This is a genomic window from Kineosporia babensis (genome assembly GCF_021129305.1).
In the GTDB taxonomy this organism is placed as follows: Bacteria; Actinomycetota; Actinomycetes; order Actinomycetales; family Kineosporiaceae; genus Kineosporia; species Kineosporia babensis.
In genome coordinates, this window is record NZ_JAJOMB010000006.1 from 1 (window position 1) to 57671 (window position 57671).

46 protein-coding genes and 1 pseudogene (1 of these 47 running past the window's edge) are annotated in these 57671 nt (G+C 68.5%); 26 read left to right on the top strand and 21 right to left on the bottom strand.

Annotated elements, in window-relative coordinates; all coding sequences use genetic code 11:
- Positions 1-119: 119 nt before the first annotated feature.
- Positions 120-1769, bottom strand: a complete 1650-nt coding sequence (locus tag LR394_RS12905; protein ID WP_231441378.1) for a hypothetical protein — start codon at positions 1767-1769, stop codon at positions 120-122.
- 354 nt (positions 1770-2123) lie between these two features.
- Here LR394_RS12905 and LR394_RS12910 point away from each other — a divergent pair, with 354 nt between their 5' ends.
- The 8 genes from LR394_RS12910 (at position 2124) to LR394_RS12945 (ending at position 12367) form a co-directional block, all read left to right on the top strand.
- On the top strand, positions 2124-3443 hold the full coding sequence (locus LR394_RS12910; RefSeq protein WP_231441380.1) for an AfsR/SARP family transcriptional regulator: 1320 nt from the start codon (positions 2124-2126) through the stop codon (positions 3441-3443).
- A gap of 143 nt (positions 3444-3586) precedes the next feature.
- Positions 3587-3985: an aspartate/glutamate racemase family protein gene (locus LR394_RS12915; protein WP_231441381.1), complete on the top strand. Its 399-nt coding sequence runs from the start codon at positions 3587-3589 to the stop codon at positions 3983-3985.
- Between the two features lie 322 nt (positions 3986-4307).
- Entirely contained in the window at positions 4308-4397 is a 90-nt protein-coding gene (gene kdpF / locus LR394_RS12920; protein WP_231441383.1) for a K(+)-transporting ATPase subunit F, read from the top strand.
- Positions 4397-6058, top strand: a complete 1662-nt coding sequence (gene kdpA / locus LR394_RS12925) for a potassium-transporting ATPase subunit KdpA (RefSeq protein WP_231441385.1) — start codon at positions 4397-4399, stop codon at positions 6056-6058. Before kdpF ends, kdpA begins: the two co-directional genes overlap by 1 nt.
- Positions 6059-6078: 20 nt before the next feature.
- A complete protein-coding gene (gene kdpB / locus LR394_RS12930; RefSeq protein ID WP_231441387.1) occupies positions 6079-8211 on the top strand; it encodes a potassium-transporting ATPase subunit KdpB in 2133 nt (710 codons plus the stop codon).
- A gap of 12 nt (positions 8212-8223) precedes the next feature.
- The gene (locus tag LR394_RS12935; RefSeq protein WP_231441389.1) at positions 8224-9081 is read left to right on the top strand and encodes a potassium-transporting ATPase subunit C; all 858 of its coding nucleotides are present in this window, start codon (positions 8224-8226) and stop codon (positions 9079-9081) included.
- Between the two features lie 14 nt (positions 9082-9095).
- Complete coding sequence (locus LR394_RS12940) at positions 9096-11702, top strand: sensor histidine kinase (protein WP_231441391.1); 2607 nt, start codon at positions 9096-9098, stop codon at positions 11700-11702.
- Positions 11699-12367: a response regulator gene (locus LR394_RS12945; protein ID WP_231441392.1), complete on the top strand. Its 669-nt coding sequence runs from the start codon at positions 11699-11701 to the stop codon at positions 12365-12367. Before LR394_RS12940 ends, LR394_RS12945 begins: the two co-directional genes overlap by 4 nt.
- A gap of 616 nt (positions 12368-12983) precedes the next feature.
- Here the strand turns inward: LR394_RS12945 and LR394_RS12950 are convergent.
- On the bottom strand, positions 12984-13919 hold the full coding sequence (locus LR394_RS12950; RefSeq protein ID WP_231441394.1) for an AraC family transcriptional regulator: 936 nt from the start codon (positions 13917-13919) through the stop codon (positions 12984-12986).
- A 79-nt stretch (positions 13920-13998) separates the two neighbouring features.
- Here LR394_RS12950 and LR394_RS12955 point away from each other — a divergent pair, with 79 nt between their 5' ends.
- The 3 genes from LR394_RS12955 (at position 13999) to LR394_RS12965 (ending at position 16854) form a co-directional block, all read left to right on the top strand.
- Positions 13999-14670 carry an NADPH-dependent F420 reductase gene (locus LR394_RS12955; RefSeq protein ID WP_231441396.1) on the top strand — a complete coding sequence of 224 codons (672 nt, stop codon included), beginning with the start codon at positions 13999-14001 and terminating at the stop codon, positions 14668-14670.
- A gap of 2 nt (positions 14671-14672) precedes the next feature.
- Entirely contained in the window at positions 14673-15617 is a 945-nt protein-coding gene (locus LR394_RS12960) for a quinone oxidoreductase family protein (protein ID WP_231441398.1), read from the top strand.
- Between the two features lie 235 nt (positions 15618-15852).
- The gene (locus LR394_RS12965; RefSeq protein ID WP_231441400.1) at positions 15853-16854 is read left to right on the top strand and encodes a helix-turn-helix domain-containing protein; all 1002 of its coding nucleotides are present in this window, start codon (positions 15853-15855) and stop codon (positions 16852-16854) included.
- A 53-nt stretch (positions 16855-16907) separates the two neighbouring features.
- Here LR394_RS12965 and LR394_RS12970 read toward each other — a convergent pair whose 3' ends face one another.
- Positions 16908-17285 carry a winged helix-turn-helix transcriptional regulator gene (locus LR394_RS12970; protein WP_407937049.1) on the bottom strand — a complete coding sequence of 126 codons (378 nt, stop codon included), beginning with the start codon at positions 17283-17285 and terminating at the stop codon, positions 16908-16910.
- A 118-nt stretch (positions 17286-17403) separates the two neighbouring features.
- On the opposite strand from LR394_RS12970, the gene LR394_RS12975 reads away from it, so the two are divergent.
- Positions 17404-18240 carry an enoyl-CoA hydratase/isomerase family protein gene (locus LR394_RS12975; RefSeq protein ID WP_231441404.1) on the top strand — a complete coding sequence of 279 codons (837 nt, stop codon included), beginning with the start codon at positions 17404-17406 and terminating at the stop codon, positions 18238-18240.
- A 406-nt stretch (positions 18241-18646) separates the two neighbouring features.
- Here LR394_RS12975 and LR394_RS12980 read toward each other — a convergent pair whose 3' ends face one another.
- The 3 genes from LR394_RS12980 to LR394_RS12990 form a co-directional block, all read right to left on the bottom strand.
- The gene (locus LR394_RS12980; RefSeq protein ID WP_231441406.1) at positions 18647-18982 is read right to left on the bottom strand and encodes a hypothetical protein; all 336 of its coding nucleotides are present in this window, start codon (positions 18980-18982) and stop codon (positions 18647-18649) included.
- Positions 18983-19068: 86 nt separating this feature from the next.
- The gene (locus tag LR394_RS12985) at positions 19069-19530 is read right to left on the bottom strand and encodes a DUF2231 domain-containing protein (protein ID WP_231441408.1); all 462 of its coding nucleotides are present in this window, start codon (positions 19528-19530) and stop codon (positions 19069-19071) included.
- Positions 19531-19538: 8 nt separating this feature from the next.
- Positions 19539-20135, bottom strand: coding sequence for a hypothetical protein (locus LR394_RS12990; protein ID WP_231441410.1), 597 nt, complete (start codon positions 20133-20135; stop codon positions 19539-19541).
- 282 nt (positions 20136-20417) lie between these two features.
- On the opposite strand from LR394_RS12990, the gene LR394_RS12995 reads away from it, so the two are divergent.
- On the top strand, positions 20418-20951 hold the full coding sequence (locus tag LR394_RS12995) for a TetR/AcrR family transcriptional regulator (RefSeq protein WP_231441413.1): 534 nt from the start codon (positions 20418-20420) through the stop codon (positions 20949-20951).
- Positions 20952-21120: 169 nt separating this feature from the next.
- Here the strand turns inward: LR394_RS12995 and LR394_RS13000 are convergent.
- Positions 21121-21339, bottom strand: a pseudogene (locus tag LR394_RS13000) (transposase); the annotation flags it as partial.
- Positions 21340-21627: 288 nt separating this feature from the next.
- Positions 21628-23346 (bottom strand): CocE/NonD family hydrolase, encoded by a 1719-nt coding sequence (locus tag LR394_RS13005; protein ID WP_231441415.1) that lies wholly within the window; start codon positions 23344-23346, stop codon positions 21628-21630.
- 176 nt (positions 23347-23522) lie between these two features.
- On the opposite strand from LR394_RS13005, the gene LR394_RS13010 reads away from it, so the two are divergent.
- The 10 genes from LR394_RS13010 to LR394_RS13055 all read left to right on the top strand — a co-directional run bounded on the left by LR394_RS13010 (position 23523) and on the right by LR394_RS13055 (position 39695).
- The gene (locus LR394_RS13010) at positions 23523-26132 is read left to right on the top strand and encodes an endo-beta-N-acetylglucosaminidase (protein WP_231441417.1); all 2610 of its coding nucleotides are present in this window, start codon (positions 23523-23525) and stop codon (positions 26130-26132) included.
- 48 nt (positions 26133-26180) lie between these two features.
- On the top strand, positions 26181-27206 hold the full coding sequence (locus tag LR394_RS13015) for a LacI family DNA-binding transcriptional regulator (protein ID WP_231441420.1): 1026 nt from the start codon (positions 26181-26183) through the stop codon (positions 27204-27206).
- A gap of 77 nt (positions 27207-27283) precedes the next feature.
- Positions 27284-30265 (top strand): alpha-mannosidase, encoded by a 2982-nt coding sequence (locus tag LR394_RS13020; RefSeq protein WP_231441422.1) that lies wholly within the window; start codon positions 27284-27286, stop codon positions 30263-30265.
- Positions 30265-31551 carry an extracellular solute-binding protein gene (locus LR394_RS13025; RefSeq protein WP_231441424.1) on the top strand — a complete coding sequence of 429 codons (1287 nt, stop codon included), beginning with the start codon at positions 30265-30267 and terminating at the stop codon, positions 31549-31551. The genes LR394_RS13020 and LR394_RS13025 overlap by 1 nt, the downstream gene beginning before the upstream one ends.
- Complete coding sequence (locus LR394_RS13030; protein ID WP_231441426.1) at positions 31548-32489, top strand: carbohydrate ABC transporter permease; 942 nt, start codon at positions 31548-31550, stop codon at positions 32487-32489. The genes LR394_RS13025 and LR394_RS13030 overlap by 4 nt, the downstream gene beginning before the upstream one ends.
- Positions 32489-33310 carry a carbohydrate ABC transporter permease gene (locus tag LR394_RS13035; RefSeq protein WP_231441428.1) on the top strand — a complete coding sequence of 274 codons (822 nt, stop codon included), beginning with the start codon at positions 32489-32491 and terminating at the stop codon, positions 33308-33310. The genes LR394_RS13030 and LR394_RS13035 overlap by 1 nt, the downstream gene beginning before the upstream one ends.
- Positions 33311-33315: 5 nt before the next feature.
- The gene (locus LR394_RS13040; protein WP_231441430.1) at positions 33316-34557 is read left to right on the top strand and encodes a glycoside hydrolase 5 family protein; all 1242 of its coding nucleotides are present in this window, start codon (positions 33316-33318) and stop codon (positions 34555-34557) included.
- 32 nt (positions 34558-34589) lie between these two features.
- On the top strand, positions 34590-36761 hold the full coding sequence (locus LR394_RS13045) for a glycoside hydrolase family 3 N-terminal domain-containing protein (RefSeq protein ID WP_269329114.1): 2172 nt from the start codon (positions 34590-34592) through the stop codon (positions 36759-36761).
- Between the two features lie 141 nt (positions 36762-36902).
- Complete coding sequence (locus tag LR394_RS13050) at positions 36903-37733, top strand: SDR family NAD(P)-dependent oxidoreductase (RefSeq protein ID WP_231441434.1); 831 nt, start codon at positions 36903-36905, stop codon at positions 37731-37733.
- Positions 37734-37850: 117 nt separating this feature from the next.
- The gene (locus LR394_RS13055) at positions 37851-39695 is read left to right on the top strand and encodes an FAD/NAD(P)-binding protein (RefSeq protein ID WP_231441436.1); all 1845 of its coding nucleotides are present in this window, start codon (positions 37851-37853) and stop codon (positions 39693-39695) included.
- Positions 39696-39736: 41 nt separating this feature from the next.
- On the opposite strand, the gene LR394_RS13060 is transcribed toward LR394_RS13055, so the two are convergent.
- Genes LR394_RS13060 through LR394_RS13090 form a run of 7 tightly spaced genes read right to left on the bottom strand, consistent with a single transcriptional unit; the run spans position 39737 to position 49090 of the window.
- Positions 39737-41710 carry a hydantoinase B/oxoprolinase family protein gene (locus LR394_RS13060; RefSeq protein ID WP_231441438.1) on the bottom strand — a complete coding sequence of 658 codons (1974 nt, stop codon included), beginning with the start codon at positions 41708-41710 and terminating at the stop codon, positions 39737-39739.
- Positions 41710-43800, bottom strand: a complete 2091-nt coding sequence (locus LR394_RS13065) for a hydantoinase/oxoprolinase family protein (RefSeq protein WP_231441439.1) — start codon at positions 43798-43800, stop codon at positions 41710-41712. The genes LR394_RS13060 and LR394_RS13065 overlap by 1 nt, the downstream gene beginning before the upstream one ends.
- 11 nt (positions 43801-43811) lie before the next feature.
- Positions 43812-44615, bottom strand: coding sequence for an ABC transporter permease (locus LR394_RS42910; protein WP_231441441.1), 804 nt, complete (start codon positions 44613-44615; stop codon positions 43812-43814).
- Complete coding sequence (locus tag LR394_RS42915) at positions 44608-45492, bottom strand: ABC transporter permease (protein WP_231441443.1); 885 nt, start codon at positions 45490-45492, stop codon at positions 44608-44610. Before LR394_RS42915 ends, LR394_RS42910 begins: the two co-directional genes overlap by 8 nt.
- Positions 45489-46544, bottom strand: a complete 1056-nt coding sequence (locus LR394_RS13080) for an ABC transporter ATP-binding protein (RefSeq protein ID WP_231441444.1) — start codon at positions 46542-46544, stop codon at positions 45489-45491. The genes LR394_RS42915 and LR394_RS13080 overlap by 4 nt, the downstream gene beginning before the upstream one ends.
- The gene (locus LR394_RS13085; RefSeq protein WP_231441447.1) at positions 46541-47653 is read right to left on the bottom strand and encodes an ABC transporter substrate-binding protein; all 1113 of its coding nucleotides are present in this window, start codon (positions 47651-47653) and stop codon (positions 46541-46543) included. Before LR394_RS13085 ends, LR394_RS13080 begins: the two co-directional genes overlap by 4 nt.
- Positions 47654-47686: 33 nt before the next feature.
- Positions 47687-49090, bottom strand: coding sequence for an amidase (locus LR394_RS13090; protein ID WP_231441449.1), 1404 nt, complete (start codon positions 49088-49090; stop codon positions 47687-47689).
- 146 nt (positions 49091-49236) lie between these two features.
- On the opposite strand from LR394_RS13090, the gene LR394_RS13095 reads away from it, so the two are divergent.
- The gene (locus tag LR394_RS13095; protein ID WP_231441451.1) at positions 49237-50595 is read left to right on the top strand and encodes an aminotransferase class I/II-fold pyridoxal phosphate-dependent enzyme; all 1359 of its coding nucleotides are present in this window, start codon (positions 49237-49239) and stop codon (positions 50593-50595) included.
- A 128-nt stretch (positions 50596-50723) separates the two neighbouring features.
- Positions 50724-51188: a lysozyme inhibitor LprI family protein gene (locus LR394_RS13100; protein WP_231441453.1), complete on the top strand. Its 465-nt coding sequence runs from the start codon at positions 50724-50726 to the stop codon at positions 51186-51188.
- Here LR394_RS13100 and LR394_RS13105 read toward each other — a convergent pair.
- From LR394_RS13105 to LR394_RS13130, 6 genes are all read right to left on the bottom strand, one after another.
- Complete coding sequence (locus tag LR394_RS13105; RefSeq protein ID WP_231441455.1) at positions 51151-51960, bottom strand: ABC transporter ATP-binding protein; 810 nt, start codon at positions 51958-51960, stop codon at positions 51151-51153. The two genes, LR394_RS13100 and LR394_RS13105, sit on opposite strands and share 38 nt — an antisense overlap.
- Before the next feature lies 1 nt (position 51961).
- Positions 51962-53014 (bottom strand): FecCD family ABC transporter permease, encoded by a 1053-nt coding sequence (locus LR394_RS13110; protein ID WP_231441457.1) that lies wholly within the window; start codon positions 53012-53014, stop codon positions 51962-51964.
- On the bottom strand, positions 53011-54072 hold the full coding sequence (locus tag LR394_RS13115) for a FecCD family ABC transporter permease (RefSeq protein ID WP_231441459.1): 1062 nt from the start codon (positions 54070-54072) through the stop codon (positions 53011-53013). The genes LR394_RS13110 and LR394_RS13115 overlap by 4 nt, the downstream gene beginning before the upstream one ends.
- A complete protein-coding gene (locus LR394_RS13120; protein WP_231441461.1) occupies positions 54069-54992 on the bottom strand; it encodes a siderophore-interacting protein in 924 nt (307 codons plus the stop codon). The genes LR394_RS13115 and LR394_RS13120 overlap by 4 nt, the downstream gene beginning before the upstream one ends.
- 1 nt (position 54993) lies before the next feature.
- A complete protein-coding gene (locus LR394_RS13125) occupies positions 54994-56067 on the bottom strand; it encodes an iron-siderophore ABC transporter substrate-binding protein (RefSeq protein ID WP_231441463.1) in 1074 nt (357 codons plus the stop codon).
- Between the two features lie 101 nt (positions 56068-56168).
- Positions 56169-56963, bottom strand: coding sequence for a helix-turn-helix domain-containing protein (locus tag LR394_RS13130; RefSeq protein ID WP_231441466.1), 795 nt, complete (start codon positions 56961-56963; stop codon positions 56169-56171).
- 105 nt (positions 56964-57068) lie between these two features.
- On the opposite strand from LR394_RS13130, the gene LR394_RS13135 reads away from it, so the two are divergent.
- A protein-coding gene (locus LR394_RS13135) for an ABC transporter transmembrane domain-containing protein (RefSeq protein WP_231441467.1) crosses the window boundary here: on the top strand, positions 57069-57671 show its 5' portion. 972 nt of this gene lie beyond the right edge of the window; the window shows 603 of its 1575 coding nt (coding positions 1-603); it begins with the start codon at positions 57069-57071; the stop codon falls past the right edge of the window.

The following is a 57671-nucleotide window of genomic DNA, read 5'->3' on the forward strand; positions in this document are numbered from 1 at the left end:
ATAAGGGACCGTATCAGCGCACCTCGGTCCCTGTTCTCGCTTCAAGACTTCGATCCGAAAGGGTTACGGCTGCCAGGGCGAGACTTTCACGGGTATGTGGCAACGGCGGGCCCGAATGGTCAGCAGTTCCCTTGCGTCACACAAGGATCGAGCACGACCAGCTTCGACCAGACCATGGCGTCCCAGTCGATCCCGTCGGCGTTGGCCCGCATGGAGCCCAGCCGGTGCGCGTAGGGGTAGTCAGCATTGGCGGCGACCTGGGGCCAGTTGTTGCTGGCGGCGAAGGAGAGCCAGGCGTCGGGTGCGCCCCTGCTGGTGTACTGGTTGCCGGATTCGGTCTCGACGTTGAAGTAGAACGAGGATCCGGTCTCGCCGATGTACATGCCGTACTGCGACATGGCCTTCAGGATGGTGCGTTTCCAGGTCGGCACGGCGGCCGGCAGGGCGTCGATCTGGGCGGTGGTCATGTTCAGGCGCAGCAGGCTGCCCATGGCCGGGGCGTCCGCGGTGGCGAGGGCGGGCTTGGACTTGGTGCAGGGCAGGCCACTGTGATTGGCGGGGAAGACGTACTGTCCTGAGTCGCAGCGCACCCCGATCAGCAGGGCGTGGTCGATCTTTCCGGCCTGGAGTTCCTCGGCGCGGATCCGCCCGGCCAGGCTGGAGTAGTTCGCCGCGGTGGCGCTGCCCCGGGTGCTGAGCCCCGTGCCGTCGACGGGGCTGTCACCGGCCCAGGCGACGTTGATCCGCCCGCCTCCCGCCGGCAGGGGCACGGTCTGCACCTGCCAGAAGCTGGTCAGCTTGCCGGTGCTCTGGTCGACCACGGTGATGTGGGCGTCCGCTCGCTCGTACAGGGGCTTGCTGGAGTCCGCGGCCCGACCACCCTCGGGGACGGCTTGGGCGGGTATCCGGATCTTCTCGCCTTCCATCGGGCAAGGGGACGATCCGAACCCGTTGGGGTCGTCGGTGTTGGCTGTGCAATGGATCGTGTAGAGCGGATCGCTGGACCGGGCGTAGTAGGTGGGCTCGCCGGAGCTCCCGTCGTTGTGCGCGACGAAGTTGGCCACCTGCTTGTTCTTGGGCAGGTCGGTGCGCATCCGCTGGACGATCTGGGCCGAACGCGGGTGCAGCCTGGCGTTCGCCGGGAGAGCGCGGTTGAAGGGGCTCTGCGCGGTGAAAGGGTTCCAGCAGGCGGCCGGCCAGCGCGTGCCGCCGAAGCCGCCGTACCCGCCCAGCGCGGGGTGAGTGGAGTCGCAGGGGGCGCTGGCGACGCTGGCGTAGGCGGCCCGCAGGTTGGTGTCGCCGCCGTCCAGGGATGTGAAGCGCAGGCTCAGGGCGTTGATGACCGCCTGGTCCAGACCCTGGGTGGTGGACAGCGATCGCCAGGCGAACCCGGAGCCGCCCGTCAGCGTGGTGGTGTTCAGGACCTGCTCGCCGCGCACGAGGTCGACCTTCAGCCGCGTGGTGGCGCCGGTGTTGGCGTAGAACCACGCGGTGACGCTGCCGGGGACGCGGTCGTCCAGGGCCAGGTTGGCCAGACTCACTTCGGTGATCCGGTTGGCGTTCCGGGCATAGATGAAGTCGGTTCCCGGCACAGCAGTGGGTTGCTGCACGGCGTCGTCGATCGCGGCGGCGGCTGAGCCTGCCGTGCCGCCGGGCCATTGCCTTTGGATGTCGGCTTGGGGACGGATGATGCTGGCGGTGCTGGTTGCGGCGGCTTTTTGTGGCAGCGGCCGGGCCGGCGCACTCGTCGCGGACAGTGCCAACAGCACTGGTACCGCTGCTGCGGTTGTCGCGGCTGCCAATCGTCCTCTGCTGATTCTCATTCTGGATCTCTCTCCGGCGGAGTAGGGGATGGGGGCTAAAACCTGCACGGGAGAACGTAAGGGGCGCTGGAGAGTGGCTGGAGTGCGCTGAAGCCACAGCTCATCGGGCGTTTGACGGCTCTTGCTACCTGCGAGTTGCCTTGTTTGGGTAGGTATTCCGACGACATGGCGATGGATGACGCTCTACGGTTGAGTCGCGGGGGCGGGTGTTCTGCGCATTGACATCTGGTCATGACAACAGGGGGATGCAGGGTGGGTGAGCACAACGGCGTCCAGATCGAGTCGCTGGGGCCGCTTCTGGTGCGGATCGGTGAGCGGCGGCAGGGCATCAGCGCACCGATGGAACGGGCGTTGCTGGCGTTGCTCGTGGTCAAGGCCGGTCGTCTGGCCACGAGCGAATGGCTGATCAACGGTCTGTGGCCGGACGAGAAAACCCGTCCGGAAACAAAGAACACCCTGCAGACGTACGTTTCGCACCTACGTCCAAAATTGGAACCGGAGCGTCAAGCGGGCCAGCCGTGGCGGGTGTTGCGCCGCGAGGCCAACGGCTACCTTCTTGACGTTGGTGCCCTCGACGTCCATGCGTTCGAAACCCAGGTGGACAAGGGAACGTCACTGCTGCGCGCCGGACAAGCCATGGAGGCGGACGAGGCGCTGACCGCTGCCCTGGGTCTGTGGCGTGCGGACGAAGCCTTCACCGATGTCACGCAGCCCGAGCCCGACCCGGTCCGGACAATGATCGACGAGCTGGCCCGCAAACGTCTGGGGGCCGTCAAGACTTGGGGCCAGGCTCGCATCGACATAGGCCGGGGCGAAAGCGTTCTGACGGAGCTGGGCAGCCAGCGGGCACTGCATCCGTACGACGAGGATCTCGTGCGGCTGTCGATGCTGGCCCTGCAGCAATGCGGGCACACAGCCGAGGCGCTGCGGTTGTACGACGCAACCGCACGGGCATTCGCGGAGGAGCTCGGTGTGGACCCGGGGAAAGGACTGTGGGAGGTCCATCGGAAGATCCTCCAGGCCCCGACGGTGGCGGACCCTGTGCACATTCCCGAAGGTCCACCGCGTCCACCGGTTGCCGCCATCCCGCCCCGTCGAAAAGGAGCCTTGGTCGCGGCATCCGCTGCGTTCGTCGTTGTCCTGGGGGTTCTGGGGTTCAGCACCATGCGGCCGGAACAGGCCGATGACCTGAGCGGATCAGACGAGCTCTACTCCACGCTGAATCTGGAGATGCTGCCGGGGAATGCGCACGACCTGGACGTCGTCTCGTGGGAAGAGACGCTTCTGCCTGGGGGTCAGCCGATCGGTTCTCCCGAGTCCAACCGCGGTGATCTGTACCGCCAGAAGGAAGTGAAGGACCGGTTGAGCGGGTGGCCGACGACACTCGAAGGCTCCGGCGGCTTCAACACCTTCCAGCCGCTGAGCCGGGACAAGGACGTTACCGATTGCCGCAACATCCCGGACTCGGGGCAGGGCAACGCCGATGTTGTGACGCTCCGGGAGGGGGACAAGTTCTGCGTGCACACCCACGAGGGGCGCTGGGCGCTGGTCACCATCACGGGTTTGCCAGGAGCCCCGGGGGCACCGCTGCTCGCCGAGGCCAAGGTCCTGCCCCTGTAAGGGCCCGCGGTGTAGACGTTTCGTCAGGAAGCACCCGCGTCCCGTCAGGGTCCCGTCAAGGCCGGATCCATGCTCGCCCAGAGGCTCGTTACTGGGGTGTCGGCGCCCATCGGGGCGCGCAGTTCTGGGAGAGAAGGTCGGCAGTGGGAACCATCGGATTGCTCGGCGGGACGAACTGGTCGGAGACCGCGCGCTACTACCGTCTGGCCAAGGAGATCATCCGTCAGCGGCCCGAAGGTGGCCGTCTGCTGCTGGACTGGGTGGACGACCACGAACTGGAGTATCTCCAGGTGACCGTGGAGTGGGACGCGGCCGCTGCGATGCTGGTCGAGCGGTCCCAGTCGATGCTGGAGGGCGGCGCGGGAGCGATCGTGCTGTGCGGCAGTCTGCACCCGGAAGTGAGCTGGCGGGTGATGCGGGCGCTGACCGTACCCGTCGTTGCGCTGCACGAGGCCGGCACGCAGGAGGACGTAGCGGCGGCGCTGCGGCAGGTCTCCGCTCTGCTCCCGGGTGCACCCGCAGCAGGGCAAGGAGCTCGGTAAAGATTAGTTTCTGGGGATCGCCCATTTCTGGTGTGAACCGGGCGCCCGAGGGCCGGGTCGGAGCACTGCCTCCGGCCCGGCCCTCCGTCGTTTGCAGGCCAGGTGTCAAGAAGCTGTCGGAAACGCCCCCGCACCCGTCAAGGACCCGTCAACGCATCTGTTCTCGCGCGCGGCGAGGCGGTGTGCTTCTCAGCGGGCCGGCTCCGAAGCCGGAACGCACATTCGAACTGTGAGGGATAGCAGTGCTTGATCTGGCTTATCTGGTGCTGACAGTGGCGCTGTTCGGCGCTCTGGCGCTGATCGTGCGGGGAGTGGAGCGGCTGTGACCATCGTCAACCTGGCCGGTCTCGTCATCGCTCTCGGCCTGACCCTGTTCCTGCTGGCTGCTCTGCTCTTCCCGGAGAAATTCTGATGGACTCGACCACTGCGGGCGTCATCTTCGTGGTGTCGCTCGTCGTCGTGCTCGCCGCCGTGTACCGGCCGGCCGGCGACTACATGTACCGCGTCTTCACCGGGACGAAGCACTCCCGGGCCGAGCGCGGTATCTACAAGGTGATCGGGGTCGACCCCGAGGCCGAGCAGCCCTGGGGCGTCTACGCCCGCAGCGTGCTCGCCTTCTCGGCGATCTCGATCGTGTTCCTGTACCTGTTCATGCGGCTGCAGGGCCGGCTGATGCTGTCGCTCGGTTTCGACAGCCTCACCCCGGAACTGTCCTGGAACACCGCGGTCAGCTTCGTCGCCAACACCAACTGGCAGGCCTACTCGGGTGAGTCGACCATGGGCCACCTGGTGCAGATGGCCGGCCTGGCGGCGCAGAACTTCGTCTCGGCCGCGGTCGGTATCGCCGTGTGCGTAGCCCTGGTCAGGGGTTTCGCCCGCAACCGCACCGAGCACCTGGGCAACTTCTGGGTCGACCTGACCCGGATCTGCCTGCGCATCCTGTTGCCGGTCGCGACCGTGGCCGCCATCGTCTTCATCGCCGCCGGTGCGGTGCAGAACTTCTCCAGCAGTGACGAGATCAGCACGCTGGCCGGTGGAACACAGACCATCCCGGGCGGCCCCGCGGCCAGCCAGGAAGCGATCAAGCTGCTGGGCACCAACGGTGGTGGCTTCTGGAACGTCAACAGCGCCCACCCGCTGTCCAACCCGACGGCGTGGACCAACTGGATTCAGATCTTCCTGATCCTGCTGATCCCGGTGGCCATGCCCCGGGCCTTCGGCCGGATGGTCGGCAGCAACAAGCAGGGCTACGCGATCATCGCCGCGATGAGCGTCATCGCCCTGGCCAGCATCTTCCTGCTTAACCTGAGCAACGGCCTGGGCGCCAACACGGTCCCGGCCGCGGCGGGAGCGGGTACCGAGGGCACTGAGACCCGTTTCGGGGTACTGAACTCGGCGACGTTCGGGGCGGCGACCACGCTGACCTCGACCGGTGCGGTGGACTCGTTCCACTCCTCGTACTCGTCCTTCGGTGGCGGTCTGACGATGCTGAACATGATGCTCGGCGAGATTGCGCCCGGTGGAACGGGTTCCGGCCTGTACGGGATGCTGATGCTCGCGGTCATCACGGTGTTCGTGGCCGGCCTGATGGTCGGGCGCACACCGGAGTACCTGGGCAAGAAGATCAGCTCGCGGGAGATCAAGTTCGCCTCCCTGTACCTGCTGGCCACCCCCGCCCTCGTCCTGGTCGGCACCGCGATCGCGATGGCCAACCCCACCGCCCGCGAGTCCATGCTCAGCAGCGGCGCTCACGGGTTCTCCGAAGTGCTGTACGCCTTCACCTCCGCGAGCAACAACAACGGCTCGGCGTTCGCCGGTCTGAGCGCGAACACCGGCTTCTACAACACCGCGCTGGGGATCTGCATGCTGCTCGGACGGTTCCTGCCGATCATCTTCGTGCTCGGCCTGGCCGGTTCGCTGGCCGCACAGAAGCCCACGCCGGAGTCCGCGGGCACGCTGAAGACTTACCAGCCGCTGTTCGTCGGGATGCTGGTCGGCGTGGTCGTGATCGTCGTCGCCCTGACCTTCCTGCCGGCGCTGGCCCTGGGGCCGATCGCCGAAGGCCTGAGCTGAAAGCCCATTGAGGATCTGAGATGAGTACTGCGACAACCGAACGCCCCCAGGCGCAACCCAATCCGCCAGAAGGGGTCAAGAAGAAGGTCGGCGGAGGCCTGCTGGACCCCAAGCAGTTGTGGATCTCACTGCCGGACGCCCTGAAGAAGCTCGACCCGCGCACCCTGTGGCATAACCCGGTGATGCTGATCGTCGAGATCGGCTCGGTCTTCACCACCGTCCTGGCGATCACCGACCCGTCGGTGTTCGCCTGGGTGATCACCGTGTGGCTCTGGCTGACCGTGGTCTTCGCCAACCTGGCCGAAGCCGTGGCCGAGGGCCGGGGCAAGGCGCAGGCCGACACCCTGCGTAAGGCCAAGCAGGACACCGTTGCCCGCAAGCTCGCCCACTGGAAGCCCGGAGCCAACGTCCTCGACGAGACGACCGTCGGGGCAACGGAACTCAAGCTCGGCGACTTCGTGGTGGTGGACGCCGGCGAGGTGATCCCCGGGGACGGCGAGGTCGTGCAGGGCATCGCCAGTGTCGACGAGTCGGCCATCACCGGTGAGTCGGCCCCGGTGATCCGCGAGTCGGGCGGTGATCGCTCGGCGGTGACCGGTGGCACCCGGGTGCTTTCGGACCGGATCGTCGTGCGGATCACCCAGAAGCCGGGTGAGAGCTTCGTGGACCGGATGATCGCCCTGGTCGAGGGCGCGAACCGGCAGAAGACGCCGAACGAGATCGCGCTGAACATCCTGCTGGCCTCGCTGACCATCATCTTCCTGATGGCGGTGGCCACCCTGCAGCCGATGGCGATCTTCGCCGTCGGAGAGCAGGGTTTCGGTACCGACGACGCGGTGCTGAACGCCAACGGCGTCACCGGGATCGTCCTGGTGAGCCTGCTGGTCTGCCTGATCCCGACCACGATCGGCGCGCTGCTGTCGGCGATCGGGATCGCCGGCATGGACCGGCTGGTGCAGCGCAACGTGCTGGCCATGTCCGGCCGCGCGGTCGAGGCCGCGGGCGATGTGAACGTCCTGCTGCTGGACAAGACCGGAACCATCACCCTGGGCAACCGCCAGGCCAGCGAATTCGTCCCCGTACATGGCGTTTCGGTAGCCGAGCTGGCCGATGCGGCGCAGCTGTCCAGTCTGGCCGACGAAACGCCCGAGGGCCGCTCGATCGTGGTGCACGCCAAGTCCGCGCACGGCCTGCGCGAGCGGGAGATCCACGACGCGACCTGGATCGAGTTCACCGCCCAGACCCGGATGTCGGGAGTGGACGTGGACGGCCGGGTCCTGCGCAAGGGCGCCACTTCGTCGGTCACCGAGTGGGTGCGCTCGAACGGTGGACGCATCCCGGACGATCTGAAGGGGATCGTCGACGAAGTTTCCTCCGCGGGTGGAACCCCGCTGGTGGTTGCCGAGGAGAGCCGGATCCTGGGGGTGATCCACCTCAAGGACGTGGTCAAGAACGGGATGCGCGAGCGGTTCGACGAGATGCGCCGGATGGGCATCCGCACGGTGATGATCACCGGCGACAACCCGCGCACCGCCGAGGCGATCGCCAAGGAGGCCGGGGTCGACGACTTCCTGGCCGAGGCCACCCCGGAGGACAAGCTCGCCCTGATCCGGCGCGAGCAGGAGGGCGGCAAGCTGGTCGCGATGACCGGTGACGGCACCAACGACGCGCCGGCTCTGGCCCAGGCCGACGTGGGCGTGGCGATGAACACCGGCACCGCGGCCGCGAAAGAGGCCGGGAACATGGTGGATCTGGACTCCGACCCGACCAAGCTCATCGAGATCGTCGAGATCGGCAAGCAACTCCTGATCACCCGCGGCGCGCTGACCACGTTCTCGATCGCCAACGACATCGCCAAGTACTTCGCGATCATCCCGGCCATCTTCGCCGCGGTCTACCCGGGCCTGGACACCCTGAACATCATGCGGCTGGACAGCCCCACCTCGGCGATCCTGTCCGCGGTCGTCTTCAACGCGATCGTGATCGTCGCGCTGATCCCGCTGGCCCTGCGCGGGGTGCAGTACCGGCCGTCCGACGCCGCCACCCTGCTGCGCCGCAACCTGCTGGTCTACGGACTCGGCGGCATCATCACCCCCTTCGTCGGCATCAAGCTCATCGACCTGCTGATCTCGGCCATCCCCGGAATCTCCTGAGGAAGAACGAAAATGCGTATTCCATCGTGGATCGGCCAGCACCTCGCCGCCCTGCGGCTGCTGCTGGTGATGACCGTGATCCTGGGGGTGGCCTACCCGCTCGTCGTGACGCTGGTGGCCCAGATCCCGGGACTGAAGAGCAAGGCCGACGGCTCGCTGCTGGAGGAAGGGGGCACGGTCGTGGGCTCGTCCCTGATCGGCCAGTCCTTCACCGACGCGGACGGCAACGCCCTGCCGCAGTACTTCCAGTCCCGTCCCTCCGCCGCCGGCGACGGCTACGACCCGCTGTCCACCAGTGCGTCCAACCTCGGTCCGGAAGACGTCGTGGACACCCTGAGCACCGACGAGGAGAACGCCTCGCAGAGCCTGCTCACTCAGATCTGCTCGCGCAGCCTGGCCGTGGGTGAGCTGGAAGGTGTGGACGGCTCCCGGCCCTACTGCACGGCCGGAGGCGTGGGCGCGGTTCTGGGCGTCTGGTACTCGGACGGCGCGACCGGCACGGTCACCCGGGTGGTCAGCCTGAACGAGACCGGAACGCCGTTCCTGAGCACCTACGAGGGGATTCAGGTCGAGGCCGCCGAGCCTGACACCGAGTACACCGGCTACGTCGCCGAGCCGATCAGGGGCGCGGCCCCGGACCGCCCGCAGGTGCCGGCCGACGCGGTCACGGCCAGCGCCTCCGGCCTGGACCCGCAGATCAGCCCGGACTACGCCGAGCTGCAGGCGCAGCGGGTGGCCCAGGAACGCGGGCTGGACGTGGCCGAGGTGGAGAGCCTGATCCAGGAGTACACGACCGGCCGGTCGCTGGGCTTCATCGGTGAGTCGGGCGTGAACGTGCTGGAACTGAACCTGGCTCTGGACCAGGCGTAAGGAGCGGGAGACAAGTGGCCGGCCAGCTGCGGGTGCACCTAGGGGCTGCCCCCGGTGTGGGTAAGACGTACAAGATGCTCGAAGAAGGGCACCGGCGCCGGGAACGGGGCACGGATGTCGTGGTCGGGTACGTCGAGACCCACGGCCGGGAGCAGACCGAGGCGATGATCAAGGACCTCGAGGTGCTCCCGCGGCGGACCGTCCACTACCGGGGGACCACCTTCACGGAGATGGACGTGGACGCGGTGATCGCCCGGGGGGCCGAGGTGGTGCTGGTGGACGAGCTGGCCCACACCAACGTGCCGGGCTCGCGCAACGCCAAGCGCTGGCAGGACATCGAGGAACTGCTGGACGCCGGGATGACGGTGATGACCACGGTCAACGTGCAGCACCTGGAGTCCATCAACGACATCGTCCGGCAGATCACCGGAGTCCCACAACGCGAGACGGTGCCGGACGAGGTCGTGCGCCGGGCCGACGCCATCGAACTGGTCGACATGGCGCCGGAGGCGATCCGGCGGCGGATGGCCCACGGCAACATCTACAAACCCGAGAAGATCGACGCGGCCCTGGGCAACTACTTCCGGGTCGGCAACCTGACCGCCCTGCGCGAGCTGGCCCTGCTGTGGCTGGCCGACAAGGTCGACGACGAACTGGAGAACTACCGGGCGGCCCAAGGGATCTCCGACACCTGGGAAGCCCGGGAACGGGTGCTGGTGGCGCTGACCGGAGGCCCGGAGGGCGAGACGCTGATCCGCCGGGCCGCCCGGCTGGCCAGCCGATCCCGGGGCCCACAGCCCACGGACCTTCTGGCCGTGCACGTGGCCCGTAACGACGGCCTCAGCAGCGGCGGCAGCCACGCCAACCTGGTGGCGCAGCGCACCCTGGTCGAGGACCTCGGCGGCACGTACCACCAGGTGGTCGGCAACGACATCCCCAAGGCGCTGCTCGCTTTCGCGAAGGGGGTCAACGCCACCGAGCTGGTGCTCGGGGTCTCCCGTCGGGGTCGGCTGCAGTCGCTGTTCTCTCCCGGCGTCGGGGTCACCACCACCAACGGCGCCGGCAGCATGGACGTCCACCTGGTCACTCATGCCCAGGCCCGCAAGGGCCGCGCCCTGCCCAAGGTACGCAACGCCCTCAGCGCCAATCGCCGGGTGGCCGGGTTCCTCCTGGCGACCATCGGCATCGCCGTGCTCACGGTCCTGCTGGCCCAGCTGCGCGAGCAGATCTCCCTGGACAGCGACGTCCTGCTGTACCTGGCCGCGGTGGTGATCGTGGCCTTGGTCGGCGGGCTCTGGCCGGCCCTGGTGGCGGCCCTGCTGGGTACGGTCGCGCTGAACTACTACTTCGCCCCACCGATCCACCGGATCACGATCGCCGCCTGGGAGAACATCCTGGCTCTGGCCGTGTTCCTGATCGTGGCGGTCGCGGTGAGCGCGACCGTCGACCGTGCCGCCCGGCGCACCCGGGAAGCAGCGAGCGCCCAAGCGGAGGCCGAAACCTTGTCCACGCTCGCCGGGAACGTGCTGCGCGGCGCCCAGCCGTTGCCCGCCCTCCTGAACCAGCTCCGCGAGACCTTCAACTTCAACGGCGCCACGCTGCTGCAGCGCAGACCCGATGCCGGCCCCAGCCCGGACCTGCAGCACGACCGGGATGCCTGGCACGTGGTCGAGTCAGTCGGCCGGACCCTGTTCGCCCCGGGGGAGGGCGATGCCGAGGTACAAGTGGACGAGACGGTGTCGCTCGCGTTGTGCGGTCATCCTTTGGCGGCCGAGGACCGGCGGGTGGTGCAGGCTTTCGCCAATCAGGCCGTGGTCGCGTTGCGGCAGCAGGAGCTGAGCGAGCAGGCCGCCGCGGCCGGACCGCTGGCCGAGGTGGACCGGATGCGCACGGCCCTGCTCTCAGCGGTCAGCCACGATCTGCGCACCCCGCTGGCCTCGGCCAAGGCCGCGGTCGGTGGCCTGCGGGCGCCGGGGATCGAGTTCAGCCCTGAGGATCAGGCCGAACTGCTGGCCAGTGTGGAGGAGTCGTTGGACCGGCTGACCCGGCTGGTGGACAACCTGCTGGACATGAGCCGGCTGCAGGCCGGCGCGCTGGCCATGCACCCGCAGCCGACCAGCATTGCCGAGACGGTGGCGATCGCCCTGGACGAGATCGGGTCGCCGGCCAAGGACATCGAGGTGCATCTTCCGGAGGAGTTCCTGGAGGTGCACGGCGATCCGGTGCTGATCGAGCGGGTGCTGGTGAACCTGCTGCGCAACGCCCTGCGGTACTCACCGGACGACTCGCCACCGATGATCATGGTGAGTGCTCACGCCGGGGAGGTGGAGACCAAGGTCATCGACCGCGGGCCGGGTATTCCCATCGAGAAGTGGGAGGACGTCTTCCTGCCGTTCCAGCGTCTGGGCGATCGGGACAACGGCACCGGGGTCGGTCTCGGCCTGGCTCTGTCCCGAGGGCTGGCCGAGGCCATGGGTGGCAGCCTGACTCCGGATGTGACGCCCGGTGGGGGACTGACCATGGTCATGACCCTGCTGCAGTCGGGCCCTCTACCGGAGACCGAACTCGAGACCCAGAGTAAGCAGGCCTTCGTGGGCGACCCGCAGGCCGGGGCATCGTGACCAAGATCCTTCTGGTGGACGACGAGCCTCAGATGATCCGGGTCCTGCGGATCAACCTGCTGGCTCGCCAGTACGAGGTGGTCAGCGCCGCCACCGGCCTCAGCGCCCTGGAGTCGGCCCGGGAGGATCACCCGGACATCGTCGTTCTCGATCTGGGGTTACCGGATCTGGACGGTGTCGAGGTGATCCGTCGGTTGCGCCGGTGGACCTCGGTACCGGTGATCGTGCTGTCCGGCCGTTCCGACAGCCGGGACAAGGTGAACGCTCTGGACGCCGGCGCCGACGACTACGTGACCAAGCCGTTCAGTGTGGACGAGCTGCTGGCCCGGATCCGGGTGGTGGCCCGTCGCCAGGGGCCTCCGCAGGCCGAGAACACCGTGAAGATCGGGCAGTACGAGATCGACCTGGTCAGCCACACGGTCACCCCTGGCGACGTGCACCTGACCCGGACCGAGTGGCAGCTGCTGGCTGTCGTGGTGGCCGAGCCGGGCATCCTGCTGAGCCAGCGCTACCTGCTGGAGAAGGTCTGGGGACCGACCTACCGGGAAGAGACCCAGAACGTGCGCCAGTACATGGCCCAGCTGCGCCGCAAGTTGGAGAGGGATCCGACCCGGCCGGTGCATCTGATCACCGAGCCAGGTATGGGTTATCGCTTCCAGCCCTGACTTCCCGGTCCGGTGGTCGGCCGGCGCCCGGTGCGCTCAGGACGGGCGCGTGGCGGTCGGCATCGGGTGGCTGCGCGGCGGCACCGTCCGGGCACCGTCCGGATGTGGTCGTGCTCACCTGTCCAGCGGTGCGGCCGCCAGCCACTCGAACGTGACATGGGTGTGGAACTGGTCGCACGAGGTCCGGCTCACCCCCGCCGGCCACGCCTTCCGCGAAGAGGTCCGGCCCGCAGCAAGATCGTCCGCTCGTACGGCTGGCAGGAAGGCACTGCGATCGAAGGAGGCACCGAAGCGCGGGGCACGCCGAGAACGGCACGTTCTCCGGAACCTGACGCCTCCCGTCTACTACGAGCCGCAAGGTGGGTTTGCGACCCGGAGACCTGCACGCCCGGCATCGTCCCCCCGCGGTGAGCCTGGGTTTTGGCGTGCCTTTGGCGATCATCAGGTGCTGAGGCCGCGCCCGACCTGCCGCCGTTGACGCTGTGACCCTCCGGATGCCCGGGGACGATACAGCTGCCCTGGGTCGACAGGGCAGTCGCCTGTCGGTGGCTGCTTCCCGCAGCATCAAGGTGTTGAAGAGCCACGAGCCCTCGGTGTGTCCCGTCGCCGTGCCAGCTCACGCTTCGGCTGCGCCGGAGTCGTTCGACCTTGCGAAGCGGGCGTAGCGGCGCGGTGGCGTGCCCATGATCCGTTTGAAGGCGGTGTTGAACGCGTGCTCGGACTCGTAGCCCAGGGAACTGGCAATCCGTGCGATGGTGTCGTCGCCGTGCCGGAGTCGCTCTGCGGCGAGCATCATCCGCCAGCGGGCCAGGTAGGCGATCGGGGTCTCACCGGCCCGGGCCCGGAAACGTTCGGCGAACGTGGACCGGGACATGCCGGCGGTCGTGGCGAGATCCCGCACGGTCCAGGAGCGGCCCGGGTCGGCGTGCATCGCGGTGAGCGCCGCGTTCATGCGAGGGTCCGCGAGCGTGGCGAACCATCCGACGTCCTGGCGGGTGGGCTCGGCCAGATATAGGCGCAGGGCCTGAACCAGCATCATGTGCGCGAGTTGCTGAGCGATGAGGGCCGAGCCGGGACGCGGCTCGCGGAACTCTTCCATCATCATCTCGATCGACCAGCGCAGCCGGGCTCGGTCGCCGGAGGTCTCGACCAGCATCAGCGGCGGCAGGTCCCGCAGCAGCATTTCGACGTGCGGGCTGCCGGCCTCGAAGCGGCTGCCGACCAGGTAGACGTCACCGCCTCCCTGATAGGTGACGACCTCGCCGCTGCGGTTCGGGTCAAGCACCACCGAGGCGCGCACCGGCTCGACGTCCGGCGCGCTGCCGATCACGGTGGTCCGGCCGGTGGGCAGCACGAAACAGGAGTTCTCCGGCACGAGCACCGGTGCATCGCCGGCCACGCTCAGCCAGCAGGAACCTTTGACGACCGCGTAGCACTTGATCCGGCCGGCCAGATCGTCCAGCTCCAGCGCCCAGTCGCCCGCGGCGTCGAACCCGGCCGTGATGTAGCTGCGCGGCTTCAGCAGCGCCAACACGTCGCTGAGCGGGTCCACCCCACCTCCCGGACGATCGCGAACAAAACATCGACTCCTGAGCATAGAAGGTACGGAGAGGGCGGCCTAGATTCGGATCATGACAACGATTGGCTTCATCGGCAGCGGACGGATCGGCGGTGCCCTCGCGCAGTTGGCCGTCGCCGCCGGGCACGACGTCGTACTGAGTAACAGCCGCGGTCCGCAGAGCTTGCAGGAGATCGTGGCCCAGCTGGGATCCCGGGCGCAGGCGGCGAGCACCACCGAGGCCGCAGCCGCCGGCGACATGGTCGTCGTGACCATCCCGGTCCGCGCATATCGGCAGATACCGGTCGCACCGCTGCGCGGCCGGGTCGTGATCGACACGCTGAACTACGACCCGGCACGTCAGGGCGCAGTCCCTGAGATCGAGGCCAGCGGTATCCCGCCGCACCTGCTGCTGCAGGCGCACCTGCCGGACACATACGTGGTCAAGGCATTCAGCACCGTGTTCTTCCAGCACCTACCGCAACTCGCCCGGCCGGCCGGGGCGCCCGATCGCAGTGCCGTACCTATCGCGGGCGAGCACGTACCGGCCAAGGCGGCGGTCGCCGCGCTGATCGACTCGCTCGGTTTCGACGCGTACGACGTGGGAACGATGGCTGAGAGCCGCCGGTTCGCGCCCGGCACCCCCGCGCAACTGGCCTATCTCCATCCCGACGGCATGTTCGCCGCGCCTGCCCGCCCCGCTTCCGCCGCCGATCTGGCCGCGCTTCTCGAGAAGGCGAACTGACCATGAAGGCAGCTGTCGTCACCGCGTACGGACTCGTCCCTCGCTACCTGGACTTCCCCGATCCGCAGCCGTCGAATGAGCACGAGATCGTCGTCGAGGTCTTGGCCGCCGGCCTGCACCCCCGGGTTCGCATGCAGGCCGGCGGCTCTCACTACACCAGCGTCGGAGCCGGCCTGCCGCTGGTTCCCGGCATCGACGGCGTGGGACGCGCCGCCGATGGCCAGCTCTGGTACTTCATGTCACTGAACAGCAGGTACGGCTCGATGGCCGAACGCGCGGTCATCGACACCCGGCACAGCGTTGTCCTGCCCGTCCACACCGACCCGCTGACCATGGCAGCAACGCTGAACTGCGTGATCGCCTCCTGGCTGGCGCTGACCCAGCGGGTCACGATGCGCCCCGGGCAGAACGTGCTGGTTCTCGGTGCAACCGGCGGCACGGGCAGCATGGCTGTGCAAGTGGCCCGCCAACTCGGCGCTGGCCAAGTGGTCGCCGTGGGACGCGACATCAGCCGCCTGGCAGCACTTTCCGGCGCCACTGCCATCGCCCGGATCAGCGACTCGGAGACGATCGCCCGGATCGGTTCCGAAACTGACATCGTGCTCGACTTCCTCTGGGGAGATCCGGCCACTGAAGTCATGGCCGCACTGGTCGCCGGGCGTGCTGACCCGACACGCCCCATGGCCTGGATGAATCTTGGCGAAATGGCCGGCGCACGAGCGACCCTGCCGGCCAGCGCGCTGCGCTCGAGAAGGCTACGGATCGTCGGCAGCGGCCAAGGATCGCTGACCGGTGCCACCATGACAGCCGAAATCCCCGCCGTCGCTGCCTTGATCAGCAACGGCACATACAACGTGGAGCCGTGCCCCGTCCCGCTTCACGACATCGAACGCGCATGGTCGCTCCCGGCCGACAGCAGCAGGCGCATCGTCATCAGTCAGCTCTGACCGACACCAGCCGACGAGGGAGCAGTACGCAGCGGGGACTGGCTGCGCTGCGCCTGCACGCGGTGTGGCCATGGGAGACGGCGGCAAGAGGGTAGCGTCACTGTCGAGGGTCAGGAGCTGTCAGGTGCGATCCGCGCCTGCACCAGTGAATCTCGGCCTCGTCCCGAAGAACGATCAGCGCAAGTCGACCGACGGGGTTGCGCCTCAAGCGACTTGAGCCAGCAGGATCACAGGCATGGAAACCGCAGCAGAGAACCTCTACCCCATCGGCGACGTGGCCCGCCGCACCGGACTGGCGGTCAGCGCCATCCGCTTCTACTCCGACGAAGGCATCGTGACCCCGGCCGGGCAGAACACCGCCGGGCACCGACTGTACGACCTGCACACCGTTGCCCAGCTCGAGTTCATCCGGACCCTGAGGGACCTGGATACCGGGCTGGACGAGATCCGCCAGGTGCTCACCGGTGAAAAGACTCTGCGTTACGTCCTGGCCGAGCACCTAGAACTCGTCGAACAGCAAGGAAGTGCTCTGCTGGCCCGACGAGCAGTGCTGCGGGCCCTGGTCAAACACCAGGCTCCAGCCGAACGGGCGACCCTGATGCACCGGCTCGTCGCCATGCCTGACGTCGAGCGAGAGCGACTGGTTGACGACTTCTGGAACGAAGTCGGCGCCGACTTGCCTACCGACTTCGTCCACCGCCTGGGCCGCATGCGCCCGGCTCTGCCGGAGGACCCCTCGGCAACACAACTGCAAGCCTGGGTCGAGCTCGCCGAACTGCTCCAGGACAGGAGCTTCCGCTCCGAGGTCCGCCAGTACCTGCGCGAGGTACATGGGCAAGGCCCCGGCATCCAGATGAGTTCAGGGCCGGTGCAGGACATGACGCACCAACTCGGATCTGGGGTCGTGGAACACATGATTGCAGCCCGGCGCAGCGGCCTGGCGCCCGAAACACCGCACGCGCAGGAGCTTGTCAGGCGCTTGGTGTGCGAGAGCGGCCAGCCCTTCGGCGTCGAGGACAGCCCGGAACGCCGCGAACGGATGGCCCAGGCTTACGAAATCTTTCAGAAGATGCAGCCCCAACTGAACAATGACGAGGAGTACGACGCCACACACGGTCGGTACCTGGCGCTGGTGGCCACGATCAACGGCCAGCCCTCGGACGCGCCCCTCACCATCGCAGCAGACCTCAACGACATGATCGACTGGATCGTGTCCGCCCTGCGCGCCAAGGAGTGATGCTGGCCGTGTTCCTCGGACCGCCCCGATCCTCCACCCTTTGCCTTCTTTGGTTAGCGCGCGTTGCGTTGATCGTAGGCGCGTTGCATCTCCTCGATGGCGTCGCTGTTGGCAAGGGTCCACTCGTAGAGGCGCGTGAAGGGCTCACGGAAGGATTGGCCGAGTGGGGTCAGTGAGTACTCCACCCCGACGGGGGAGGTCTCGAGGACTGTCCGGGCGATCATGCCGTTGCGCTCGAGCCTTCGAAGTGTCTGGGTGAGGACGCGCTGTGTCACACCTTCCAGCTGGCGGCGGATCTCATTGAATCGCGTGGGCTCCTCCAGGACGGTGAGCACCATCATCGACCACTTGTCGGCGATCTGATCGAGGATCGGCCGCGTCGGGCAGTCCACAACGAAGCGTGGTGCGTCCCGTGGTGTCGGTGTCCCCATGGTGTCCTCCGGGATACGTGGTGCCTGAAAAGTGCGTCCTTGACGACGTTCGCCGCCCAGCTGACGATTGGTATTCAAGAGGAACTTACACCTCTGAAAGCAACTACCAGAGAGAACCATGAGCCTTCCCACGTACACCACCCTCCGCGTGACCGTCACCGAGGGTGTCGCTGACATCGTCCTGGACAACCCGCCCGTTAACACGCTGAACGCGACGATGATGGTCGAACTGCACGACCTCCTCGAGCGGTTCCGCGACGACCCCTCCGTCGTGGTCCTGGTGTTCTCCAGCGCTCACGAGGAGTTCTTCCTCGCTCACGTCGACATGGGCATCTTCGACAGCATGGGTGAGCTTCAGGACGTGGCAACGAAGTACCCGAACGTCAACGTGCACCAGGGCATCGGTGAACTGCTGCGCAAGCAGCCGCAGGTCAGCATCGTCAAGCTCGCCGGCATCGCGCGCGCCGGCGGCGCAGAGTTCGTCGTTGCCGCCGATATCACCTACGCAGCTGAGGAGACGGCGCGGATCGCGCAGAGCGAGGTGCTGCTCGGCATCATTCCCGGTGGCGGAGCGACTCAGTACGGACTGGAGCGGATGGGTCGCAACCGCACCCTGGAGACGGTCCTGTCCGCCGAGCTCCTCACCGCCCGCACCGCCGCGGACTACGGCTGGATCAATCGCGCCGTGCCCGCAGCCGAACTGGACGAGTTCGTGGCGACCACCGCCCGCAACATCGCAGCCCTCGGCATGCCAGTCATCGCCGGAGCGAAGAAAGCCATTCCGGCCGCCGACCTCACCGCGGGCCTCAACGCAGAGAACGACGCGTGGTGGGAGCTCGTGCAGAACGAGCGGGCCCAGAAGATCATGACCGCTGCCGGAGCCGCCAACATGCAGGCCCCCGAGAACGAACGTCACGTCGAGGAATTCCTCCGCGACATCGCCTCGACGATCTGAAGCCAGACGGGCGGGCGGCGGCCTCGGCATGCTCCGCCGCCCGCCCCCGCAGCGCACACACCTCAGCAGCACGCGAGAACAAGACCACCTGTGGACTTCACCACCGTCACTGCCCTCGTCGCCGGAAGCAATCAAGACCTCGGCTGCGACCCGGCGTCCGTGTGGTGCCGCAGCCCGGCCAGGTCGTCCGCACCCTGGCGGCCACGGCCCACATGGCCATCTCCAGAGCGTCCAGGACAAGCTCAACGCGCTTGTTCGTGGAAGCCCGCCAGCCCAGGATCCGGCGCGAGAAGGCGTCGATCACGAAGGCCACGTGGACGGTCCCGGCCTACGTCGCCACATGCCCTACCGGCTGGGCCGGCCTCGATCTGGGTGACCCGGCCGGCGTGCTCGGCGATGAAACGGACTAGTACCTGCGTGGCCGGCTCAACTCGGCCGCGAAGAAACCCGCTGCAGCCTTGCGAATTTCGCTGGCCCGCTTCGGTTCCGCCTTCTCCCGGCGCAGGCGCTTGACCTCAGGCGAGTCCTCCACCGGGGCTTGCTTCCGGCCCGACTTCGTGGCGGCTGCCTCAGCCTCACGCACCCACTTACGCAGCGTCTCGCCGGAACTGATCCGGAGCTTCTGCGCGATTGACGTGATCGCGCCCCACTGGGACGAATGCTCTCCAGATAAATCCTGAACCATGCGCACCGCACGTTCGCGAAGCTCGTCGGGACAATGCCCCTTGCGACGTTCCCCCATGACTCCATCTTCTCAAGAGAAGGAGCCTCCCGACAGGCCGGGGCGGTTCATCATCAGGCACAGAGGCTTTGCAGACATGCCTCAACTCAGTGTTCGGCTGGCTCTTCCCAAGCGGCCTGTGCGCCGCTGTGACCTACCCGGACGACTTGTTGCAATGTGCCGACCGATGCGACCACGGCCAGGAGGGCGACACATGCTGTGAGGGCTCGTGGTACGGCCCGGCTTCGCTGGCGCCGCCAGAGCCAGGTCGCCACCGCCGACGCAAGGAACAGGAAGAACAGCCAATTGCCCAGTTGGTGGGCCAGTTCGGCATGTCGCTCAATCGCCGGGTCTGTTCCCAGTGCGTCTTGTAGGGACCTGCCCGATTCATCGGTGAGGACCTGCAGGAGAATCGCGACCGTGGTGGCACCGAGGGGCCACCGCCCCGCCCGGCGCTGGAACTCGGGCCAGACCGTGGCGAGGAGGACCGAAATGGCTGCGACCGGTATGAGGATCACAGATGCGTGGACGATCAGGGGATGAGCCGGCAGGCTGGCGATGCTGTCCATGACGGCTCCTAGAGTCCCGTCCTGCTGGTGGCCCAGAAGGCCTTGGTCGTGATGCCTTGCCTGGGCACCGACTGATGCGCCATCACCGTGCGGCGCAACCCCTGAAGGGCCTCGGCCTGACCGAGCAGAACCGCCCCATCCAGCGGGACCTCTTCCTCAAAAGTGTTCTCGAGCCAGTGTTGAAGTCCTCCGGTCGGGAAGAAGTGGTATGCGGGCCAGCGTGACGTGAGCTGCTCGACCATGTAGGGGAGAACCTCGAAACCCACTACGTGGAGGGGGGCTTCCCGGACGTACGCGTCGACGGTGGCGATCGTCGACGCGTCTCCCAGGTAGAGGCGGCGGATCCCCTTCTGTTTCAGGGGGAGGTGTGGGCCTGCGACCACTGTCACCTCGCCCGTGGGGTTCTTCAGCCATCGGCTGCCGGGTCCGGTGCCGAGTGTCGTTGCGATCAGGACAATCTCGTCCTGGCTCGTACGCCAAACGGTGTAGTGGCGTTTCTCGGACGGGCTGACCCGCAACTGGATGTTGTGTCCGGTGCGCCAGCCCCGGAGAGGGGGCGGCGCCGCAAGGTGAATCTCGAGCAGGCCGGGGACGATCTGCTGCACGTCGACAACCCGGGCGGGCCGGCCGACCAGTGCCTGAGTGACGGTGCCTCTTGCCTGAGACATGGCTGTCCTTCCGTGGACGGTGGAACGTGGTCTCAGAACTAAACTAGACCGTCTAGTATGGTTGGATGACGGTTTGTCCCTGAAATCAGGGATGTCCCTGACCCCGGGAGGATGCATATGAGGGAACGACCCCGAACCGAGAGGGGAGTCCGAAAGCGAAGAGCGGTCCTCACCGCCGCCCGTGACCTGTTCGTGCGCAGGGGCGTTGACCGCGTCAGCATGGACGCCATAGCGGCCGAGGCCGAAGTCTCCAAGGCGACGGTCTACGACTACTTCGGTGACAAGCAGAGCCTGGTCCAGGCCATCATCGACGACGCTTCAGACATGCTAACCGTTACAGCGAGCGCATCCATCGAGGAACACCTGAATGCCCGGGCGATCACGAGCAACGATGAACTTGCGATCGCTCTGACCGCTCTGGCTATCGATGTGAGCGAGACCGTGATGGGGGTGTCGGACTATTCTGCCGTCGCCGCGCTCGTGAGTCAGCAACGCTGGCAGTCGGATTCCAGTGAGGACGTCTCGATCGACGTTCTCGTGCAGATGCTGGCCGAGGCGCTCGAAGGTTTCGGCGATGCGGGGTTGTTGGACGTGCCTGACAGCCAGTTGGCGGCCTCCCAGTTCACTGCCCTCACGGTTCTTCTGGCGGTTCATGAGCAACCCGACGTCATGGAAATGGATATGAACCGGGTGCGTCAGACCATGATTGACGGGACCGCCACGTTCATGAGGGCTTTCGCGGTCAGGGGGTAAGTCGCTACCGGGTGACGGTGAGGGGAGTCGGCGCGCCGTCGGGGAGATGACCTCGAAGGAAGGTGTCGAGCCGGATCAGTGAGTGCAGGCCGGCACTTATGAGGACAGCGACCGTGGCGCGGATGCCGTCGTCGGTCCAGAGCGGATCCCAAGAGACCTACGTCAGCGACTCCAGCAGCCGGTTGCGCTTACGAAGTTCCTTGAGTTCCGCGGAGTCGCCCAGGGCGCTACCTGGGGTGCTGTCTTGGTCGTCGGCGATCTTCAGCCAGCGGTGCAGGGCCGAGGCGGAGATGTCGAAGTCCTTCGCGACCTGTTCGATCGTGGCATCGCCCTTACGGGCGACCGTGATCACGTCGCGGCGGAACTCCTCGGGGAACGGTTTGGGCACGTTGACATCCTCTCGGCAAGGACCGTGGTCCTTGCGAGTCAGGAGTCAACCAAACCGGGGGCAGTCCCTTCCGGGGTGCGAAGCCTGCACGGGCGGCTGGCTGCCTGACGATGCCGTGACGGGCGCGCCCAGGCCCTGCCCCACCTGCAAGCCACACCGGTACGACGACGCAGGCAACGTTCAATGACCGCGCCATTCGGCTTCGCATCGGTGGGGCCAGCATCGCCTTGGCCGCGCCAGCCAGGCCGCAAGCAGCGGCGGGTTCACCCGAGCACTCGAGGCGCGGATTCAGTCGAGGGCGATCTCGAAAGTGGCCTCGGCTTCGTCCAGGTCAAGGGTGGCCGTGTGATTCTCTCGGTAGAGGCTCAGTTCCGGCGCTTTCTTGCCTTTGGCGACCACGTCGTCAGCTGGGTCGTCGAGGTCCAGGGCGAGCACAGCGTCCTCAATCGTGATCTTCTGGTTCGACGGCTTGCCGTACCACTCGATGCGGTCGTCGATCGATCCGATGGTGACCGCGAGCACGTGACCCGGGTTGAGCGTCCAGTCGTTGGACTTGAACTCCAGCATGGTCTCGCCCGAGGAGATCTGGGAGACCTGCAGGTTGAACATGACCGCCTCGCCGTTCGGGGCCACGTCGTAGAGCTTGGTCATGACGTTGCCCTTCCCGGCTGCGGTCAGGGTGATCCTGGGAGTGCCGGTGATCCGGACAGCCTTGGCCTGGGGCTGCGCATGGCGGGTGAAAACCGTTCCGGAGGTGATGGCCTCGCCCTTGTCGGTGTAGGTGCCGCCGCCGATCGGGAGATGCACGGTCTGGTCGGCCACCGGCCAGTTGTCCTGGGAGCGCCATGTGCCGTTGCTGTCCTGGATCTGGAAGGCCGGGCTGGTGGTGGTCGGGTCGGTGCCCTTGAGGTACTGGTCGAAGAAGGGCATCACCTCCTCCTGGACCCAGCCGGTGCGGCCGGTCGCCCGCTTGCCGTCCTCGGTGACCCGGGCCCCGCCGCCGTGGTCCCACGGGCCGAACCAGGCGCGTTCAGAGCCCTCGTGGTTGGCCAGGAACTGCTGCACTGCGCGTGGCTCGGCGTTCAGGTCGAGGAAGCCCATGGCGATGAGCATCGGGGTCTGGGTGCCGGTGGCCTGGGCGGTGAGGTCGCGGGCCTGCCAGAAGCCGGAGTCCAGGTCGGGGGTGCGGTAGGTCTGCTGGATCTGCTCCAGGCAGTCCGGGTTGCTCTTCTCCCAGGTGGCGTTGGCCTTGTACTTCTTCGTGTCGTCCTTCATCGGCTTGATCGTGGCGATGTCGGTGAACACGTCAGCGAGGCTCTTGATTGCCAGGCGCGGTACCTCGCCGGAACGGAAGTACTGGTAGGGCTGCCAGATCGGAGCCTGAGCGACGACCGCCTTCAGCGCCGGGTGGTTGAGGTTGTTGCCGATCAGCGGGGTGGTGCCGTCGTACGAGGAGCCGAACATGCCGACCGAGCCGCTGGACCAGGACTGCGTGGCGGCCCAGTCCACGGCGGCGCGCACATCGGCCTGCTCGCCTGGGCCGAACAGGTCGTGGCAGCCGGTGGAGCCGCCGAAGCCGCGCAGGTCGACCATCACCATGGCGTAGCCGCGCTCGAAGATCCGGCCCTCGTCGATCAGCCCGACGAATCGTCCGGACGGCCCCGCGCTCTTGTGACCCTCGGGCTGGGCCATGCCGGCGTGGGCGAAGTAGGGGCCGACCATCAGGATCACCGGCACCTTGTCGCCGGCCTTCAGCCCGGCAGGCAGCAGGACATCGGCGTGCAGTTCCACGCCGTCGGTGGAGGGGAAATAGTGCTCCGACCACATCGCGCCCGCGGGCACGCGCTCGTTCTGCTTCTGCGTGACGGATGCGGGCAACGCGACGGGGGGCGCGGGGGCAACGCTCGTTTCCGGGGCGGCGGGTGAAGTCGGTGTGGACGAGCCGGTGCAGGCGGCGAGGGCGATCAGGGGGAGCAGGGCAACGGCCGCTCGGGTGGTGCGCTTCACGGGTTGCTCCGGGTGCTCACAAGATCAGGGGGAGGGACAAGGTAGCCCAGATTTACTGTCGTCCGACAACTCCGGGTCGTGCAGCCCTTGCTGTCGGCGAGAACCCGTTCCTAAACTAAAGCGCATTAGTTCACCTCGCGGAAGAGGTACGTGTGTCTCGCAGAAGAACTCTGACCATGGTCGCGACCGTCGCTCTGGTAGTCGGCGCCACCGTTCCCGCCACCGCCAGCGACACCCTGCCCTGGACCGGTGCGGCCGCCAAGGGTGCGAACCAGCCGTTCCAGCACGGTTACACCGCCGCCGATCTGCTGCGCTGGACCCCGAAGTCCGACCTGTTCGGCGATCTGACCCGCTCGAGAGTTCCGCTGCAGCAGCGCATCGCAGCCGACCAGAACACCCAGGCCGATCCGGATCTCGACCCCGGGGTGGAACACCTGACCCTGGCCGGGGACTACGGCAACGCCTTCTTCGAAAGCTACCCGTACAACAACGAGTTCAGCGCCTACGCGTTCAACTTCTGGCAGTACACCGACTATTACGCCGCCTGGCACGGGATGGCCAGCGAGGGCGTCCCGGAGGAGTTCTACGACCCCACCCTGGACTGGAAGGAGAAGTGGTTCGAGTTCGGCATGCTCAATCTGCCGAACTCCGCCTACACCAACGCGGCCCACAAGAACGGCGTGAAATCGCTCGGCGGGATCTTCTTCTCCGAGAACGACCGCGGCACCCAGACGTACACCGAGCTGCTGCAGCAGGACGCCGACGGCGGCTATCCGGTGGCCGAGAAGCTGGTGGAGCTGGCCCAGTGGTACGGCTTCGACGGCTACTTCATCAACCAGGAAGAGCCCAAGGTCGCCCCGGCCGACATCCCGCGCTACAAGCAGTTCCTGAAGGTGATCAAGGATGCCGGGCTCTACATCCAGTTCTACGACTCGGTGCACAACACCACCGGCGACCGGGTCTACCAGAACGCCTTCAACAGCCTGAACAGCCCGTTCGTGCGCGATCCGGAGCTCGGCGACGTCAGCGACTCGATGTTCCTGAACTACTGGTGGAACAAGAACCGGCTGAGCAGTTCGGCCGAGCACGCCAAGTCGCTGGGCCTGGATCCGCGCAAGAGCGTGTTCGCCGGGCTGGAGGCCGGCATGTACCAGTTCAGCCAGCCGTACAACCTGGACGACAACCTGGACGCCAAGGGCGTGCCGATGAACGCGATCGCCACCCTGGGCAGCGATTTCGTCCACGCCGACATGGCCGACAAGGAGGACGACGCCAACCAGTGGAAGGCCTACGACCGGGAACGCCGCTGGTGGACGGGAAGCTCGACCGGCGGCGAGCAGGACGCCGGTACCTGGAAGGGCATCTCGTCCTACATCACCGAGCGCTCCACGATCGGCGGCAGCGTCTTCGACACCACCTTCAACACCGGCCGCGGTCTGCAATACGTCTCGCAGGGCAAGGTTTCCGGTTCCGGAGAGTGGTCGAACATCAACATCCAGGACGAGCCGGTGACCTGGCAGTGGGACATCACCACGGCCGAGGGCAAGCAGGCGCTGGGCGTGGACTACGACTACGGCCCGAAGGCGACCCAGGCCGAGCGCTTCGACTATCAGCCGGTGGGTGCCTACGAGGGCGGCAACTCGCTGGTGCTGAGCGGTGATCTGCAGGCCACCAACCAGCTGAAGCTGTACCGCACCGATCTGTCGGTGGCCAAGAAGTCCGAGGTGGAACTGACCTATCGCAAGGTCTCGGCCTCGGACGATTCACAGCTGAGCGTTGCGGTCACGTTCAAGGACTCCCCCGAGAAGGTGGTGCACCTGCCGGTCAAGGGTTCCGGCAAACAGAGCAAGCAATGGACGACGGCGACGCTCGACCTGGGTGCGCACGCCGGTCAGCAGATCGCCACGCTGGGCCTGGCGGTCGAGGCCAAGTCCGCGGTCAGCGGCTACCAGCTCAACGTCGGCCAGATCAGCATCACCGACGGCCGCAACCACACCCCGTCCACACCCCAGAACTTCCACATCGCCTCGGCGCTCACCGGCACCGACGAGCTGGAACTGGGCTGGAAATTGGGCGATTACGACAAGGTGGCGGAGTACGCGGTCTACGACAACGGCAGCTACGTCGGCGGCATCTATGACGACGTGCTCTACCTCAAGCACTTCACCTCGGACAAGGGCACGCTCGAGCTGAAGGCGGTCGGGCACGACGGCAGCTTCAGCAAGCCGGCCCAGCTGAAGTACGACTTCACCAAGGGCACCGGCGACGTGAAGGCGGTGGCCGAGAAGGACGGCACGGTGAAGGTCAGCTGGCCGACGCCGACCAACAACACCCGCGTGCTGCTGGAGTCGACCTACGACGACAAGCCGGTGACGAAGACGGTCCGGGTGACGAAGAAGGCCACGTCGGCCACTCTCACCGGGCTGCCGACCAAGGGCGGGCACTACAAGGTGACGGTCGACGCGGGTAAGGGGAGCGAGGTCGCCTTCCGCGGGGAGTTCGCCGACACCGAGGTCGAGCCGTACTCCCAGGATCTGGTCACCGTCTCCGGCACGAGCGCGCATTTCGCCACCCCGGCGACGGACGACTGGTACAAGATCTACGTGGAGGAGGACGGGGTGGCCCTGCAGTTCGCCACGACGTACTCCTCCGGGGCCAAGCCGTACATCATCCGGGGCCGCACCACCTCGGCCGCGCTGAACGTCGGGCTGAAGAGCGCCACCTCCAAGGTGACGGCCACCATCGAGGACTACTCCGGCAACCGGGCCACGACCGTGATCCGGTAGAGGTACCGTGCTGGGATTCTGCCCGAACCGCCCCTGACGAGGTCCTTCATGCCGCCGCGACAGCACCGCCCGACGTTGAAGGACCTCGCCACCCGGCTGGGCATCTCCGAGACCGCGGCCTCGTTCGCGCTCAACGGCCGGCCCGGGGTGTCCGAGCAGACCCGTGAGCGGGTCCTGGCCTTGGCCGAGGAGCTGAACTGGGCCCCCAACCACGCGGCGCGCACGTTGTCCGGCATCACCTCGATGACGGTCGGCTTCGTGCTCACCCGTGACGTGCAGGAGTTCGGGATGGAGAGCTTTTACCTGCGGCTGCTGACCGGGGCCCAGTTCGTGCTCAGCAGCCGTGGGTACGCCCTGCTGTTCCAGATGACGCACTCGGTGGACGAGGAACTGGCCGTGCTGCGCCGCTGGAGCAAGGAGCGCCGGGTCGAGGGTGTGATCATCAGCGACCTGCGCCGGGCCGACCCTCGTCCGGCGTTCCTGAAGGAGTTGGGTCTGCCGGCCGTGCTGGCCGGTGGCCCTGACCCCAAACGGCTGCTCCCGGCCGTGACGGTGGACGACGGGGTGGCGATGCGGCTGCTGGTGGAGCACCTGCAGCAGACCGGCTGCCGCCGCCTGGCCTACGTCAGTGGCCCGGCCGAACTGTTGCACGTCCATCGGCGCATCGGTGCGTTCCGGAAGGCCGCGTCGGGGGTGCTGGCCGATCCCGGCGTGGTGCACACCGACTACAGCGAGGAACAAGGTCTGGCCGCGACCCGTCGGCTGATCGAGGCGGACGACCGGCCCGATGCTCTGGTGTTCGACAACGAGGTGCTGGCGGTGGCCGGGGTGCGGGCCTTGCGGGCGGCCGGGCTCCTCGCCGAGATCTCGGTGGCGAGCTGCGAGGACTCGGCGATCTGCGTGGCTCTGCAGCCCTCGCTCACCGCCGTGCGGCGCGACCCGACGGTGTTCGGCGAGGCGGTGGCCCGCAAGCTGCTGCGCCTCGTCGACTCCCCGGACGGCCCGGCGGCCCGGCCGGACATCGAGGCACAGCAGCCGACCATCGTGGTGCGCGAGAGCACCCCGCAGCGCTGAAGGTCCCGTTTTGGGCGGATCCATTGACGCGGCCTACTAAAGCGCTTTAGCGTTCGCTGCAGATCGGAGGTGGCCCAGTGCACCTGAATCCGTCCCACGTGGTCGACCGGCTGCAGCGGGTGGTGCGTGATCGCATCACTCCCCAGCTTCACCAACCTCTTTCCGACGTCACCGTGTCCGCCTGGCGGGTCGACGGCGACGGTGAGCCCGTGCCGGCCGCGCACGCGATCGGGCTCGACCCGGCCCGCTACGAACCGCTGACCCCGGGCGAGACCTGGGGCCCGGCCTGGGGCACCACCTGGCTGCGGGTCGAAGGCCGGGTCCCGGCCACCGACCGTCCGGTGGAACTCGTGCTCGACCTGGGCTGGTTCGACCACTCGGTGGGCGGGCACTGCGAAGGCTTGGTGTTCCGGCCCGACGGTGTGCCGGTGAAAGCCCTGCACCCGCGCAACGGCTGGGTGCGACTGACCGGCCCGGGGGCCGCGCCGGACGTGCTGGCCGACGACGGATCGTTCACTCTCTTCGTGGAGGCCGCGGCGAACCCGCTGCTGCTCGGCCTGCCGCCGTTCGTCGAGACCTCCCTGGGCGAGAAGCCCGGCCCCGGCGAACCCGAACCGTACTGTCTGGTCTCGGCCCAGCTGTGCGCCTTCGACGACGAGATCTTCGGCCTGATCAGCGATCTCGAGGCCACCGGCGACCTGCTGCCGCACCTGGACCAGGCCGAACCGCGCTACTGGCAGGTGCTGCGGGCGGTCGAGAAGGCCCTGGACGCGGTTGACGTGGCCCAGGCCCGGGCCGCGCTCGTCGAGGTCCTGGCCAAGCCCGCGCACGCCAGCGCGCACCGGATGACGGCGGTGGGCCATGCGCACATCGACTCGGCCTGGCTCTGGCCGCTGCGCGAGACCCGGCGCAAGGTGGCTCGCACGCTGAGCAACGTGCTCACGCTGATGGAGACCGACCACGACCTGGTCTACGCCATGTCCTCGGCCCAGCAGTACGCCTGGGTGCAGGAAGACCACCCGGAACTGTTCGAGCGGGTGCGGGCCCGGATCGCCGAGGGCCGGATCGTGCCGGTCGGCGGCATGTGGGTCGAGTCGGACGCGGTGATGCCCTCCGGGGAGTCGCTGGTGCGCCAGATCAGCCTCGGCAAGCGTTATTTCGAGGAGGCGTTCGGGCACGAGTCCCAGCTGGTCTGGCTGCCCGACAGCTTCGGCTACTCCGGCGCCTGGCCGCAGATCGCCCGCCGGGCCGGCTACCGCTGGTTCCTCACCCAGAAGATCTCCTGGAACGACACCACGACCTTCCCGCACCACACCTTCAGCTGGGAAGGCCTGGACGGCACCCGGATCCTGACCCACTTCCCGCCCGCCGACACGTACGCGGCCGAGGTCACGGCAGCCGAACTGAAGCACGCGGTCAGCAACTTCCGCGACAAGGCCATCTCGTCGCAGTCGCTGCTGCTGTTCGGCTACGGCGACGGCGGTGGCGGCCCCAACCGTCAGATGCTTGCCCGGGCCCATCGTTTCGCCGACCTTGAGGGCGCGGCGAGCGTGCAGCTGGGGACCCCGGAGACGTTCTTCAGCGAGGTCGAGGCCGAGCTCGGTGACGAGGCCCCGGTATGGTCGGGCGAGCTGTACCTGGAGCTGCACCGCGGCACGCTGACTTCGCAGATCGCGATGAAGCAGGGCAACCGCCGGGCCGAGGCACTGCTGCGCACGGTCGAGTACCTGGCGGCCGAACGGGCTGTGCGGCAGGGCGTTGCCTACCCTTACGAAGATCTGGAGCAGCTGTGGAAAACCGTTCTGCTGCATCAGTTCCATGACATTCTTCCGGGATCTTCGATCTCCTGGGTGCATCGCGAAGCTCGGGAAACGTACGCCGGGCTCGATGATTCGCTGAGGTCGCTGGTGGCGGGGGAGGGGCCCGCCGGGGAGGAAGCTGCCGGCCGGATCGTGAACTTCGCCGTGGTGCGCGACCAGCCCACGGTTGTGCCGGTGGGCAGTGAGCCAGGCCGTGGGGTCGTCCTGGACAATGGCTTGCTGCGGGTCTGTATCGCCCCCGACGGAACGGTTGCGGAGCTGACCGAGCTCACGACCGGCCGGAGCCTGCTCATTCCGGGGCAGAGTTTCGGCGCGCTGCAACTGTTCCGCGACCAGCCCGCCCGCTGGGATGCCTGGGATCTCGATCGCCACGTGATTCGCAATGCCGGTAACCGCACACCGATGGACGGGGCGGTCACCGTCGCGGTCGGCGAGCGTGATGTCGTGGTCACCCGGGTGCACGGGTCGTCCCGTTTCACCACCACGTACGCCATGCCCACCGGCGAGGCCCGCCTGGACATCACGGTGGACGTGGACTGGCAGGAGGACGAGCATCTGCTCAAGCTCTCACTGCCGGTGGCGGTGCGTTCCCTGAAGGCCCGGTTCGAGGCGCAGTACGGCGCCATCGAGCGGCCGACCCACGAGAACACCGCCGCCGACGAGGCGCAGTTCGAGGTCTGCTCGCATCGCTGGGTCCACGTCTCTGAGCCCGGTTTCGGCGTGGGCGTGGCCAACGATTCCACCTACGGCTGCGACGTGCGGCGGATCCAGGGTGGCACCGACATCCGTCCCACGCTGCTGCGAGCGCCGCGGTTCCCCGACCCGGACACCGATCATGGCCGTCACACCTTCCGTTTCGCCGTGGTGGCCGGTGACGAGACCCAGACCCGTTGCACTGCGGACGACCTCAACGCGCCCACCTTGGCGGCCGTGCCCGACGTCGAACCCCTGGTCTCGCTCGAGCTGAAGCACGGGGCCGCGGTGATCGACTGGATCAAGCTGGCCGACGATCGCAGCGGTGACGTCGTGGTTCGCCTTCACGAAACGCTCGGTGGCCGCGCGGGCGCGCACATCGTCCCCCATTTCGAGACCGACGCAACCGTCGAGACCGACCTGCTCGAACGTCCTTTTGTTGCTGAGAAAGATCTTCCGGCGGCTCTGCACGAGGGCCGGATCACGCTCGGCCCGTACCAGATCGCCACCCTCCGCCTCGTCCGACCATCTGCAAGGGAGCAATGATGTCCGGTAAACGTGTTCTTCTGGCTCTGCCCGCGGTTCTCGCCCTTTCGCTCAGCGCCTGCGGTGTCGCCGGCGGCTCGTCCGACGACTCCGACGCTCAGTCCACCGTGAGCGGTGAGGTGAAGGGCGAGATCAGTTTTCAGACCTGGAATCTCAAGGGCGGGTACGAGGAGTACTTCAACGGCCTGGTCAAGGACTTCGAGGAGGCCAACCCGGGCACCACGGTCAAGTGGATCGACCAGCCGGCGGAGGGTTACCAGGACAAGCTCTCGGCCGACGCGGCCGCCGGGGCCCTGCCCGACGTGGTGGATGTCGGCCCGGAAGCAGCGTTCACCCTGGCCAGTGCGGGCATGCTGCTCGACCTGTCCAAGACCGACGCCGAGGCCGAGGCCAACTACCTGCCGAAGGCCTGGGAAGCCAACCACTTCCCGTCCTTGGGCGGAACCTACGCCTACCCCTGGTATCTCAACACCGGCCCTTCGTTCTTCAACACAGCCGTGCTGGAGAAGTGCGGCGTGACAGGCGAATTGCCCACCAGCTACGACGCGCTCTTCACCGCCGGAATGACGATGGCCGAGAAGTGCAAGTCCGACGCCTCGATGGTCGGCCGGCTGCCCGCGATCGAGAACTTCGGCTCGTACGGCGTCCCGCTGATGGACGAGGCGGGCACCACCTTCACCTTCAACGACGCCAAGGGCGTGGAGCTGGTGAACCACTACAAGGAGCTGTTCGCGGCCGGTGGCCTGACCGAGGCCACGCTGAACGAGCTGCAGACCGGTGAGGTGGACGCGTTCAAGGCCGGGCAGGTGGGCTGGCTGCCGGGCAGCTCCTACACCCTGAAGGACCTGAAGGAGACCGCGCCGAAGATCGCCGAGACCACGGAGATCTCGCCGCAGATCACCAACGACCAGCCGAACATGTACATCGAGTCGCTGGCGGTCAGCGCGAAGTCCGAGAACACGGCCACCGCGGTCGCGTTCGCCAAGTTCGCCACCGACCGGGAGAACCAGCTGGCGTTCAGCCAGCAGGCGGCCATCTTCCCCTCGGCCGCGGGCGCTCTGGAGGACGAGTACTTCACCAAGGACGACGGCACCGACGAGACCGCGCTGCGGTTGGAGTCGGCCAAGGCCGTCTCGGAGGCGATCGTCTACTGGCCGGCCGCTTTCAGCTCCAAGAGCGTGGACTACCTGCGTGAGCAGATCGCGCTGGCGGTGCTCGGCAAGAAGGACGTGCAGGAGGCGCTGGACGAGTCGGTGGAGTACGCGAACGGGAACCTGCCCCAGTGAGCACCCCGACCCTGGTGAAGCCCGTGCCGCCCCCGACCCGTCAGGGCCGGGGCGGCGTGGGCCGCACCCACGACCGCTGGTGGGCGCCCTGGCTGTTCCTGGCCCCGGCGCTGGGGATCGTGGTCACGTTCATCCTGTTCCCGTTCGTGAACACGCTGGCCCTCTCGGTCACCGACGCCACCCTGCTCAAGCCCGGCCACTTCATCGGCGTGGACAACTTCGTGCGGCTGTGGGACGACGAGCGGTTCCGGACCGCGATGACCAACTCGCTGCTGTACGTGGTCTGCGTGGTGCCGGTGATGGTGGCCGCCCCGCTGGTGCTGGCCGCGCTGGTGAACGGCGGCGGCCGGCTGCTCGGTTTCTTCCGGACCGCGTACTACCTGCCGGTGATCATGTCCTCGGTGATCGTCGGCCTGATCTGGACCAACCTGCTGGACCAGCGCGGCCTGGTGAACGAGGTGCTGCGCTGGCTGAGCCTGGTGAACGAGCCGGTCGGCTTCCTCAGCGACCGCTGGCTGACCCTGTTCAGCGCCATGCTGGTGACGATCTGGAGCGGCCTGGGCTACTACATGGTGATCTACCTGGCCGCGATGGCGAACATCGACCAGGACCTGTACGACGCGGCCTCGGTGGACGGCGCCGGGCCGGTACGCCGGTTCCTGAACGTCACCGCGCCGGGGGTGCGCTCCACCTCCGCGCTGATCGGGCTGTTCTCCTCGGTGGCGGCGTTCCGGGTGTTCGGTGAGGTGTACGTGCTCACCGGCGGCACCGGGGGCCTGGGCGGGCAGAACGTCACCGTGACCATGCTGATCCAGCAGGAGGGCACCGGGCTGCAGGCTGAGACCGGCTACGCCGGCGCGATCAGCGTGGTGATGTTCGTGGTGCTCGGCGGCCTGCTGGCCGGGCAGCTCTGGTACCAGAACCGGGGTGAGCGGTGATGACCCGGGGCCAGAAGGCGCTTCGTTACGGTGTTCTGCTCGGCTTCTTCCTGCTGCTGGCCGGTCCGCTGCTGTGGCAGCTCTCGCTCTCGCTGAAGGGCGCCGGCGACGACCTGTACGCCCAGCCGCCGCAACTGGTTCCGTCCGACCCCACCCTGGGCAACTACAGCGACGTGCTGGACCGGGTGCCGGTCCTGCGCTACGTCGCCAACTCCGGACTGGTCGCCCTCATGGTGGTCGGCGGCAACGTGATCGGTGCGACCCTGGCCGGTTATGCCCTGGCCCGGATGAAGTTCCGGTTCCGCGGGCTGGTCACCGGCCTGTTCGTGGTGGCCCTGCTGGTGCCGATCGAGTCGATCATCATCGCCCAGTTCCTGCTGGTGCGCTCCAGCGGCCTGGCCGACACCCTGCTCGGCGTGGCCCTGCCCACCTGCGTGGCCGCGCTGAACGTCCTGCTGATGCGCAACGCCTTCCAGGCCATCCCGCCCGAGCTCGAAGAGGCGGCCCGGGTGGACGGCGCCGGGGTCTGGCGGCGCTTCTGGTACATCTGCGCCCCTCAGGTGCGCGGGGTGATGACCGTGGTGGCGATCTTCTCGTTCGTCGGCGCCTGGAACGACTTCCTCTGGCCGCTGATCGTGCTCTCCTCTGAGGAGAACTACACCCTCACCCTGGGCCTGAACCGCCTGCGGGGCACCTTCTTCTCCGACCCACGGCTGATCGCGGCGGGCACCATCATCGCGCTGGCGCCGATCATCGCCGTGTTCGCTCTTCTCCAGCGCTACTTCTTCCGCGGGCTGCAGGCCGGCGGGATTAAGGGTTGAAACTCGTGCAGAAACCTCCCCGCTTCGGCGTCAACTACGTGCCCTCCGGCGACTGGTTCTACTCGTGGCTCTCGCCGCGGTGGGACTCCATCCGCCGGGACCTGGACTCGATCGCCGCGCTCGGCATGGATCACGTGCGGGTGCTGCCGTTGTGGCCGGTGCTGCAGCCCAACCGGACGCTGATCCGGCCCGAGGCCCTGGCCGATGTCCGCCGGGTGGTCGAGTTGGCCGGGGAAGCCGGGTTGGATTCAAGCGTAGACGTTCTCCAGGGCCATCTTTCGAGCTTCGACTTCCTGCCGTCCTGGCTTTCGTCCTGGCACCGGCGCAACATGTTCACCGATCCGGACGTCGTCCAGGCCCAGGCCGATCTCGTGGCGGCGCTGCACGGGGCGATCGCCGATCTGCCGGGGTATCTGGGGCTGACCCTGGGCAACGAGGTGAACCAGTTCTCGTCCCGTCCGCACCCCACGCCAATGAGCGCAACCCCGGGTGAAGCGTCGGCCTGGCTGGAAAAGCTCTTGGCCGCAGCTCCTTCGGGGGAACGACTGCACGCTGCTTACGATGCTCTGTGGTATCAGGACGGGCACCCGTTCGAGCCGGAGCACGCCAGCCGCTACGGGGATGTCACCGCGATTCACTCCTGGATCTTCAACGGCACCGCGCAGTACTACGGGGCGATGTCCGGGCCGAGCGTGCGGCACGCCGAGTACCTGATGGAGCTCTCGCGGGCGTTCGCTGTGGATCGTTCGCGGCCGGTCTGGCTGCAGGAGATCGGCGCGCCGCTGAACGTACTCGAGGAAGCGGATGCGCCACGCTTCTGCCAGGAGGCGGTGCGGGCGGCGGCCTCGTGCGACGCCTTGTGGGGCGTGACCTGGTGGTGCTCGCACGACGTGGCACCCGGCCTGGCTGACTTCCCCGAACTGGAATACAGTCTCGGACTTTTCGATGCGGAAGGCGCGGTTAAGCCGATCGGCCGGGCCTTCGCCGAGGTGGCGGCCGAGGTCAAAGCCCAGAGTGCGCCGGCGAAACGAACCACCGCAGTCAAGATTCCGGACGGCTTCAGCCGGTCGATGCTGGCTCCGGGCGGAGTGGTGTTCACGGCTTGGATGGAGGCTGCGGAGCGGGGTGAGCGGCCGGCGCTGGTGCTGGACGGCGGTGAAACGTTCGAGCGATTGCTGCCACCGGCTTCGGTGAGTACCCCCGGCGTGTACAGCGCGGTGAGCGATACCGAGATGTTCGCGCAGTGATCGACGCGCGGGTCGCCGACCTGCTGAGCAGGATGACCCTGACCGAGAAGGTCGGCCAGCTCAATCAGCGGCTGTGCGGATGGCGGGCCTGGCGTCGGACCGGAAAGGGTTTCGCAGCAACCGAAGAACTGCTCGCCGAGGCCCGGCGATTCGGCGGTATCGGTGCGGTGTACGGGCTGCAGCGGGCCGATGCCTGGTCGGGCCAGGGCTGGGAGACCGGGGTACGGGCGGACGAGGCGGCTGAGCTCACGGCCACCATCCAGCAGACGATCGTGGCTGAGTCCCGGCTCGGCATTCCGGCGCTGTTCGTCGAAGAGGTACCGCACGGGCACCAGGCCCTGGACGGCACGGTGCTGCCCGTTGCCCTGGCCGTCGCCTCGACCTGGGATCCGGACCTGTACGAAGAGGCCTGCCGCGCCGTGGCGGCGGAGGTTCAGGCCCGTGGGGTGCATGTCGCCCTGGTCTCGACGCTGGACGTGCTCCGGGATCCGCGCTGGGGCCGGGCGGAGGAGACCTTCGGCGAAGACCCCTGGCTGGCCTCTGCCTTCACCACAGCAGCGGTGCGCGGCATGCAGCACAACGGCAAGGTCGCAGCGGTACTCAAACACGCTGCGGGACAGGGCGCCACGGTCGGCGGTCGCAACTGGGCAGCCACCGAGCTCGGCTGGCGGGAACTGGCCGAGATCCACCTACCGCCGGTCCGGGCTGCTGTCGAGGCCGGAGCCGCCGGGCTGATGGCGGCCTACAGCGAAGTCGAGGGCCTGCCGGTGGCCGCGAACCGGCGCCTGCTCACCGAGATCATCCGCCACCAGATGGGCTTTCCCGGCCTGGTGATGGCCGACGGCACCGCGCTGGACCGGCTGCTGCGGATGACCGGTGACCCGGTGGCAGCCGCCGCGCTGGCGTTGCGCTCGGGCGTGGACCTGAGCCTGTGGGACGAGGTGTATCCGCACCTGGGAGAGGCCATCGAGCGCGGTCTGGCCTCCGAGGAGGACCTGGATCAGGCTGTCGCTCGTGTGCTTTCACTGAAGTTCCGGCTGGGACTCTTCGACAGCCCTCGCGCAAGTTTAGGCACTGAGAACCTCCGGCGCGAAAGTGCCGCCCTTTCGGGCCGGATCGCGGCCTCAGCGATCACCCTGCTGCACGATCGAGAAGGCATTCTGCCCTTGCGAGCCCACCGCATCGCGGTTCTCGGCCCGCACGCCGACACCCTGGAGCATGCGCTCGGCGACTACACCGCACCCCAGCCCGCAGATCTCGGGCCCACCATCGCTCAGGCCCTGAACGCGATGAGTACGGTCCCGGGCAGTGACATTGCCACGGCCGACGGCTCCGGAATCCCCGAAGCGGTGGCCCTGGCCCGCGCCGCCGATGTCGCGGTGGTGTGCCTGGGCGGATCCAGCGCCCGGGACAGCACCACCACGTTCGACACCAACGGCGCCGCCCGCAGCGGCTCGAACACGTCGCAGATGACGGCTGGGGAAGGCGTTGACCTGGCCCGGCTGGAACTGGGCCGAGGGCAGCGCGCCCTGCTGAGCCAGGTCGCGGCCACGGGTACCCCGGTGGTAGCCGTTGTGGTGCAAGGCCGTCCACATGTGCTGGGCGAGGTCCTGGACCTGGCCGGGGCCTGCCTCAGCACCTTCTATCCCGGGCCGGCGCTGGGCGAGACGGTGGCGGACGTGCTGCTCGGCCGCCGCGAACCCACCGGCCGGCTGCCGGTTTCGCTCCCGCGCGAGGCGGCCTCGCTGCCGGTGCACTACAACCATCGCGATCACGACTGGGCCGGATACCTCGATGCCCCACCCGGGCCGTTGCTGCCGTTCGGGGCTGGTCTCGGCACCGGAGAGCTGATCCTTTCCGCGCCGCGTCTGTCCCATGATCACGTGAGGCTGGCCGATCTTCGGGCCGGGCGGACGATCACCTGCGACGTGTCGGTCCGTAACGACGGCTCGACAGCGAGTTCCACCGTGGTGCAGCTCTATCTGCGTCGGATCACGGCATCCATCTGGCCTCGCACCCGGGAACTGCGGGGGTTTCGGCGGGTCACCGTGCCGGCGGGCGGCGCCACCACGGTGGTCTTCCCGATCGGGGCGGCGGAACTGGCCGATGCCGAGCAGCACCTCGAGGCCGGTGCTGTCGAGTTGCAGACCGGCGTCTCCTCGGCGGACCTGACCTCGGTGCGGCTGCACATCCAGAGCGACTGAGCGGCTCGGAGGCCTTGCCGCACTAGCGGATTTGACGGTCGTCGCACAAGTCCGGTCGTTTTCGGCCCATAGGCCACAGCGTTAACATCTGCACCAACCGCCCTGGTATGGGCGGTTGGTGGCTAATGATGGGAAGAACGCGTGGGACGTCTGAACGAGAAAGTAGTCATCGTCACCGGAGCGGCGATGGCCGACGAAGCGGGTTACAACATCGGCGGGGCCACGGCGGCGGATGTGGTGGCCGAAGGCGGCCGGGTGGTGGTGACCGGCCGCAATGCCGAGGGTGGTGAGCGGCTGGCCGCGCACCTGAACGAGAAGTTCGGGGCGGGCTCGGCGGTGGCCAGGCCGGTCGACCTCATGTCCGAGGACCAGATCGCCGACCTGATCACGTTCACGGTCGGCACCTTCGGGGCGCTGGACGTGCTGATGAACATCGCGGCGCTGTTCCACCCTCAGGACGGCGACCTCGCCTCGATCAGCAGCCAGACCTGGGACACCGTGATGGGCGTCAATCTGCGCGGCACGATGCTGACCACGAAGTACGCGCTGCCGGAGCTGCTGAAGAGCCGGGGCGTCATCGTCAACACCTCCTCCACCCACGCGCTGGCCGGTGACACCAGCTTCACCGCCTACGGCGCCTCGAAGGCCGCGGTGCTGGCCCTGACCCAGTACACCGCCACGCAGTACGGCGCGGCCGGGGTGCGCTGCAACGTGGTGGTGCCGGGCGTGACCACCAGCCCCAAGGTGCAGCTCGCGCCCGAGCCGGTGCTGGACATCTACCGGCGCCACACGCCGGCCCCGACGCTGAACACGCCGGAAGAGGTGGCCAAGGTGTACACGTTCCTGGGCTCGTCCGACTCGGCCTCGATGAACGGGGCTCAGGTGCAGGTGGACGCGGGGATGTTCGCCCACCAGTCGTTCACCCCGGACACCGTCGCGCTGGGGAAGGCGACCACCGACACCCTGGGCTGAGACCGTGACGGCCTGGCGCCTCAACGGCGAAAGCGTCGGGCCGTACGCCTTGTTGACTTGTGCGGTGCGGATTGCGAGGCTGGACTCCCGCAGAAAGTCAGAACGAGGAGCTCGCCCGTGCCCGCCGAAACCTGGCCTTCCGAGCGGGTGATGATCGCCACACGGCACGTCGTGATCGTCGGGGCCGGCCCGCGCGCGATCTCGGTCCTGGACCGGCTGGCCATCCGGTTCGCGAGAGTCAGGGTCACGCTGATCGACCCGTACGGCCCGGGTGGCCGGATCTGGCGGCGGGACCAGCCGGCCGAGCTGCTGATGAACACCTTCGCGGGCGACTCGACCATCTTCGCTGACCCGTCCCACACCGAACTGGGCGGATTCGGGCCGGATCTGTGGTCCTGGGCGCAGGCCGCGCAGAACGCCCCCGGGCTCACCGAAGCCGAGCTCCAGGCCATGAAAACGCTGCAGAAACAGGACTACGCCCCGCGGTTCCTGTTCGGCACCTACTGCCACTACAGCTTCCAGGATCTGCTGAACCGGCTGCCCGAGGGTCTGCAGGCCGATCATCTCGCCGACACGGTCACGCAGATCACCGATCGCCCGGACGGCACCCAGCAGGTGCTCACCGCGAACGGCCGCAGCCTGGTGGCGGATGCCGTGGTGCTGGCCACCGGTCACACCGACACCGCGCTGAGCGCCCGCGATCAGCACCTCCACGCCCATGCCCAGGCCCAGGACGTCGTCTACGGCCCACCGGCCCTGCCCACCGAGACGCCGGTCGACGAAGTGCCGGCCGGTGCGGACGTGGTGCTGCGCGGAATGGCGCTGAACTTCTTCGATCTGGTCGCGATGCTCACCGAAGGACGGGGTGGGCACTTCGAACGCGTCGACGGCCAGGTGCGGTACGTCCCCAGCGGGCAGGAACCGGTGATCCACGCCGGATCCCGGCGCGGCATCCCCTCCTACTCCCGCATCGACACGTCCGGCCCGACGAGCGGGGTCTCGTTCCTGGACCAGGCCGTCATCGAACGGTTGCTGGCCCAGGCGCCGGATATCGATCTGCGCCGGGACGTCTGGCCGGCGGTGCTGCGCGAGGCCTCCTGGATCTACTACTGGCGGCTGCATCCGGACGCGGTCAACGAGGAGGACTTCCGCAAGCTCACTCCGCAGACGCCGGAGTGGGACGCGATGATCGCCCGGATCGAGCCCCGCCAGGCCGACCGCCTGGATCTGGATGCGATGGAAGCGCCGCTGCTGGGTAAGATTTTCGGCGATCAGCGCGAGCTCGACCACTGGATGATCGGCCACCTGGGCCGCGATCTGGCCAGTTCGGCGAACCCCGACGGCCCGCGCGCGGGCGTGGGGGAGTTCCTGCGCGTGGCCCGGGGCAAGGTGTATCCGCTGATGGCGGCCGGAGGCGTCTCGGGCACCTCCTACAGTCGGGACGCTCGCTGGTTCCACGCCCTGCTGCGCAACATCGGCAACGGCCCGCCGCGGGTCCGCACCGAGCAGCTGGCGGCTCTGGCTCGTGCCGGGGTGGTCCGTTTCCTCGGTGCAGACGTGGAGATCGGCACAGCGGAGGAAGGTTTCGTCGTCACCTCCAGCTCGCTGCCCGGGTACCGGCTGCACACCCGTTACGTCCTGGATGCTTTCGTCCCGTCCCCGGACCTGCGGGTGGCCGCGGACCCGCTGTGGCAGCAGTTGCGAGCCACCGGTGGTGCTCGCACCTACCAGCGTCCCGATCCGAACCAGACCTTCGTGCAGACCGGCGCGGTGGATGTCGAAGAGCCCACCAGCCGCATGGTTCTGGACTCCGGCCCGCACCCAGCCCGGTTCGTGCTGGGCGCCGCGACCGAAGGAGCCCGCTGGAACACCGCCATGGCGAGCAAAGCGGGGGTGCGGTCCCGTTTCGTCATCGAAGCCGACGAAATCGCCCGCTGCGTCCTGAACCAGGACAGAGCCTAAGCAAAAGGTGGCCGGCCACAACGCGGCCGGCCACCTTTTGCTTAGGACAGAAGGTCGACGAACCGGGCGGCCGCCTGATCCATCTGCTCGCCGGTGGCCTGCGCAGCCGGAAAACCTTCGGGCAACTGCGTGAGGACGTCGGTGAGCACCTGGCGGCGCGCGGCGGCCCGTTCGGTCGGTGGCAGGGCCGCCAGCACGTCGGCGAATTCGTCCAGCCGCTCGGCCGGGAACACCCGGGACCAGCGCAGGCGGTCCTCGCCCAGGCCCCAGCCGTCGTTCGTCGGCCGCTCGGCCCGCAGCAGAGCGGTCTGTCCGGCGTCGACCTGGCCGTCGGAAATCGCGACCCCGTAAAGGTTCCGGGCTTGTTCACGGGAGACCAGGCCGGTGACGACGTCGGCCAGCACTGCCTGCGGATCCCGCAGGAACGGGTCGCCGTAACCCCCGGCGCCGGACGTGCGCAGGGTGACCCGGTCGCCCGGCTGCAGGGGATGGGTGTCGATCAGGCGGATGCGTTCTTCGTCGGGCGTGCCCTCGTTCACGATCAGCTCGGCCGCCAGGCCGGGCAGGCCGCCCTGGACACCCCACGGCCGAAAACGTAGGCGTTCCAGGCCCCGAGCCAGCAGCGAACCATGCGAGAGCGCCTCGAACTGCAGTTCCAGACCGCAGCCACCGCGCCAGCGTCCGGCCCCACCGGAGTCCGGGCGGATCCGGTAGGCCAAAACCTTCACGCCGACCCCGGCCTCGACCACCTCGACCGGGTTGTTGGACAGGTTGGAGATGCCTGAGTCGCGGCCGTCGATACCGTCGCTGCCGGAGCGGGCTCCGGTGCCGCCGACCATCGGCTCGACCACGTGGACCGAGGGGCCCTCGGCGGTGTTGCGGGCGAAGACCACGGGCACGACCAGTCCGCTGGAGGCCGCCGGGATCAGGTCGGGGGCGGCCTGCACCAGGGCACCGGAGAGGACGTCGTTCACCCGGGACGTGGTGGCGTGCCGTACGCCCACCGGAGCCGGCTCGACCGGGTTCAGCAGGGTGCCGACCGGTGCGGACATCGAGACCACGTCCATCAGGCCGGTGTTCAGCGGGATGTCCGGGTCGAGCGTGCCGATGAGCGCGAACAGCCGGGTGACCACCCAGGTGTGGGCCCGGCCGAAGGTGACCACGTTGAGGGCGGCCTCGACCTGCGGATCGGTGCCGGTGAAGTCGAGGTGGAGGTGCCCGTCGGCGACGGTGGCGGTGAGCTTGATCCGCAGCGGGATCTCGCTGACGCCGTCGTTGTCCAGGTAGTCCTCGAACGTGTACACGCCGTCGTTCAGGCTGGAGAGGGCCTTGCGGGCCCGGGCTGCGGTCTGTTCCCGGGCGTACTGCCCGATCTCGTCCAGCGCGCCCTGGCCGTGCGGGGCGAGGACTTCCTGCACCCGGCCGCGGCCGGTGTCCAGGGCCGCGAGCATGGCCCGCAGGTCGCCGTCGTTGGCCGCGGGGGTGCGGGTGTTGCCCAGCAGCAGTGCTTCGACGCCCGGGTCGATGGTGCCGCGCCGCACGTACTTCACCGGTGGGATGCGCAGGCCCTCGGCGAAGATCGAGTCGTTCTTCACGCTGACCGACGACGGTACGCGGCCGCCGACGTCCGAGACGTGGACGAACGACCAGCCGTAGCCGACGATCTCGTCGCCGTCGAAGTAGGGCGCGATGACGTGGACGTCGGGCAGGTGGGTGGACAGGCCCTGCGAGGCGTACGGGTCGTTGGTGATGATCACGTCGCCGGGTTCCAGCGGCTCGCGGTCAGCCACGCGCTGCACCGCGGCGCTGACGTCCAGGCCGAGGAAGCCGGAGACGCCGATGCCCTGCGGGTAGGCGATGAACCGGCCGGTGCGGTCGGCGATGGCGCAGCAGAAGTCGGCCGCGTCGCGCACGTAGAGGCTGCGGCTGGCCCGCTGCAGCGCCAGGCACATCTGCTCGGTGGCCGCGACCAGCCGCTGCTGGGCCAGATCCCGGTCAAGCGGGGAGAGCGACATCAGTCTTCCTTCTTCGGGAGCCGGTTCAGGTGCAGGTTGCCCGCGGTGTCCACCCGGACCTGCCAGCCCGGTGGCACCAGCACACTGGTGTCGGCGCGCTCGACCACGGCCGGGCCGTTCAGTTCGGCCGGGGCCTCGGGATCGGTCACCACGGCGAGAACGTCGGCTTCGCTCCAGGCCTGGGAGGTACGCAACCGGCGCCGTCCCAGCTTCTGCAGACCGAGCGTGCCACCGGCGTCCTCAATGGAGAGGTCTTCGGCGGTCAGGGTCAGGCGGACGGTCTCGATCAGCACCTCGGCCGCCGGGTCGACGAAACCGTAGTGCCGGCGGTGAGACTCGGCGAACGCGGCCAGGCCGGCTTCCAAGTCGATCGAGAGCGCCGACTGCAGGCCGCCGGTGGTCAAGGGGACGGTGAGCGTGGACGGTTGCCCGGCGTACTTCAGGTCAGCGCTGAGCACCAGCGAACCCCGGGCGCCCGCGCCTTCTTTCTGGAACCAGGTGAGGGCCTCGTCGGTGAGCTGATGAGTGACGTCGGTCAGTTCCGGAAGGCTGTCGGCGTCCAGGGCCAGCCGGGCGGTGCGCACGAAGTCGCGGCGCACCGGGGTGATGGCGGCACCGAGCGCGCAGAACGTGGCTGCCGCGGCGGGCACGATGATGCGTTCGGCGCCCACCTCGTCGGCCAGGAGCGCGGCGTGCGAACCGCCCGCGCCACCGAAGGCCACGAACGTGAACCGGTCCGGTACCTCGCCGTGCCGGGCCAGCACCGTGCGCAGGCGGCTGGCCATGCCCACGGTCGCGAGGGTCAGGGCGTTGTCACTGGTCTTCGTGGCGGCTTCCGGACCGGCGGCCGGGTCGAGGGCCTGCTGCACGCGGGTCAGGGCAGCATCGGCCAGCTCTCGCGACAGCGGCATCGCGCCGCCGAGGAACGCGTCCGGGTCGATGATCCCGGTGTGCACGTAGGCGTCGGTGATCGTGGGCTGGTCGCCGCCGCGGCCGTACGCAGCCGGGCCCGGATCGGCACCGGCACTGGAAGGGCCGACGCGCGGGGTGGGGTGGGCGCCGTCCAGGTCGGCCCAGACCACGGAACCGCCACCGGCGCCGATGGCCGTCACCTCGACGACCGGCGTCACCAGCGGATGGTCGCCGACCGAGGCGGTGGTGGTCAGCGCGGGCTTGCCGCCGACCAGAACCCCGATGTCGCTGCTGGTGCCACCCATGTCGATGGTCACCATGTCCAGCCCGGGCCACAACCGCGAGGCCGCGCCGACCCCGGCGGCCGGGCCGGACAGCACGGTGTCGATGGGGCGGCGCGCGGCCGAGCTCAGCGACACCGAACCGCCGTTGGAGGTGGTGATGTACAACGGCGCGGTCAGGCCGATCCGCTGCAGCGCCGCCTCCAGCCGGGACAGGTATCCCTGCATCAGCGGCGCGATCTGGGCGTCCAGCACCGCCAGCGCCGTGCGTTCGTACTCGCCCGCCTCCGGCCACAGCGTGGCGGCCGAGGTGACCGGCACGCCGAGATCGGCGGTGAGGCGCTCGGCCAGGTCACCCTCGGCGGCCGGGCTGGTGTAGGCGCCGATCAGGCTCAGCGCCACGGCATCGGGGCGAGCCTGCTGCAGCTCGGCCAGTGCCCTGGCGTAGTCGTCCACCCCCGAGACGGCCTCGCCGGAGGGCGTGAACCGGGCCTCCAGCTCCACCACCCGGTCCCGCGGAACCGCCGCGCGGGGCGGCACGGCGTGCAGGTCGAACGAGCGCGGCAGCCGGGCCCGGCCGATCTGCAGGATGTCGCGGTGCCCGGCGCTGGTCAGCAGCGCCACCCGGGCGCCCCGGCCCTGCAGGATCGCGTTCAGGCCGATCGTGGTGCCGTGGGTGACCGCCAGCACGTCCTGCGCGGCGATGCCCCGCTCGAGCAGTTCCCGCAGGCCCTGCTCGACGGCCGCGGCCGGGTCGGAGGGCACCGAGGGCGTCTTGTGCCGGACGGACTCGGCCGGGCGGCACCCGCCGGCGGTGGTCTGCACGGCGATCAGGTCGGTGAACGTGCCGCCGACGTCGATGCCGATGCGCCAGCCGGCCGCCTGGGATTCAGTCATGAAGGGTGGTCCTAGAGAAGCCGGGAAACGTTGAAGAAGCGGTCGATCAGGGCGATCGCCAGGACGCTGGCCACCAGCAGCAGGGTGGACACGGCGGCGATGGTGGGCTCGATCTGCACCTGGGCGGCCGAGTAGATCCGCACCGGCACGGTGACCGTGTTGCTGCCGGAGACGAAGACCGAGGTGGCCACCTCACCGAGCGAGACCACGGTGGTCAGGAACGCCCCGGCGATGATGCCCGGGCGCAGCAGCGGCACGGTGACGGTGAGGAAGGCGCGCAGTTCCGAGGCGCCCAGGCTGCGCGCGGCCCGCACCAGCTGCGGGTCGATCGAGGCCGCGCTGACCGCGACCACCCGCACGCAGAACGGGAACGAGACCACCAGGTGGGCCAGCCAGATCCCGGTGGTCGAGCCGACCAGGCCCCAGGTCTGCAGCTGGTACAGCAGGGCCAGGCCGAGCATCACGCCGGGCACCGCCATCGGGGCCAGGAACAGCGAGGACAGCAGGCCCCGGCCGCGGAAGTCCCCGGCCGCCACGGCGTAACCGCCGAGGGTGCCCAGGACCACCACGAACGGCACCACCATCAACGCCAGCAGGGCCGAGAACTGCAGCGACTCGGCCCAGGCGGTACCGGCGAAGGCCTCCTCGTACCAGCGGAACGAGAAACCCTCGGGCGGGAAGCGGAAGTTGTTGGCCGAGTTGAACGAGCTGATCACCACGGCGAACAGCGGCAGCAGCAGGAAACCGCAGACCACCAGCACCGCGATCCGGTTGCTCCAGCGGGCCACGGCGGCGTCGATGTGGGACTTAGCCACGAGTCCTCCTGCGGCTGGTCAGGCTTCCGAACAGGGCGATCAGCGCGCAGGCCACCAGGGTCACGGTGAGCAGGACGAAACTCAGCGCCGCGGCGCCGGGCTGGTCGAACACCACCATCGCCATGTTCTGGATCTGCAGACCGGCCAGCGACATGGTGGCGCCGCCGACCAGCAGCGGGGTCACGTAAATGCCCATCGCCAGCGAGAAGACCACCATCAGCCCGGCGGTCAGGCCGGGCACCGACAGCGGCAGCACCACGGTGAAGAACGTCCGGGTCCGCGAGGCGCCCAGGTTGGCCGAGGCCCGCAGCAGCGCGTCGTCGATCGCGCCGAGCGAGGCGGTGAGCGTGATGATCGCGAACGGCAGCAGTACGTGCACGATCGCCAGGAACACCGTCCAGCCCGAACGCAGCAGCGGGATCGAGTCGTCGGTGATCTGCAGGGCCTGCAGCGCGGCGTTGACCGGCCCCTGGCCGCCCATCACCACCCGCCAGCCGAACGAGCGCACCACTTCACTGGTCAGCAGCGGCGACAGGACGATCGCGAAGACCGCGGTGCGGGCCCAGCGCGAGGACGTGCGGACCAGGAACCAGGCCACCGGGTAGGCCACCACCGCGCAGGTCAGGGTGACCCGGATGCTCAGCCACAGGCTGTCCAGCACCGACGAGCGCAGGTAGCCGGTGTCCCAGACCTGCTGGTACTGCTCGAATGTCCAGCCCGGCTGCGGGGTGTTCAGGTCGTTCGTGGGACGCAGGCTCAGCATCGCCAAACCGATCAGCGGCACCACGAACGCACCGATCATGAACAAAGTGGGGACGATCGCGGCGACCTGGCCCCGCCGCAGACGGGGAGCCCGGGTTGCCAGGGCGATGCTCACGAACTCCCCCCGAGCCAGATCACACTGGCGTCCTCGAAAGCCAGACCAACCGTCGCACCCGGCGCGTACGCGTCCTCACGCCCACTGGCACTGGCCAGAAGCGTGGTCTCGGCGTCCACCCGGACCCGGTACTCGTACCGGTCCCCGCCGAAGGCCACCGACATCACTTCGGCGGCCACCGTTCCGGGGGTTTCCGCCGCCGTGACCGTGACCGCCTCCGGACGCAGGGCGACCTCGGACGTCCCCGCTTCCAGACCCTGGCCTTCCGGAACTGCAACCGACCGCTTGAGGACGTCGGCGCGTCCGTCGGTGCCGATCGTCGCCTTCACGATGTTGGCCGCCCCGATGAAGTCGGCCGTGAACGTGGTGCGCGGGGTGCGGTAGAGCTCCTGCGGGGTGCCGTGCTGCTCCAGACCGCCGCCGGCCAGCAGCACCACCCGGTCGGACATCGCCAGAGCCTCGGCCTGGTCGTGCGTCACGAAGATCGTCGTGGTGCCGATCTCGCGCTGCAGTTCGCGCAGCTCGTGCCGCATCTGCCGGCGCAGCTTGGCGTCCAGGTTGGACAACGGCTCGTCCAGCAGCAGCACCTTGGGCCGGGTGACCAGCGCCCGGGCGATCGCCACCCGCTGCTGCTGACCGCCCGACAGCTGCCCCGGGAACCGGGCCCGGAAGTCCTCCAGGCCGACCAGTTTCAGGGCGTCCCGCACCCGGGTCTCGCGCTCGTCCCGGGGCACCTTGCGGGCCTTGAGCCCGTAATGGAGGTTCTTCTCCACGTTCAGGTGCGGGAAGAGCGCGTAGTTCTGGAACACCAGGCCCATCTGCCGGTGCTGCGGCGCCACGTGCGTGACGTCCTGCCCGTCCACCAGGATCCGGCCCGCGTCCGGGGTGACGAATCCCGCCAAAGCGTTCAGCAGAGTCGTCTTTCCGCAGCCGGAGGGGCCCAGGACCGAGACGAACTCGCCGGCCGCCACGGTGAGTTCGTCCAGTTTCAGGACGGTCTCACCGTGGTAGCCGAGGGCGAGGTCACGAACCTCGACGAGTCCCTGCGTCATGAGCCGAAGGTCTTCTGCCACTGCGCCTGCAGATCGGCCAGCTTCGGCGAGAGCGCCTGGTAGTCGATCCACTGGAAGTCGTCGTAGGCGCCCTTGCCGTGCTTGATCTGCTCCTCGAACTTGGCCGGGTACTCGTTGCTGTCGTTGGAGGTGGCGTACCAGGTGCCCTCGGAGAACGTGGGCTGGTACTCGCTGGAGGCCAGGTAGTTCAGGAACTCGTAGGCCAGGTCCTGCTCCTCGGTGTTCTCGGCCACGAAGAAGCTGGTCAGCGCGCCGACCGAACCGGAGGCGGGGTAGGCGTAGTCCACCGGGTCGCCGTTGTTCTGCATCACGAACGCCCGGCCGTCCCAGTGCGCCGAGATCCAGGTGTCGCCGTTCTGCAGCCCGCTCTCCACACTCGGGGCGTCGGCCGGGAAGGCGGAGAAGCAGTCCTTGGCCGCAGCCAGCTCGGCGAACGCGGCGTCCACGTCGGCCTGGTTCTGGATGTCGCCGCCGTTCTCGCGGATCAGCCCGGCCAGGTACTCCACACCCATGTTGAAGGTGAGCGGGTTCAGCCCGGCGTGCCCGCAGGTGGCAGGGTCGAGCAGGTCGGACCAGTCCTTCGGCGCGGTCTTGACCTTGTCGGTGCGGTAGGCGATCCCGGTCGAGCCCACGCTCAGCGGCACACCGTACTGCTGGCCGCCGATGTTCGACTGCTCGACCAGCACCTCGTTCAGCTCGCCGAAGTTCTCCACCTTGGCGGTGTCCAGAGCCTGGACCACCCCGGCGTCGACCGCGTTCGGGATCACGTTCGGGGTGAAGGCCACCACGTCGTACGGCGGGGTGCCGCCCTGGGCCGAGCGCAGGCCGGTCAGCCAGGAAGCCGGGTCACCGGGGACCAGCTCGACGGTGGCGCCGGTGTTCTCCTCGAACGGCTCGACGAACGCCTTGGTCAGCGACTCGCCCCAGGAACCGGCGTAGGCGGCGACCTTCAGTGTCTTGCCCTTGAACGGGGCGTTCGGGTCGGCCGCCTCGTCGGAGGAGCCACCGCCGCAGGCCGCCAGGGCCAGGGCGAGGGAGAGCCCGGTGGCGAGCAGGCCGGCACGGCGTGGGAAACGGGAACTGGGCACGGGGGTCTCTTTCTCTTTCTCGGAGCGGGGTTCTCAGGGCTTACGGGTGGGCCAGGCGTAGGCCTGTTCCAGGAGCTGGCCGGTCTGCAGGAGCAGGGTCTCGCTGAACTGCCGGCCGATCAGCTGGACGCCCACCGGGAGGCCGTCGGCGTCGACGTGGGTGGGCAGGCTGATCGCGGGGGAGCCGATCACGCTGGGGACGGTGGTGAAGGCCAGGCACTGCTCGTAGACCTGGCAGTCCCGGGAGGGGGCCTTCTCGCGCAGTTCGTTCCAGACCACCCCGATCCCGGGGACCCGGGTGGCCGCGGTCGGGGTGACGATCAGGTCCAGATCGCCGAACAGGTACTGCGAGATCTCCCGGGCCAGCAGCTTGAACCGCCGGGCCTCGGCCAGGTACGTGCCCGCGTCGATCTGCCGGCCGCGCTCGATCGTGCGCCGGATGTAGGCCTGCAGCCTCTCCGGGTGATCCAGCGGGGTCTGGGTGAGCCAGGCCGGGATGATTGTGCGCGGGTAGATGTCCATCACTTCGGCCATCGCCGCGATCGGGTTGAGCTCGACGATCTCGTGCCCGGCCTGCTGCAGGGTGCGGGCCACGTCGGTGGCGGCCTCGGCGCAGGCCGCATCGACCGGGATGCCCGGGTCGAACGCGGTGGTGATCAGGCCAATCCTGAGGGGATCGGGCCGCGCGGCCAGGCCCTGGGTGAAGCCCTCGGGCTCGGGTGCCAGCGACCAGGCGAACTCATCTCGCTGCTGAGCCATTGCTTCGTAGACCGCGGCGGTATCGGCGATCGTCCGGGTCAGGAAGCCCTCGGTCGAGCCGCCCTCCCAGCCGGCGATGCGCTGGGGGAGCAGACCCCGCGTAGGCTTGAGCCCGACCACGCCGCAGAACGCGGCGGGCAGCCGGATCGAACCGCCACCGTCGCTGCCCAGCGCCACCGGCACCAGGCCCGCCGCCACGGCAGCAGCCGAGCCACCGCTGGAGCCACCGGGCGAGCGCTCGACGTTCCACGGGTTGCGGGTGATGCCGTAGCGCTCGCTCTCGCACGACGTGGTCATCGCCAGCTCCGGGGTCGCCGCCCGGCCCAGCTGCACGAAACCGGCCTTCTGGGCGGCCTGCACCAGGAGGTCGGACTGCGGGGCCGGAGTGAGGTCGCGGGCGTGGGAGCCCAGGGTGTGCGGCTGCCCCTCCACGGCGAACGTGTCCTTGATCGTCAGCGGGACCCCGGCGAACAACCCCCGGGGGCCTTCGGCATCGATCCGGTCCGCGGCCTGGAGCGTGGCCTCGTCGTCGCGCCAGACGATCGAGTTCAGAGCAGGGTCCAGCGCATCGACGCGGGCCAGGAAGTGTTCAGCCACCTCACGGGCCGTCCACGTGCCTCGCCGGATCCCGGCGGCAAGGGCTGCCGCCGAGATATGTTCTTCGATGTCTACTGGCACGCTAGGGAAGCTATACGTACAGTTCAGGGGCGCACAAGTGGGCGCCGCGATCGTTTGCCATGTGACACAATTTCCAACACATTGGCCGACGAGGCAAGTTCATCGGTTATGTTCGGTACATAACTGAGCCGGGCCAGAGGGGAAGCATGGACAACAGCAGTCCCGTCGAGACACTGGTGCGGGACACCACGGGGCTCAGCGCTCGCGAGGTGCTCGACCTGATCGCCACCCGGATCACCTCGGGCGACCTGCCGGCCGGAACCCAACTGCCCACCATCCGCGGCTTCGCGGCCAGCACCGGCCTGGGCACATCCTCGGTGGCCCAGGTCTGGGCCCGCCTGGCCGACCGCGGCCTGGTGACCACCCGACGCCGCGGCGGCACCGTCGTGGCCACCCTGTCGCGCTGGCCCCTGGCCGGCCCACCCCGCGCGTTCGAGGGCTGGTCCAGCGTGGATGTCAGCTCCGCCCACCCCCGGCCCGACCAACTGCCCGACCTGCGGATGGCCCTGGACCGCAGCCTGCGCGAGCCGAGCACCAACTCCCTGCAGCGCGAGCCGATCACCGCGCTGCTGCAGCAGGCCTGCGAGGCCACCTGGCCCTTCGCCGCCCAGGACTGGGTCAGCGTCAGCGGCGCGGCCGAGGCAGTCCTGCTCTCCACCGAGGCCGCCACCGAGGCCCAGGGCCTGGTCGCGGTCCAGCAGCCGATGACCTCAGGCACCCTCGGCAACTTCCGCACCCTCGGCTACACCGTGGTCGGCATCGACTGCGACCAGGACGGCCCACTGCCGGAATCCGTGGCCGCCGCCCTGGCCCAAGGCGCCCGCACCTTCATCTTCCAGCCGGCCGGCACCTTCTCCGTCGACTCCTGGCTGAGCGTCGAGCGAGTAGCCGCCATCGCCGCAGTGCTCGAACCTCACGCCCACGAGGTCTGGGTGATCGAGGAAGACGTCCTCGGCCCCCTCCTCACCCAGAGCGCCCCCACCTTCGCTGACGTCCTGCCCGGCCGCGTCCTGCGCCTGGCCTCGTTCTGCCGCGCCTTCGGCCTGGACCTGCGCACCACCGTCCTCGGCGGCTCCCGCGAACTGATCGAACGCGTCCGCAAACTGCGCAGCCACGGCATCCTCGCCCAGAGCCGCATCCTGCAGAACGCCCTGGCCCACCTGCTCACCGACGACGAGGCCCTGACCCTGGTCCGCACGGCCGCCCAGCAGTACGCCGCCCGCGCCTCGGCCCTGACCCGGGCCCTGGGCGAACGCGACGTGCCCACGCTGACCCCACCCGGCAAGTTCGTGGTCTGGCTGCCCGCCGAGAACGAGGACGAGGCCCTGGCCGAACTGGCCAACCGCGGCGTCGTCCTGGGCCACAGCAACCGCACCTTCGTCACCCCGCCCACCCCGGCCCTGATCCGGATCGGCACACCCCAACTGCCGGAGAACCCCGAGCTCATCCAGGAACTCGCCGACCTGCTCGCCTCCGCCAGCCGGGCCGCACTCCTGGCCAGCTGAGGCACCGCCACGAAGACACGTGGTCCAGGTCACCTGAGACGGTCCGAACTTTCCAGGCCCCGCTCGCCATCTCAGTTAATGTCCTACCAAGGACGCCTGTTCCACCGTGTCTCTCAAGGAGTTCCGCCATGAGCAAGCTTGTCCGTCGCAGCGTTTCGTCGTTCGTCGTCGCCGGGGTGGCCTTCACCGCACTGGCCGGTGGAGCCGCGTCTGCTCAGGCGAGCACCAGCTCCACAGTGAGTGTGGCCGCGCAGAGCGGTGATGGCCTGACGTACAAGAAGATCAAGGAGCCGTTCACCACGCCGGTCGGCAAGTGCGACAAGAACGGCACCACCCAGCAGATGACCAACTGCGTTCTGAAGAAGGTCGTCGCCACCGACCACACGATCGACGTGCTGCAGCGCCAGCGCTTCGGCTACGCGATCACCAAGAAGCAGCGCCAGGCCTACCTGAAGAACGACGCCGCCTGGCTGAAGAGCCGCACCAAGAAGGCGGACCAGGCCCGCCAGGGCGGCTCCCTGGACTCGCTGCGGGTGGCCGAGAAGATGCTGCAGATCAGCAAGAAGCGGGTGAAGACGCTCGAGGGGCGGTAGCTTTCGGGATCACCATCGGGGTGCCGGTCTCCGGGTCGGGTTCCACCCGGCACGGCAGGCCGTACACCTCCTGCACCATCTCGGCGGTGAGCACGTCGGCCGGCCGGCCCGAGCCGACGATCGCCCCTTCCTTCATCACGATCAGGTGGTCGGCGTACCGCGCGGCCTGATTCAGGTCGTGCAGTACCACCACGATCGTGCGGCCGTGCTCTGCGCGCAGCCGCTGGAAGAGGTCGAGAAGCCCGTACTGGTGGGCGATGTCGAGGAACGTGGTGGGCTCGTCCAGCAGCAGCAAGGGCGTCTGCTGGGCCAGCACCATCGCCAGCCACACCCGCTGGCGCTGTCCGCCGGAGAGCTCGTCCACCATCCGTCCCGAAAGCTCCTCGGTGCCGGTGGCTTCCAGCGCGCTCACCACCGCCGCCTCGTCGGCGGCCGACCAGCGGTCGAATATCCGCTGGTGCGGGTAGCGGCCGCGGGCGATCAGGTCGGCCACCCGGATACCTTCAGGAGCAATGGACGTCTGCGGCAGCAACCCGAGCCGGCGTGCCAGTTCCCGGGTGGGCACCTGGGCGATGTCCTGGCCGTCGAGCACCACGCTGCCGCCGGCGATCGGGAGAATCCGCGCCATCGCCCGCAGTAGCGTCGACTTCCCGCAGGCGTTGGGGCCGATGATTGCGGTGTAGGAGCCCGTTTGGATCTGCAGGCTGACGTCGGGGCAGATGATGCGGCCGTCGTAGCCGACCTTGACGTGGTCGGTGGCGAGGATGGTCATGTCACTTTCTCCTGCTTGCTTGAGCCCGGAACTCGTCGGCCAGCAGCCAGGCCAGGTAGGCCCCGCCGAGGGTGGCGGTGACCACGCCGACCGGGAAGCCGAGGCGCTGGGCGAGCACGTCGGAGGCCAGCAGCACCAGCGCGCCGACCAGGGCCGAGGGAACGAGGGCGAGCCCGGGACCGCGCACCAGCCGCCGGGCGATCTGCGGAGCGGCCAGGGCGACGAACGAGATCGGGCCGGCGGCGGCCGTGACCAGCGCGGTGAGGGCCACCCCGAGCACCACGGCGCCGGATCGGGCCCGGCCGGTGCGGGTGCCCAGGGCCTGGGCGGCGTCGTCGCCGAGCTCGAGCTGACGCATCCGGGGTGCGACGAAGGCCAGCAGGGCCAGGAACAGCACCAGGATCAGGACGGTCGGCCGGAGCTGTTCGTAGCCCAGCCCGTTCAGCGATCCGGCGGCCCAGACCGCGGCCAGCATGGCGGTGTCCACGTTGACGAACAGCATCAGCGTGGAGTTCAGCGACGAGAGCACGGCGCCGACGCCGATGCCCATGATGATCAGCCGGAACGGCTGCACCGTGCGCCCGCGCACCGCCAGCAGGTACACCACGGCCGCGGTCAGGCAGCCGCCGATCAGCGAACCCGCGGCGATCTCGAGGTAGCGGGTCGAGCCGATCACCAGCATCACCACGATGGCGCCGGTGTAGGAGCCGGAGGAGAAACCGATGATGTCGGGCGAGCCGAGCGGGTTGCGGGTCAGCGACTGGAAGATCGCGCCGGACAGGCCCAGCGCGATGCCGCAGACGATGGCGAACAGCGCCCGCGGCAGCCGCCAGCCCACCACGAGCAGCCGGGCCTGTGAGTCGTCGCCCACCCCTAGCAGCGCGCCCAGCACCCGGTCGAAAGCCAGCGGATAGGTGCCCATCCCGAGCGAGACGACCATCAGCAGGAACGTGACCGCGACCAGGCCGGTACAGACCACGAGACTGCGCGTGCTCCAGAGACCGGACAGGCGTCCCCGGCGAACCTGAACGGTGCGATAGCCGTGGTCGATCACAGGCCACTCACCGTCCGGCGCCGGGCCAGCAGGATCAGCACGGGCGCGCCGACGATCGCGGTGACCAGGCCCACTCGCAGTTCTCCGCTGGACAGGATGATCCGGCCGATGATGTCCGAGACCAGCAGCAGGGCGGGGGAGACGACGACCGTGTAGGCGAAGATCCAGCGCTGGTCGGGACCGATGAACCAGCGGACGATGTGGGGCACCATCAGCCCGACGAACCCGATCGGTCCGGCCAGGGCGGTCGCGGTGCCCGCGAGCAGCGTCACCGCGATCACCACGGCCACCCGGATCCGGCCGACCCGCACACCCAGTGAGGCGGCCAGCTCGTTGCCCAGGGCCAGGCTGTTCAGTGCCCGGGCGCAGGCCAGGCCGATCAGCACACCGATCAGGATCAGTGGGGCCAGGGCCAGGGTCACGTCCAGACGGCGGCCACCGATCGAGCCCACGCCCCAGAAACGCAGGTCGTCGAAAGTGTCGCGGTTGGACAGGATCAGCGCGGTGGTCACCCCACCCAGGGCAGCGCTGATCGCAACCCCGGCCAGGGTGAGCTTGCCCGGGGTGGCCTGGGTGCCGCCGATCGAGCCGAGCAGGTACACCAGCACGGTAACCGCGCCCGCTCCGGCCAGGGCGAACCAGACGTAGTTCAGCGGTGCGGTGACCCCGAGCAGGCCGACGGCGACCGTGACCGCGAAGGTGGCGCCGGCGTTGACTCCGAGGATGCCCGGATCGGCCAGCGGGTTGCGGGTGAAGGCCTGGATCAGGGCGCCGCACAGGCCGAGGGCGGGTCCGACGATCAGGCCGGTCACGGTCCGGGGGACGCGCAGTTCCAGGATCATCACGTGCTCGTCGATGCGGTTGTCGTAGGCGGTCAGCGCGTGCCAGATGGTGCTGGCGCTGATCGCCCGGGCGCCCACGCCGATGCTGAGCACGGTGACGGCCAGAAGCACTCCGGTGGCGGCCAGGAGCCCGAGGGAACGAAGGCCGTTCCCCCGGGCCAGCCCGGCCGGGGCCGAGCGGTCTTCCTGGGCCTGCGAGGTGACGAGCGTGCTCACAGCCCGGCGGCCTCGTAGAGCCGGGCCACCTCGTCGACGATGTCCTCGGTGTCCCGGTCGCTGTCGTAGAGTTTGCGGACCTTCACCTTGAACTCGTCGCCGAGCGCGTCGTACCGGGCCGACCATTCCTCGGACTTGTCGGTCCAGTACCCGATGCTCTTGTAAGCCTCGGCGGGCAGCGCGCGTTCGTGCCGCAGGTACTTCCGGGCGTGCCGGCTGAGCCGGGTCTCGGACGCCACCCACACGTACGTCTGCTCGTCCACGCCCGAGCGCAGCAGCGCCGGCAGCAACTCGCTCGGCGCATGCCCGTTTCCAGTGCCCCGCAGCCAGACGTACCGGATGTCCACCCCGGCCGCCTCCAGTTGGTAGGCCGGACCGCGTACCTCGGCGATCAGCGTGGTCGGCACCTGCCCGGCGGTCAGCTCAGCGATCCGCAGGGCCGCCGGCAGTGCCGGCTCGTCGGCGACCAGGATCTGCCGTCGCGCCCATTCCGGCCGGGCGTACAGGGCGCTCGGCGGGTTGAGCCCGATCCGCTGACCGGCCCGAGCCTGAAGCGCCCAGGCTGCCGCGACCCCACCCTCGTGCAGCACGAAATCAACGTCCACGAAACCGCTTCGGTGCTCACGAATGGTGTACGTGCGCATCTGCGACGGCTCCACGCCCTCGGCATACTCCCAGCCCTGCGCGGTGACGTACGGAAGCCGCACTCCCGCATCGGGTTCGTCCGGGAAGAAGAGCCGCACGTACTCGTCCCCAATTCCGGTGGTGGGGTAGTCGTGCATGTCCTCACCGCCGAGCGTGACCCGCGCCATGCCCTCGCTGACCCGGCGCACCTGGGTCACCTCGGCCAGATGCACCCGCGGCTCGTAGCTTTCGGGCAGTCCGGGGTAGCGGCCGCGCACGCTGCTCGCCTTGGCCATCTCAGTCCCCGACGCCGGTCTCGGAGATGGTGACCTTGCCGCCGTCCAGGGCCTTGGAGATGTCGTCCACGTAGCCCTTCTCGATCGCCCAGGGGATGCTCAGCGGGTCGGGGCCGCTGGTGGCCATGCCCATCGTGGTGTCGGCGATGAAGTAGTAGTTGCCCTCGGCGATCGGCTTCCAGCGCGAGAAGGTCGGGTGCTCGACGGTGTACTTGGTGTCGGCGTCGGAGCTGGACCAGCCGACCACCACGTCGGCGTCGACCTCGTCGAGCTTCTCCAGGCTGACCCCGCCGTTGAACTGGTCCGGGTCCATGTCGCCCAAAGCCTCGGTCAGCGTGGGGCTGTCGACCATGCCCAGCTCACGCAGGAACGAGACCCGCGGGTCGTCGGAGACGTAGAAACCGGCCTCGGTGACGCCTTCGCCCAGCGAGAGGGTGTAGGCGAAGGACGCGTCCTTGAGGTTCTCGTGCTTGGCAGAGGCGGTCTCGATGGCGCTCTGGGTCTGGGCGATGAGTTCCTCGCCCTTCTCCTGCTCACCCATGGCGGTGGCGACCACCTCGGTGAGTTCCCGCCAGCCGCCGGACAACCAGGGCTTGTCGGCGTAGGCCACGGTGGGGGCGATCTCTTTCAGGCGCTGGTACTGCACCTCGGTGACCCCGGAGTGCGGGGCCAGGATCAGGTCCGGCTGGGCGGCCAGGATCTGCTCGTAGTCCGGGTCGTCGCCGGCGTTGAGCACCTCGGGCATCTCGGCCTTCAGCACGTTCTCGACCTGGTCGCGGAACCAGGGCGTGTGCCCCTCCTCGTCACCGCCCCAGGTCTCGGGCACCAGCACCGGCGCGGTGCCGAGGGCTGCCACGATGTCGTGGGTCATCCAGCCGATCGTGACGATCCGCTGGGGCTTTTCGGGAATCTCGGTCTTGCCGTAGACGTGCTCCAGGCTCACCGGGAAGACACCTTCACCGGTGGCGGCCGCAGCCGTAGAACTTTCGGAACTACCGCCACCGCAGGCGGAAAGGGCCAGCACAGCGGCTACAGCCGCGGCGGCCAGGACGACAGGGCGTCGGAAACGGAACATGCCCCGATCTCTTTCGTGGGAGGGTTGGTTGCGGCCGTCACGCTAGTCCGGATCGCTGTCGGCGAACGGACAGGCTTCGTCGCGCACGGGACACCAACCCCTCACGGGTTGCGGGTAGGCATGAACGCACGCGGCGGCTGGCGCATCACCCGCTGGAAGGCCGCGGTGAAGGCGCTGTTGGTGGTGTAACCCACCCGGCGCGCCACCGTGCCCACCGCCACCCCGTCACCCAGCAGCGAAACCGCCTGAGTGAGGCGGGCATAGGTACGCCACTGGCTGAAGGTCAGGCCGGTCTCGGCCCGGAAGCCCCGGGCGATGGTACGGGCGCTCTGCGAGGTCAGCATCGCCCAGTGCTCGATCGAACGGTCGTCGGCCGGGTCGGAGATGATGCTGCGCGCGATCTGGGCGATGCGCTCGTCGCGGGGCAGCGGCAGCTCGATGGTCGGGCGCTCCTCATCGGTGATCAGCTCCAGACACACCCGCTGGGCACGCAGCCGCTGCTCACGAGGCATGCCGGTGACCGCCAGGTGGATCAGCATCTCGCGCAGCGCGGCGTTCACCACCACCGGCCCGACCTCACCCACCGGCCGGGGCCAGGCCTGCGGAATCACATAGGTGGCGCTGAGCGTGGTCCCGGCGCCGCGGTCGGCCCGGTGCACCACACCCGCCGGGACCCAAAGGCCCTGCCCGGTCGAAAGGCTCCACTGACGTCCTTCAATTTCCACCACCGCACTGCCCCGGGCCGGCCAGAACACGGTGTGCTCCGGATGCGCGTGCGGGGTGTCCTGGCAGCCGTCACGGTCGTCCAGGTACTGGTAGGCGAGGGCGCGGGTGGTCAGCGAGTAGCCCTCCGGCACGACAGCGGTGTGAACCGGGATCTTCTCTTCGACCAGCATGACGCTCCTCAGGCAGTTAGGTAAGGCGAACCTTAGCAAGGGCTGTCTGGTTCTCGACAAAGGCTGTCGGTGCCACGGCCCCCATCGCGGATAGCGTCGCCGCTGATGTGGAGCCTGATCGAGCGGCCGGAGGATCTGCGGATCCGGACGGTGCTGAGAATTTCGTTGTTGCGTAACGGTCGTGGCCCCCGCCTGGGCCTGGCCACGACCGGGCTGATGCTGCACCAAGCCTGCGAGGCCGCGGTGCCGGTCCTGATCGGCGTGGTGATCGACCGCGCGGTCGCGCCCGGCGACCGGGGCGCCCTGCTGCTGTGGCTGGGCGTGCTCGCGGTGGTGTTCCTGGTGTTCTCGCTCAGCTATCAGCGGGCCAGTCTGGGCATGGTCGGGGTGTACGGCTACGGCGAGCACGACCTGCGGCAGCTGACCATCGCCCGCATCCTGCACCCGCGCCGTCAGGCCGCGCTGCAGCGGGAGGGCGAGGTGCTCTCGGTCGCCACCAGCGACACCTACCGGGTGGCGGGCGTGGCCTGGAGCATCGCCCAGCAGTCGGCCACACTGGCCGCGGTCGGCTTCGCCACGGTCGTGCTGCTGCGCATCTCGGTGCCGCTCGGCCTGGGCGTGCTGGCAGGGGCGGTGCTGGTGCTGTGGACGATGCAGGCACTGGCCCGTCCGCTGGAGAAAGTAGGCATGGCGGAACAGGCTTCGGTG

Coding starts and splice junctions, on each gene's coding strand:
- kdpB (WP_231441387.1), top strand. CDS start 6,079: ATGAGTACTGCGACAACCGAACGCCCCCAGGCGCAACCCAATCCGCCA.
- LR394_RS13060 (WP_231441438.1), bottom strand. CDS start 41,710: ATGTCGCTCTCCCCGCTTGACCGGGATCTGGCCCAGCAGCGGCTGGTC.
- LR394_RS13095 (WP_231441451.1), top strand. CDS start 49,237: ATGGACAACAGCAGTCCCGTCGAGACACTGGTGCGGGACACCACGGGG.
- LR394_RS12965 (WP_231441400.1), top strand. CDS start 15,853: ATGGAAACCGCAGCAGAGAACCTCTACCCCATCGGCGACGTGGCCCGC.
- LR394_RS13045 (WP_269329114.1), top strand. CDS start 34,590: ATGACCCTGACCGAGAAGGTCGGCCAGCTCAATCAGCGGCTGTGCGGA.
- LR394_RS13025 (WP_231441424.1), top strand. CDS start 30,265: ATGTCCGGTAAACGTGTTCTTCTGGCTCTGCCCGCGGTTCTCGCCCTT.
- LR394_RS13130 (WP_231441466.1), bottom strand. CDS start 56,963: ATGCTGGTCGAAGAGAAGATCCCGGTTCACACCGCTGTCGTGCCGGAG.
- LR394_RS12960 (WP_231441398.1), top strand. CDS start 14,673: ATGAAGGCAGCTGTCGTCACCGCGTACGGACTCGTCCCTCGCTACCTG.
- LR394_RS12955 (WP_231441396.1), top strand. CDS start 13,999: ATGACAACGATTGGCTTCATCGGCAGCGGACGGATCGGCGGTGCCCTC.
- LR394_RS12970 (WP_407937049.1), bottom strand. CDS start 17,285: ATGGGGACACCGACACCACGGGACGCACCACGCTTCGTTGTGGACTGC.
- LR394_RS12935 (WP_231441389.1), top strand. CDS start 8,224: ATGCGTATTCCATCGTGGATCGGCCAGCACCTCGCCGCCCTGCGGCTG.
- kdpA (WP_231441385.1), top strand. CDS start 4,397: ATGGACTCGACCACTGCGGGCGTCATCTTCGTGGTGTCGCTCGTCGTC.
- LR394_RS13065 (WP_231441439.1), bottom strand. CDS start 43,800: ATGACTGAATCCCAGGCGGCCGGCTGGCGCATCGGCATCGACGTCGGC.
- LR394_RS13010 (WP_231441417.1), top strand. CDS start 23,523: ATGGTCGCGACCGTCGCTCTGGTAGTCGGCGCCACCGTTCCCGCCACC.
- LR394_RS13015 (WP_231441420.1), top strand. CDS start 26,181: ATGCCGCCGCGACAGCACCGCCCGACGTTGAAGGACCTCGCCACCCGG.
- LR394_RS12985 (WP_231441408.1), bottom strand. CDS start 19,530: ATGGACAGCATCGCCAGCCTGCCGGCTCATCCCCTGATCGTCCACGCA.
- LR394_RS12995 (WP_231441413.1), top strand. CDS start 20,418: ATGGACGCCATAGCGGCCGAGGCCGAAGTCTCCAAGGCGACGGTCTAC.
- LR394_RS13100 (WP_231441453.1), top strand. CDS start 50,724: ATGAGCAAGCTTGTCCGTCGCAGCGTTTCGTCGTTCGTCGTCGCCGGG.
- LR394_RS12980 (WP_231441406.1), bottom strand. CDS start 18,982: ATGGGGGAACGTCGCAAGGGGCATTGTCCCGACGAGCTTCGCGAACGT.
- LR394_RS13120 (WP_231441461.1), bottom strand. CDS start 54,992: ATGGCCAAGGCGAGCAGCGTGCGCGGCCGCTACCCCGGACTGCCCGAA.
- LR394_RS13105 (WP_231441455.1), bottom strand. CDS start 51,960: ATGACCATCCTCGCCACCGACCACGTCAAGGTCGGCTACGACGGCCGC.
- LR394_RS12975 (WP_231441404.1), top strand. CDS start 17,404: ATGAGCCTTCCCACGTACACCACCCTCCGCGTGACCGTCACCGAGGGT.
- LR394_RS13035 (WP_231441428.1), top strand. CDS start 32,489: ATGACCCGGGGCCAGAAGGCGCTTCGTTACGGTGTTCTGCTCGGCTTC.
- LR394_RS13080 (WP_231441444.1), bottom strand. CDS start 46,544: ATGACGCAGGGACTCGTCGAGGTTCGTGACCTCGCCCTCGGCTACCAC.
- LR394_RS13125 (WP_231441463.1), bottom strand. CDS start 56,067: ATGTTCCGTTTCCGACGCCCTGTCGTCCTGGCCGCCGCGGCTGTAGCC.